The 56,203-nt window shown below is 69.3% G+C and carries 54 protein-coding genes and 1 pseudogene (1 of these 55 cut by a window edge); 27 read left to right on the top strand and 28 right to left on the bottom strand.

Annotated elements, in window-relative coordinates; translation table 11 throughout:
- From ACFU6I_RS07410 to ACFU6I_RS07420, 3 genes are all read right to left on the bottom strand, one after another.
- Positions 1-1,172, bottom strand: a 1,172-nt coding sequence (locus ACFU6I_RS07410; protein ID WP_384362670.1) for a WGR domain-containing protein, incomplete at its 3' end; no start/stop codon positions are given.
- 654 nt (positions 1,173-1,826) lie between these two features.
- Positions 1,827-2,270 carry a hypothetical protein gene (locus ACFU6I_RS07415; protein ID WP_384362672.1) on the bottom strand — a complete coding sequence of 148 codons (444 nt, stop codon included), beginning with the start codon at positions 2,268-2,270 and terminating at the stop codon, positions 1,827-1,829.
- Positions 2,264-2,722: an ATP-binding protein gene (locus ACFU6I_RS07420; protein ID WP_384362674.1), complete on the bottom strand. Its 459-nt coding sequence runs from the start codon at positions 2,720-2,722 to the stop codon at positions 2,264-2,266. The genes ACFU6I_RS07415 and ACFU6I_RS07420 overlap by 7 nt, the downstream gene beginning before the upstream one ends.
- A gap of 205 nt (positions 2,723-2,927) precedes the next feature.
- Here ACFU6I_RS07420 and ACFU6I_RS07425 point away from each other — a divergent pair, with 205 nt between their 5' ends.
- The 3 genes from ACFU6I_RS07425 (at position 2,928) to ACFU6I_RS07435 (ending at position 4,912) form a co-directional block, all read left to right on the top strand.
- Entirely contained in the window at positions 2,928-3,788 is an 861-nt protein-coding gene (locus ACFU6I_RS07425) for a helix-turn-helix domain-containing protein (protein WP_384362676.1), read from the top strand.
- A gap of 3 nt (positions 3,789-3,791) precedes the next feature.
- The gene (locus ACFU6I_RS07430; RefSeq protein ID WP_345516242.1) at positions 3,792-4,034 is read left to right on the top strand and encodes a DUF397 domain-containing protein; all 243 of its coding nucleotides are present in this window, start codon (positions 3,792-3,794) and stop codon (positions 4,032-4,034) included.
- Positions 4,035-4,102: 68 nt separating this feature from the next.
- A complete protein-coding gene (locus ACFU6I_RS07435; protein ID WP_384362678.1) occupies positions 4,103-4,912 on the top strand; it encodes an SAM-dependent methyltransferase in 810 nt (269 codons plus the stop codon).
- 21 nt (positions 4,913-4,933) lie between these two features.
- On the opposite strand, the gene ACFU6I_RS07440 is transcribed toward ACFU6I_RS07435, so the two are convergent.
- On the bottom strand, positions 4,934-6,421 hold the full coding sequence (locus ACFU6I_RS07440) for a membrane-associated oxidoreductase (RefSeq protein ID WP_384362680.1): 1,488 nt from the start codon (positions 6,419-6,421) through the stop codon (positions 4,934-4,936).
- 59 nt (positions 6,422-6,480) lie between these two features.
- Positions 6,481-6,897: a cupin domain-containing protein gene (locus tag ACFU6I_RS07445; RefSeq protein ID WP_384362682.1), complete on the bottom strand. Its 417-nt coding sequence runs from the start codon at positions 6,895-6,897 to the stop codon at positions 6,481-6,483.
- A 53-nt stretch (positions 6,898-6,950) separates the two neighbouring features.
- Between ACFU6I_RS07445 and ACFU6I_RS07450 the strand changes: the two genes are divergently transcribed.
- From ACFU6I_RS07450 to ACFU6I_RS07465, 4 genes are all read left to right on the top strand, one after another.
- The gene (locus tag ACFU6I_RS07450; protein ID WP_384362684.1) at positions 6,951-7,916 is read left to right on the top strand and encodes a helix-turn-helix domain-containing protein; all 966 of its coding nucleotides are present in this window, start codon (positions 6,951-6,953) and stop codon (positions 7,914-7,916) included.
- A gap of 30 nt (positions 7,917-7,946) precedes the next feature.
- Positions 7,947-8,405 carry a YchJ family protein gene (locus ACFU6I_RS07455; RefSeq protein WP_384362686.1) on the top strand — a complete coding sequence of 153 codons (459 nt, stop codon included), beginning with the start codon at positions 7,947-7,949 and terminating at the stop codon, positions 8,403-8,405.
- Positions 8,406-8,954: 549 nt separating this feature from the next.
- Complete coding sequence (locus ACFU6I_RS07460) at positions 8,955-10,226, top strand: amidohydrolase family protein (protein ID WP_384362688.1); 1,272 nt, start codon at positions 8,955-8,957, stop codon at positions 10,224-10,226.
- Positions 10,171-11,520, top strand: a complete 1,350-nt coding sequence (locus tag ACFU6I_RS07465) for an amidohydrolase family protein (RefSeq protein ID WP_384362690.1) — start codon at positions 10,171-10,173, stop codon at positions 11,518-11,520. Before ACFU6I_RS07460 ends, ACFU6I_RS07465 begins: the two co-directional genes overlap by 56 nt.
- A gap of 176 nt (positions 11,521-11,696) precedes the next feature.
- Here the strand turns inward: ACFU6I_RS07465 and ACFU6I_RS07470 are convergent, their stop codons facing one another.
- The 3 genes from ACFU6I_RS07470 to ACFU6I_RS07480 form a co-directional block, all read right to left on the bottom strand.
- The gene (locus ACFU6I_RS07470; protein ID WP_384362692.1) at positions 11,697-12,482 is read right to left on the bottom strand and encodes an ankyrin repeat domain-containing protein; all 786 of its coding nucleotides are present in this window, start codon (positions 12,480-12,482) and stop codon (positions 11,697-11,699) included.
- A gap of 474 nt (positions 12,483-12,956) precedes the next feature.
- The gene (gene cynS / locus ACFU6I_RS07475; RefSeq protein WP_384362694.1) at positions 12,957-13,427 is read right to left on the bottom strand and encodes a cyanase; all 471 of its coding nucleotides are present in this window, start codon (positions 13,425-13,427) and stop codon (positions 12,957-12,959) included.
- Positions 13,428-13,506: 79 nt separating this feature from the next.
- Positions 13,507-14,121, bottom strand: a complete 615-nt coding sequence (locus tag ACFU6I_RS07480; RefSeq protein WP_384362696.1) for a carbonic anhydrase — start codon at positions 14,119-14,121, stop codon at positions 13,507-13,509.
- A 404-nt stretch (positions 14,122-14,525) separates the two neighbouring features.
- Here ACFU6I_RS07480 and cynR point away from each other — a divergent pair, with 404 nt between their 5' ends.
- Both cynR and ACFU6I_RS07490 read left to right on the top strand, forming a co-directional pair.
- Positions 14,526-15,434, top strand: coding sequence for a transcriptional regulator CynR (gene cynR / locus ACFU6I_RS07485; protein WP_384362698.1), 909 nt, complete (start codon positions 14,526-14,528; stop codon positions 15,432-15,434).
- A gap of 147 nt (positions 15,435-15,581) precedes the next feature.
- Positions 15,582-16,232 (top strand): GntR family transcriptional regulator, encoded by a 651-nt coding sequence (locus tag ACFU6I_RS07490; protein ID WP_345516251.1) that lies wholly within the window; start codon positions 15,582-15,584, stop codon positions 16,230-16,232.
- A 187-nt stretch (positions 16,233-16,419) separates the two neighbouring features.
- Here ACFU6I_RS07490 and ACFU6I_RS07495 read toward each other — a convergent pair whose 3' ends face one another.
- Positions 16,420-17,349, bottom strand: a complete 930-nt coding sequence (locus tag ACFU6I_RS07495; protein WP_384362700.1) for a carbamate kinase — start codon at positions 17,347-17,349, stop codon at positions 16,420-16,422.
- A gap of 205 nt (positions 17,350-17,554) precedes the next feature.
- Between ACFU6I_RS07495 and ACFU6I_RS07500 the strand changes: the two genes are divergently transcribed.
- The 5 genes from ACFU6I_RS07500 (at position 17,555) to ACFU6I_RS07520 (ending at position 24,069) form a co-directional block, all read left to right on the top strand.
- Complete coding sequence (locus ACFU6I_RS07500) at positions 17,555-18,400, top strand: DUF2877 domain-containing protein (protein ID WP_384362702.1); 846 nt, start codon at positions 17,555-17,557, stop codon at positions 18,398-18,400.
- Positions 18,397-19,941: an acyl-CoA synthetase FdrA gene (gene fdrA, locus ACFU6I_RS07505; protein ID WP_384362704.1), complete on the top strand. Its 1,545-nt coding sequence runs from the start codon at positions 18,397-18,399 to the stop codon at positions 19,939-19,941. Before ACFU6I_RS07500 ends, fdrA begins: the two co-directional genes overlap by 4 nt.
- On the top strand, positions 19,938-21,365 hold the full coding sequence (locus ACFU6I_RS07510) for a DUF1116 domain-containing protein (RefSeq protein ID WP_384362706.1): 1,428 nt from the start codon (positions 19,938-19,940) through the stop codon (positions 21,363-21,365). Before fdrA ends, ACFU6I_RS07510 begins: the two co-directional genes overlap by 4 nt.
- 94 nt (positions 21,366-21,459) lie before the next feature.
- Entirely contained in the window at positions 21,460-22,779 is a 1,320-nt protein-coding gene (locus ACFU6I_RS07515; protein ID WP_384362708.1) for a purine-cytosine permease family protein, read from the top strand.
- A gap of 105 nt (positions 22,780-22,884) precedes the next feature.
- Complete coding sequence (locus ACFU6I_RS07520) at positions 22,885-24,069, top strand: MFS transporter (protein WP_384362710.1); 1,185 nt, start codon at positions 22,885-22,887, stop codon at positions 24,067-24,069.
- Positions 24,070-24,495: 426 nt separating this feature from the next.
- Here ACFU6I_RS07520 and ACFU6I_RS07525 read toward each other — a convergent pair whose 3' ends face one another.
- From ACFU6I_RS07525 to ACFU6I_RS07550, 6 genes are read right to left on the bottom strand one after another with little or no spacing between them, the layout of a single operon-like run.
- Positions 24,496-25,707: an amidohydrolase family protein gene (locus ACFU6I_RS07525; protein ID WP_384362712.1), complete on the bottom strand. Its 1,212-nt coding sequence runs from the start codon at positions 25,705-25,707 to the stop codon at positions 24,496-24,498.
- A 53-nt stretch (positions 25,708-25,760) separates the two neighbouring features.
- A complete protein-coding gene (locus tag ACFU6I_RS07530) occupies positions 25,761-26,762 on the bottom strand; it encodes an ABC transporter ATP-binding protein (protein WP_384362714.1) in 1,002 nt (333 codons plus the stop codon).
- Positions 26,759-27,772 (bottom strand): ABC transporter ATP-binding protein, encoded by a 1,014-nt coding sequence (locus tag ACFU6I_RS07535; RefSeq protein WP_384362716.1) that lies wholly within the window; start codon positions 27,770-27,772, stop codon positions 26,759-26,761. Before ACFU6I_RS07535 ends, ACFU6I_RS07530 begins: the two co-directional genes overlap by 4 nt.
- Complete coding sequence (locus tag ACFU6I_RS07540) at positions 27,772-28,773, bottom strand: ABC transporter permease (RefSeq protein ID WP_384362718.1); 1,002 nt, start codon at positions 28,771-28,773, stop codon at positions 27,772-27,774. The genes ACFU6I_RS07535 and ACFU6I_RS07540 overlap by 1 nt, the downstream gene beginning before the upstream one ends.
- 59 nt (positions 28,774-28,832) lie before the next feature.
- Positions 28,833-30,551, bottom strand: coding sequence for an ABC transporter substrate-binding protein (locus ACFU6I_RS07545; protein WP_384362720.1), 1,719 nt, complete (start codon positions 30,549-30,551; stop codon positions 28,833-28,835).
- Positions 30,552-30,605: 54 nt separating this feature from the next.
- The gene (locus ACFU6I_RS07550) at positions 30,606-31,622 is read right to left on the bottom strand and encodes an ABC transporter permease (protein WP_384362876.1); all 1,017 of its coding nucleotides are present in this window, start codon (positions 31,620-31,622) and stop codon (positions 30,606-30,608) included.
- Positions 31,623-31,956: 334 nt separating this feature from the next.
- Here ACFU6I_RS07550 and ACFU6I_RS07555 point away from each other — a divergent pair, with 334 nt between their 5' ends.
- Positions 31,957-33,459, top strand: a complete 1,503-nt coding sequence (locus ACFU6I_RS07555) for a chlorohydrolase family protein (RefSeq protein ID WP_384362722.1) — start codon at positions 31,957-31,959, stop codon at positions 33,457-33,459.
- Positions 33,460-33,920: 461 nt separating this feature from the next.
- On the opposite strand, the gene ACFU6I_RS07560 is transcribed toward ACFU6I_RS07555, so the two are convergent.
- The 6 genes from ACFU6I_RS07560 to ACFU6I_RS07585 are packed head-to-tail and all read right to left on the bottom strand — an operon-like array spanning position 33,921 to position 40,260.
- Positions 33,921-34,739 (bottom strand): ATP-binding cassette domain-containing protein, encoded by an 819-nt coding sequence (locus ACFU6I_RS07560; RefSeq protein ID WP_384362724.1) that lies wholly within the window; start codon positions 34,737-34,739, stop codon positions 33,921-33,923.
- Positions 34,736-35,701, bottom strand: a complete 966-nt coding sequence (locus ACFU6I_RS07565) for an ABC transporter ATP-binding protein (RefSeq protein ID WP_384362726.1) — start codon at positions 35,699-35,701, stop codon at positions 34,736-34,738. The genes ACFU6I_RS07560 and ACFU6I_RS07565 overlap by 4 nt, the downstream gene beginning before the upstream one ends.
- Positions 35,698-36,510 (bottom strand): ABC transporter permease, encoded by an 813-nt coding sequence (locus tag ACFU6I_RS07570; protein WP_384362728.1) that lies wholly within the window; start codon positions 36,508-36,510, stop codon positions 35,698-35,700. The genes ACFU6I_RS07565 and ACFU6I_RS07570 overlap by 4 nt, the downstream gene beginning before the upstream one ends.
- Positions 36,507-37,457, bottom strand: coding sequence for an ABC transporter permease (locus ACFU6I_RS07575; protein WP_384362730.1), 951 nt, complete (start codon positions 37,455-37,457; stop codon positions 36,507-36,509). Before ACFU6I_RS07575 ends, ACFU6I_RS07570 begins: the two co-directional genes overlap by 4 nt.
- Positions 37,454-39,070 (bottom strand): ABC transporter substrate-binding protein, encoded by a 1,617-nt coding sequence (locus ACFU6I_RS07580; protein ID WP_384362732.1) that lies wholly within the window; start codon positions 39,068-39,070, stop codon positions 37,454-37,456. Before ACFU6I_RS07580 ends, ACFU6I_RS07575 begins: the two co-directional genes overlap by 4 nt.
- The gene (locus tag ACFU6I_RS07585; RefSeq protein ID WP_384362734.1) at positions 39,067-40,260 is read right to left on the bottom strand and encodes an amidohydrolase family protein; all 1,194 of its coding nucleotides are present in this window, start codon (positions 40,258-40,260) and stop codon (positions 39,067-39,069) included. The genes ACFU6I_RS07580 and ACFU6I_RS07585 overlap by 4 nt, the downstream gene beginning before the upstream one ends.
- 96 nt (positions 40,261-40,356) lie before the next feature.
- Between ACFU6I_RS07585 and ACFU6I_RS07590 the strand changes: the two genes are divergently transcribed.
- Positions 40,357-41,022: a FadR/GntR family transcriptional regulator gene (locus ACFU6I_RS07590; protein ID WP_384362736.1), complete on the top strand. Its 666-nt coding sequence runs from the start codon at positions 40,357-40,359 to the stop codon at positions 41,020-41,022.
- Positions 41,019-41,192 (top strand): hypothetical protein, encoded by a 174-nt coding sequence (locus ACFU6I_RS07595; protein ID WP_384362738.1) that lies wholly within the window; start codon positions 41,019-41,021, stop codon positions 41,190-41,192. Before ACFU6I_RS07590 ends, ACFU6I_RS07595 begins: the two co-directional genes overlap by 4 nt.
- Positions 41,193-41,370: 178 nt before the next feature.
- Here the strand turns inward: ACFU6I_RS07595 and ACFU6I_RS07600 are convergent, their stop codons facing one another.
- Positions 41,371-42,588 (bottom strand): hypothetical protein, encoded by a 1,218-nt coding sequence (locus ACFU6I_RS07600; RefSeq protein WP_384362740.1) that lies wholly within the window; start codon positions 42,586-42,588, stop codon positions 41,371-41,373.
- 473 nt (positions 42,589-43,061) lie between these two features.
- On the opposite strand from ACFU6I_RS07600, the gene ACFU6I_RS07605 reads away from it, so the two are divergent.
- The 3 genes from ACFU6I_RS07605 (at position 43,062) to ACFU6I_RS07615 (ending at position 45,005) form a co-directional block, all read left to right on the top strand.
- Positions 43,062-43,607 (top strand): DoxX family protein, encoded by a 546-nt coding sequence (locus ACFU6I_RS07605; RefSeq protein WP_384362742.1) that lies wholly within the window; start codon positions 43,062-43,064, stop codon positions 43,605-43,607.
- A gap of 15 nt (positions 43,608-43,622) precedes the next feature.
- Entirely contained in the window at positions 43,623-43,787 is a 165-nt protein-coding gene (locus ACFU6I_RS07610) for a hypothetical protein (RefSeq protein ID WP_384362744.1), read from the top strand.
- Between the two features lie 66 nt (positions 43,788-43,853).
- Positions 43,854-45,005 (top strand): hypothetical protein, encoded by a 1,152-nt coding sequence (locus tag ACFU6I_RS07615; RefSeq protein WP_384362746.1) that lies wholly within the window; start codon positions 43,854-43,856, stop codon positions 45,003-45,005.
- Positions 45,006-45,239: 234 nt separating this feature from the next.
- Here ACFU6I_RS07615 and ACFU6I_RS07620 read toward each other — a convergent pair whose 3' ends face one another.
- Positions 45,240-46,079: a hypothetical protein gene (locus tag ACFU6I_RS07620; RefSeq protein ID WP_384362748.1), complete on the bottom strand. Its 840-nt coding sequence runs from the start codon at positions 46,077-46,079 to the stop codon at positions 45,240-45,242.
- Between the two features lie 80 nt (positions 46,080-46,159).
- Here ACFU6I_RS07620 and ACFU6I_RS07625 point away from each other — a divergent pair, with 80 nt between their 5' ends.
- Positions 46,160-47,404: a cytochrome P450 gene (locus tag ACFU6I_RS07625; RefSeq protein WP_384362750.1), complete on the top strand. Its 1,245-nt coding sequence runs from the start codon at positions 46,160-46,162 to the stop codon at positions 47,402-47,404.
- Between the two features lie 12 nt (positions 47,405-47,416).
- Here the strand turns inward: ACFU6I_RS07625 and ACFU6I_RS07630 are convergent, their stop codons facing one another.
- Positions 47,417-47,947 (bottom strand): hypothetical protein, encoded by a 531-nt coding sequence (locus ACFU6I_RS07630; RefSeq protein ID WP_384362752.1) that lies wholly within the window; start codon positions 47,945-47,947, stop codon positions 47,417-47,419.
- 286 nt (positions 47,948-48,233) lie between these two features.
- Here ACFU6I_RS07630 and ACFU6I_RS07635 point away from each other — a divergent pair, with 286 nt between their 5' ends.
- Complete coding sequence (locus ACFU6I_RS07635; protein WP_345516289.1) at positions 48,234-48,419, top strand: CsbD family protein; 186 nt, start codon at positions 48,234-48,236, stop codon at positions 48,417-48,419.
- A gap of 852 nt (positions 48,420-49,271) precedes the next feature.
- On the opposite strand, the gene ACFU6I_RS07640 is transcribed toward ACFU6I_RS07635, so the two are convergent.
- Both ACFU6I_RS07640 and ACFU6I_RS07645 read right to left on the bottom strand, forming a co-directional pair.
- Positions 49,272-49,535: a hypothetical protein gene (locus ACFU6I_RS07640; protein ID WP_384362754.1), complete on the bottom strand. Its 264-nt coding sequence runs from the start codon at positions 49,533-49,535 to the stop codon at positions 49,272-49,274.
- A 175-nt stretch (positions 49,536-49,710) separates the two neighbouring features.
- Positions 49,711-50,044 (bottom strand): annotated as a pseudogene (locus ACFU6I_RS07645) (hypothetical protein); the annotation flags it as partial.
- Between ACFU6I_RS07645 and ACFU6I_RS07650 the strand changes: the two are divergent.
- On the top strand, positions 49,995-50,186 hold the full coding sequence (locus tag ACFU6I_RS07650; RefSeq protein WP_384362878.1) for a hypothetical protein: 192 nt from the start codon (positions 49,995-49,997) through the stop codon (positions 50,184-50,186). The pseudogene ACFU6I_RS07645 and the gene ACFU6I_RS07650 sit on opposite strands and share 50 nt — an antisense overlap.
- A gap of 168 nt (positions 50,187-50,354) precedes the next feature.
- Positions 50,355-51,905 (top strand): M20/M25/M40 family metallo-hydrolase, encoded by a 1,551-nt coding sequence (locus ACFU6I_RS07655; protein ID WP_384362756.1) that lies wholly within the window; start codon positions 50,355-50,357, stop codon positions 51,903-51,905.
- Positions 51,906-51,997: 92 nt separating this feature from the next.
- Here the strand turns inward: ACFU6I_RS07655 and ACFU6I_RS07660 are convergent, their stop codons facing one another.
- Positions 51,998-52,330: a hypothetical protein gene (locus tag ACFU6I_RS07660; RefSeq protein ID WP_384362758.1), complete on the bottom strand. Its 333-nt coding sequence runs from the start codon at positions 52,328-52,330 to the stop codon at positions 51,998-52,000.
- Positions 52,331-52,512: 182 nt separating this feature from the next.
- Between ACFU6I_RS07660 and ACFU6I_RS07665 the strand changes: the two genes are divergently transcribed.
- Together ACFU6I_RS07665 and ACFU6I_RS07670 are read left to right on the top strand one after the other, a co-directional pair.
- Complete coding sequence (locus ACFU6I_RS07665) at positions 52,513-53,343, top strand: PP2C family protein-serine/threonine phosphatase (RefSeq protein WP_384362760.1); 831 nt, start codon at positions 52,513-52,515, stop codon at positions 53,341-53,343.
- Between the two features lie 89 nt (positions 53,344-53,432).
- Positions 53,433-54,452 carry an MASE1 domain-containing protein gene (locus ACFU6I_RS07670; RefSeq protein ID WP_384362762.1) on the top strand — a complete coding sequence of 340 codons (1,020 nt, stop codon included), beginning with the start codon at positions 53,433-53,435 and terminating at the stop codon, positions 54,450-54,452.
- A gap of 51 nt (positions 54,453-54,503) precedes the next feature.
- Here ACFU6I_RS07670 and ACFU6I_RS07675 read toward each other — a convergent pair whose 3' ends face one another.
- Positions 54,504-55,565 carry an ATP-dependent DNA ligase gene (locus ACFU6I_RS07675; RefSeq protein ID WP_384362764.1) on the bottom strand — a complete coding sequence of 354 codons (1,062 nt, stop codon included), beginning with the start codon at positions 55,563-55,565 and terminating at the stop codon, positions 54,504-54,506.
- 77 nt (positions 55,566-55,642) lie between these two features.
- Here ACFU6I_RS07675 and ligD point away from each other — a divergent pair, with 77 nt between their 5' ends.
- A protein-coding gene (gene ligD, locus ACFU6I_RS07680; protein WP_384362766.1) for a non-homologous end-joining DNA ligase crosses the window boundary here: on the top strand, positions 55,643-56,203 show its 5' portion. Its footprint extends 462 nt past the window's final position; 561 of the gene's 1,023 nt are visible here — the first part of the coding sequence; the start codon lies at positions 55,643-55,645; its stop codon lies off the right edge, out of view.

Consider the following 56,203-nt stretch of genomic DNA (forward strand, 5'->3'; position numbering starts at 1 on the left):
GCGGCTACATCCTGGCCGTGCCCAACCGCCGACCTGAAACCGGCTCGAAACCGGTCGCAAGATCGCTCCCCAAACCACGTCGGTGGATCAAGGCTCAGACGGACGGCCAGCAGCGGCGCGACCGCCGTTCCGATGCCCTCGGCGACCGTGCCGACCGTTGCGGCCGACCAGGTGTAGCCGACCTGCCTGCCCAGTTCGCCGACCTGATCGGGAGCGTTGAGCGAACAGAACACCATGGAGCGCAGGGTGCCGTCGCTCTCGTCGGTCACCTGCGGGTCGGCGCAGAGCTCGGCCACCCACTCCGTCTCGCTCGGCACCAGGTACGACACGATGATCCGGCGCACCACCTCGTCGCGGCAGCCGCCGAGCGCGGCGACCGCGACCCGGTAGGTCTCCTCGTCGGCGGCGGCGAGCAGCGCGCGGACCCGGTCGGCGGCCGGTCGTCGCGCCCCCGACCAGTACGCGCCGCGACGGGCCGTCAGGGGCTCCAGCCACGGGTCGTACCGGCGCCTGCCCTCCTGGATCCAGTGCGCCTCGACCATGAAGAGCTCCACCACCGCCCGGGCGGCGAACGGCAGCCCGTACGCATGGACCCAGTGGTCCGCCCACGCCGCGTACGTCAGCGGGTGAAGGCCGACCACCGAGGCGAGGACCGCCGCACCGACCGGATCGGGGCTGCCCGCCAGATGCGCCCGGGTCGCCTCGACGAGCCGGTCGTCGCTGTGGGGAGCCGCCAGGAACTCGGCGATCCACTCGCGGTCCTCGGCGAGCCTGAGCTCCACCGAGTCCAGCGTGTCCTGCGCGATCCCGGCCGTCGCGCGCCGCACACCCCCGCGCCTCGGGTGGAGATGGCGCCGCCAGACGGCCGGCAGCTCGAAGGTGTCCTCGTCGGGAAGGGCGCCCTGAGTCCCGTCCGACACAGCGCCTTCGGCGACCACCGGGGCCGGGCTCACCGCTGACGCCGCCCCGCCCACCTCGCGGTACCCCTTGCGTTCCTTCTCCGCGATCGTCCTGCGCAACTGTTCCTGCGCGGCGTCCGCCGACGCGAACTCCTTGGTCTGCGTCCGTCCGTCGCTGCCGACCCGGCCGTACCGCACCGTCACCACGCCGCCGTCGGCCCCGGTCTCCCAGAACTTGGACGCAGTCCCCTCGACGTACTCCCAGCGCCGCACCGGCCCGCCCCTTTCACATCCGGACAGCCCGCTTCCGACGGGCTTCTCGATCAGTGCTGCCACACTAGATCCCGCCACTGACAACGCAGCGTGACGGTCCACAGCCGCGACAGCACGCGGTGGAGCGAGCCGGTGGCCCGGGTCGGCGATCGCTCCTTCACCCAGGACGCGGTGTTCACACGCCACCACCGTCCGCTGTCTTCGGATCACCCACACTGCGCCCGGCGACACCGCCTGGGCCGTGAACGAGAACCGGCTCCACGCGGACGGACCGGACGCCGCCGCCACCTTCCAGGGCGAACAGGCCACCGACCTCAAGGGGGCCGGACGGGGCGACACGGCGACCGGGGTGCTCGGCTCAGGCGACCGGATCGGGTTCCGGAACGTTCAGTTCGGCACGGGCGCCGATCATCTGACGGCCCGCCTCGCCGCACCGGGCCCCGGCGGGCGCGGCGTGCTCCAGGTGCGCCTGGACAGTCCGGCGGGCTGCTTGCGGGCGTGCTGCCGGTGCGGTCGACCGGCGGTACGGACGCCTGGAGGGAACAGTCGGCGAAGCTGCTGCGCACGGTCAGCGGGCGGCACGACGTCTACCTCGTCGCCGCCGTCGACTGGCTGACCTTCGCGGCTGAGCGCGGCGAGGGCCCTACGGGCCGATCAGCCGGCGGGTACCGCGTGCGGACCACCGGCCGCCGCCCAGGACGGCGTCACACCTGTGATCTGGCACACCATCAGGAAGAGCGGGATGGGCGGGGTGTACGGCGTGCGGCTGTCGGGTGCGTGGATCAGTCGGGGCCGCACGGCGGGGACGTACGCGCCTCTGGCGTACGCGACCTGCGACGGCCAGTCCAGATCGAGGTCCGAGCCCGCCGGGACGATCCACCACCAGCGGTCGGCGTCCGCGAAGACGCAGCCGGTGCGCGGCAGATGGGACATGAGCCGGAAGCCGTACCCGGCAGGCACGCCCACCGCGTCGCAGCCCAGGCTCGCCGACAGCGCGGGAGGCAGCGCCAGCTGCACGAGGCCACCCCCGGAGCCGGGCGGCCGGGACTCGCGGGTCAGGCGCGATCCGAGCAAATGGGACATCGCGTTCCTCAACATGTCCGCTCCGTGCCGTGCGGCAGTTCTGCCCAGACGATGCGGCCCGATCCGTCGCCCGCGTCACGGGATCCCCAGGCGCTGCTCAACGCGTCGACGAGCAGCAGGCCGCGTCCGTGCTCGTCGTCGGCGGTGCGGCACAGCTTCGGGCCACCCGGCTGGTGCCCCTGGTCCTGTACGGCTATGCGCAGCCGTCTCTCGAGACAGCGCAGTTCGCACACGACGCGCGCGCTCGCGGTGTGCACCACCGCGTTGGTGACCAGTTCCGACACGATCAGGATCGCCGCGTCGTGCGCCTCCGTGTCCAGCTGCCACTCGTCCAGCCGGGTCCTTGCCAGCCGCCGTGCACCGGCCACCGACTCCGGGTGCGCAGGGAGCGCGAAGCAGTATCGGAGCGCTTCCGTCCCGGGGCTGAGGTCGATGAGCCGGGGGATGAGCGCACTGCCAGGTGCCACGACCGATTCCTCACAGTGGGGGCTTCGTCACGCCGCGCATCTCAGGGCATGAGGGCGGGCATGACTGAGTGAACTGGTTCACTCACCAACTCTCCCCCTGTCGTGAACACTTGGCAAGGGGCACTCTGAAATTTTCAGAGTGGTCGTGTCTTTGACGGCATACGCATGGCACACTGCTCGCAAACAGCGCATCGGGAGGTCTGAAGTGAGCGAACCGCGGTCCGCCCCGACCGTGGGTCAGGTCGTTCTCGGCAAGCGCCTGCAGGATCTGCGGGAGCGCGTCGGCCTGAACCGTGACCAGGCTGCCAAGGTGCTCCGTGTCGCTCCCGCGACGATACGCAGGATGGAGACCGCCGAGGTCGCGCTGAAGATCCCCTATGTGCAACTGCTCCTGAAGGCCTACGGGATCGCCGACGAGGAGGCCGAGTCCTTCGTCGAGCTGGCCGAGGAGGCCAACAAGCCCGGCTGGTGGCAGCGGTTCCACGACGTCCTGCCCGACTGGTTCAGCATGTACGTCAGCCTGGAGGGCGCAGCGAGCCTCCTGCGCATGTACGAACCGCACTTCGTCCCCGGACTCCTGCAGACCGAGGACTACGCCCGATCGGTGTTGCGTACCGGCGCCGTGGGCCAGACCCGGCCCGAGGACATCGAGCGTCATGTGGCGCTGCGGATGGAGCGGCAGTCCCTGCTGACGCGGCCGGATGCCCCGAAGCTGTGGGTGGTGATGGACGAGACGGTCCTGCGCCGTCCCGTCGGCAGCGCCGACGCCATGCGCGCGCAGATCGACCGGCTGCTCGATGCCACCGAGATGTCCCATGTGACACTGCAGATCGCGGAGTTCGCGACCGGCCACCACCCGGGCACCTACGGCCCGTTCGTCCTCTTCCGCTTCGGCGTCCCCGAACTGCCCGACATGGTGTACAGCGAGTACCTGACCGGCGCCGTCTACTTCGACGCGCGCCCCGAGGTGGCGTCCTACCTCGAAGTCATGGACCGCATGGCGGCTCAGGCCGCAACTGCACAACGCACGAAGGAAATCCTCCGGGAATTCCGCAAGGAGCTGTGATCGATGGACCCCATATACAACGGCATGCCCGCCCGCGAACTCGGCTCCGAAGGCTGGTACAAGCCGTGGAGCGGTGGGAACGGCGGCAACTGCGTCGAGGCCATGAAGCTGGCCGACGGCAGAGTCGCTGTACGCCAGTCCGCGGATCCCGACGGCCCCGCCCTCATCTACACCCACCTCGAGATCGCGGCCTTCATCCAGGGAGCCAAGGCCGGCCAGGCGGACTTCCTCCTTACCGGTACCTGACGCCTCCGGCGTCTGCCCTTCCCACACTCAGTCTCAGTTCGACGATCCACGGACCCCAGGAGCGCGCCATGGCCGGGCACGAGCCCCAGCCCATCGAGATCGACACCAGCAAGCCGCATCCCGCCCGGATGTACGACTGGTTCCTCGGTGGCAAGGACAACTATCCGGTCGACGAACAGATGGCGCAGCAGCTCCTGGCCCTCGACGCCCGCGGCCGTGACATGGCCCGGGTCAACCGGGCGTTCATGCACCGCGCCACGCGCTGGCTCGCCGACCAGGGCGTACGGCAGTTCCTCGACATCGGCACCGGCATCCCCACCGAGCCGAACCTCCACCAGATCGCCCAGCAGACGGCCCCGGACGCGCGCATCGTCTACTGCGACAACGACCCGATCGTCCTGGCGCACGCGGCGGCCCTGCTGCGCTCCACCCCCGAGGGCGCCACCGAGTACCTCCAGGTCGACGCCCGCGAGCCGGAGACCATACTCGAACAGGCGGGCAAGATACTCGACTTCAGCAAGCCGATCGCGCTGTCCCTGCTGGCCCTGCTGCACTTCCTCGACGACGAGGACGGTGCCGTCGAGCTCGTCGACCGGCTGGTGGAGAAGCTTCCCTCGGGCAGCTACCTGGTGCTCTCGCACACCACCGGGGACTTCAACCCCGAGGGTGCGGCGCAGGCGTCGGCCATGTACAAGGCCCGCGGGATGACGCTGCGTCCGCGCTCGCGCGCCGAACTCACTGCGTTCTTTGACGGACTCGAACTCGTGGAGCCGGGCGTCTCGCTCTCCGCCGACTGGCACCCGGAGCTCGGTGAGGTCATCGACGTACCCGGCGACGAGCCGATCCCCGGCTACGCGGGTGTGGCCCGCAAGCCCTGACCCGGGCCGTCCCCGGCAAGCTCACTGCCTGCTGACCGACCGGGTGATGCCCGCGGCGATCGTCGTCGCGAGCAGCCACCCGGTCGCGATGAGGAGGTACGACAGCCACTGGTACCAGCCCTGCGGATTGAACGCCCGCTCCTGCCCGAAGTCGACGATCGGCAGAAGCAGGTCCAGTGTGTAGACGAACGGACTGAACGGCGGAGCCTCGTCCGCCTTCAGCGGGCTCGGATGATGCAGCGCGTACACCAGCGACCCGGCCAGCAGCAGCGAGAAGAGCCAGGCCGCGGCCCGCACCGGCCGGAAGCCGTACCCGACGGTGACATCCTGGAGATGCCCCCACAGCCGTGCGTACGCGGGCAGGGTGGCGCGATGTCTGCGCTGTTTGGCGAGGAGCACCGTGCGCGCGGCGTCGTCGTCGCCGATCCGCCGGTACGCCTCCGTCAACTGCTCGTACGCGTACGGCACATAGCCCTCCTCCTCCCGTTCGAGCAGCGGCAGCCGCCGCTCGGCCGGCAGATGGGGGAGGAGCGTGGCGTACGTCAGCCCGTCCAGCCGGACCTGCTCCGGCCAGACCGACGGGGTGGCATGGATGAGGTCGGCCTTCGCCCGGCGCAGATTCACCCTGCCGTCGATCGGGGCGGCCTCCCGGAGCCAGAGTTCGCCGATCGTGCTACTGCTGGCGCGGAGCGCCACGCCGCCGGGGTTGGACAGCCGGGCGTACGCGAGGTTGAGCTGCCCCGGTATCCGGGCGCCGCGCAGGTCGACCCGCCCCTGGACCTGGATCCGCATCCCGTGCGGGTCGGAGCCGACGCCGAGATTCTCGGCATGCAGAGCGGTCGCCCCGGGGTTGCGCAGGTGGGCGTCGTCGAGCTGGATCTGTCCGGTGACGGCGGCGCCGCCGAGCCGCGTCTCTCCGTGCACGACGAGACCGGGCCACCACAAGTCGTCCTCGACGATCGCGTGATTCAGCTGCAGCACCGCCTCGCCGTTGGGCGCGGTCGTACCGTCCGCGTTCACTCCGATGCGGGTCCGGTCGAAGAACAGGGCCTGGGCGATCTTCGAACCGCCGAGCCGGACCGGGCCGGAGATCCGGCAGCCGGTGAGCCGCAGCACGCCGTCGATGTGGACGGTCGCCGCGGTCAGTCCCGGCAGCACCGAACCGCTCAGCGCCAGCTGCCGCAGTCGCGCGCCGTAGAGGTTCGGCGCCTGCTCGAACCGGCATCCGGACAGCGCGACCGCGCACTCCGTGGTCACGTACCGGATGTTCAGAGCGCCGGTGATCCGTGCGCCCAGCACCCGCAGGGCGGGCACCTGCCCCTCCTCCTGCGGGCAGCCGACCAGCAGCGCCCTGAGCACCTCCGCACGTACCGTGCGCTCAGGACCCCAGCTGTCCCCGGCCTCCGGATCGTCCTCGGCCGCCACCCCTGTACGGAAATCGACGGCTGTGCCGCGCGGGAATGCGTCCCGGACACGGCGCTCGGCGGCTGTCAGCTCGGTGATCTCCATCGGCGGGACTCTGGCCCGCTGCGCGACGGAGTGTCAACCCCCACTGCTCCGACCCGTGTTCAGTCGCCCAAGGCATGCCCGGTCGTCGCGTCGACATGCCCGGGTACGACGTCGTGCCGGTCGCCCACCGTCGACGTACCGGAGGGCTCGAACAGCAGCAGCGAGGCGCCGTCCGCCGAGAACGGCTTGTGCCAGGTGGAGCGCGGGACGACGAACACCGCGCCGCGGTCGAGCGTGACCGTGCGCTCGCCGCCGTCCTCGCGCAGGGCGATGTCCAGTGCGCCGTCGAGGACGAGGAAGAACTCGTCGGTGTCGTCGTGGACGTGCCAGACATGCTCGCCCCGGACCTTCGCGACCCGTACGTCGTAGTCGTTGACGCGGGTCACGATCCGCGGGCTCCACAGGGTCTCGAACGTCGCGAGGGCCTCGCTCAGCAGGATGGGGTCCGGACCGGCCTTCGTCGTGTCTTCGCTCATGATCCCCATCCTCGGCGCTGGGCCCCACGAAGGGTGAGTGCTATGAATCGCATATGACGCAAGAATCCTCGCATCGGGTCGCGATGATCGTCTCGGCCGGTTCCAACCCCTTCGAGATGGGCGTGGCCACCGAACTCTTCGGGCTGCGTCGCCCCGAGCTGCCCGTCCCCTGGTACGACTTCGCGCTCTGCGCCGAGACCCCGACCGTGCGGATGCACCACGGTTTCTTCCAGCTCAGCGGGGTCGCCGGACTCGAAGCCGTCGACCGGGCCGACACCGTCATCGTGCCGAACCGCCCCGACCCGGAAACCGACCCTGCTCCGGCCGTCCTCGACGCGATCCGACGCGCCGCCGACCGGGGCGCCCGGCTGGTCAGCTTCTGCACGGGCACGTTCACGCTCGCCGCCGCCGGTGTGCTGGACGGGCGCCGGGCCACCACCCACTGGAGCTGGGCCGATGCCTTCACCGCCCGCTTCCCGCAGGTCCGACTCGACCCCGATGTGCTGTTCGTCGACGACGGGCAGGTGATCACCGCGGCGGGCAGCGCCGCCGCCCTCGACACGGGCCTCCACATCGTCCGGAGCGATCACGGCGCGGAGATCGCGGCCGCCGTCAGCCGCCGGCTGGTCTTCGCGGTCCACCGTGACGGCGGCCAGCGCCAGTTCGTCGAGCACCCGCTGCCCGCGGTCCCCGACACCTCACTTGGTCCGCTGCTCGCCTGGGCGGAGGAACGCCTCGGGACGGAGCTCACGGTGACAGGCCTCGCCGCCCGCGCCGCCGTCAGCCCCGCCACCCTGCACCGCCGCTTCCGCGCCCAGCTGGCGACGACGCCGCTCGCCTGGCTGACCGAGCGGCGGATCACCCTGGCCTGCCGGCTGCTGGAGCGAGGCGAGGAACGTCTCGATGTGGTCGCCCGGGCCAGCGGACTCGGGACGGCGACGAACCTGCGTGCCCAGTTGCGCCGCCGTACCGGGCTCACCCCCACGGAGTACCGACGCAGGTTCACCCTGGCGCACTGACCCGGTCCCGCCGCAGGTCACAATGGACGCATGTCCCGACGCAGCCCCCGCCCCCGGCGGCCCTCCGCCGCAAGCACCCGGACCGCCCCGGAGAGCGCGATCACTCCGGCTTCGCCGTGCCCGTGCGGCCTGCCCGCCACGTACGCGGACTGCTGCGGAAGGTTTCACGCAGGGACCGCCGCCGCGCCGACCTGCGAGGCGCTGATGCGCTCGCGGTACGCCGCCTTCGTGGTCCGGGACGCGGCGTACCTCCTGCGCACCTGGCACCCGGACACCCGGCCGCCCGTCCTCGACTTCGATCCCGGCATGCGCTGGGTGCGCCTGGAGATCCTGGAGACGACGGACGGCAGCGCATTCCACACCACGGGCACGGTCACCTTCCGCGCCCACTACATGGACCACGGCCGACCGGACTCGCTCCATGAGAAGAGCCGGTTCGTCCGCCACGAGGGCGCCTGGGTCTACGCGACGGCGGTCTTCGTCGACTGACGGCTGCCGGTGCACGGCTCAGTCGAAGACGGACACCCGCGTGCGGTGGAGCGTCGGCTTCTCGACCTCGTCAACCAGCGCCACCGGGTGATTCGCGTAGGACAGATGCGCCGACCGGTCGGGAAGACCGGCGGGCCGTCGAGTACGAGACCAGACCGGCGACCGACTCCCGCAGCCGTCACATCGCCACGCACCGGCCGCACGCCCTCGTCCACCGCGAGCCCGGCGTACTTCTCGGGGGCGCCGACCACCTGCGGGCCGCGCTGCCGCAACTCCAGGACCGGCCGACCTCCCGGCGCTCGAAGGGGTCGTTCACCGTCCAGCGCATCGCCGGGCAGGCTTCCCCCTCCGGATGTCCGACGTGGGCTGCCTGTACTGCAGGGCCCTGATGCGCATGGTTGACCTTCTTGTGTATACCAAAATCTCTCTGAAGGAAGCCGTCCTTACCTGCATTATCAGGATGGTGGGGCGGGATCTTGCCTCGCCTTACTCATTTGGTATACAAAAAGTGAGCCGGGGAGGCATGAACTAAACGCCTAGGAGTCCGCCATGTGTGTCGAGTCAGTCCCACCCCCCTCGAGCCGGGTCACCCGTCGCGGAGTGCTGGCGGGTGCGGCCGTCCTGGCCGGTAGCGCCGCCGTACTCAGTGCCGCACCCCAGGCCTTCGGTGCCACCCCGAAGGGCGCCCAGCGCACCGGGGACCTGGTCATCGAGGGCGGCACACTGCTCGATCCGAAGACCGGCGAGGTCACCGAGGACGCGGTCGTCGTGATCCGCGGTGGAGTGGTGCGCACGGTCGGGGCCCGCGGTCGTGTGGACACGCCCGACGGCCTGCCACGCCTCGATGCACAGGGTCGCTGGGTGCTGCCCGGTCTGGTGGACGCGCACATCCACATCAACACCGTCGCCGAGGCGCGGGACGCGGTCCGCCAGGGCGCGACCAGCGCACGCAGTGGCTCCACCAACTTCTACCAGGACATCGCCGTACGGGAGTTGGCCCGTCGGCTGCCTGAATCGGCGCCCAGGCTCAGCGCCGCGGGCGTCTTCGTCACGCCCGACCTCGGCGACACGATCCTCGCCGACCCGGACCTTGCCCCGCTGGCCCGCCTGAAGGACGGCGTGCGGTCGGCCGAGGCGCTGCGCCGCGTGGTCGAGGTGAACCTCTCCCGCGGCGTCGACGTGATCAAGACCCGCGTCAACGAACGCGCCGGCCTGCCCGAGCAGGACCCGCTCGCACAGGTGTACTCGTACGAGCAGCTGTCCGAGGTCGTGTCCGCCGCACGCCGTGGCGGCAAGGGTGTCCTCTGCCACAGCTACAGCCGCCAGGGCTGCCACGACGCCGTGACCGCGGGCATCCGCTCCCTGGAGCACGGCGTCTTCGTCGGGGAGCACACGCTCGACGAAATGCGCCGCCGGGGTACGTACTTCACCCCCACCCTCACGGCCATCGCCGGGCTCGCCGACTCCGACAACCCGATCCTGGCCGAGCGTGGGCGCGCCTACCTGCCCGTACTCAAGCGTGCCGTGCTCGACGCGCACGAGATGGGCGTACCGCTGGCGGCAGGCACCGACTCCTCCGGTGGCCGCGTCCGCCCCATCGGCCGGGAGGTGGAGCTGATGAAGGAGTCCGGCCTGTCAGCGCTGGACGCCATCCGTACGGCGACCACGTCCGCTGCCCGACTCCTCGGCCAGGAGCGGACCCTGGGCCGGCTGGCCCCCGGATTCAGCGGTGATGCCGTCCTCCTGTCCGGTGACCCGCACAAGGATGTGTCCCTTCTCAGGACGCCGGTCCGCGTCGTCCGACAGGGCCTCCCGCTCTGACCCCGCTGCACTCACACTCGATCCCAAGGAGTTCTCGCACATGACGTCCCGTACCTCAGCGGCCGACCCGTCCACGGCATCCACATCGGCTCGCGCCGACACCGGGACAAGACCGCTGAGGGACGTGGTCTTCCGCAATGTGCGCCCCTTCGGGGTACGCGAGCCCGTGGATCTGGTCGTGGTCGACGGCCGGATCGGTGAGGGCGCGGCTCCTGCGGGGGCCGATGTGATCGACGGTGACGGCCGGATCGCCCTGCCGTCCTTCGTGGACGCGCACATTCACCCGGACAAGACGACATGGGGTGGTGAGTGGGTGTCGCGCAAACCGGCCGGTTCGATCGCTGAACTGGCCGAGCAGGACGCGGAGTTGTTCCGCAGCCAGCGGCTCCCGGTGGGGGAGCGGGCGTACGGCCTGATGGCTCACGCGGTGACTCGAGGCACCCGTGCGATGCGTGCGCACGCGGATGTCGCCCCGGCCTACGGGCTGGCGTGCGTGGAAGGGCTCGCCGAGGCTCGTGAGCGCCTGAAGCATGCCCTGGACGTGCAGACGGTGGCGTTCCCGCAGCACGGTGTCATCCGCGCACCTGGTACCGAGGACCTGCTCAAGGAGGCGGTCCGCAGCGGGGTCGTGGACTTCATCGGCGGCATCGACCCGATCAGCTTCGACAACGCCATGGACGAGCAGCTGGATCTGGTCTTCGGTCTCGCCGACCGCTACGGCGTCGGGGTGGACATCCACCTCCACGACCGCGGCGACAAGGGCATGCCGGTCCTGCGCAGCATCATCGACCGCACCCGGGCGCTGTCCCTGCGCGGCAGGGTCACCGTCAGCCATGTCTTCTGCCTTCCGTCCCTGTCCGACAGTGAACTGGCAGATATTGCAAAGGACTTGGCAGACCTCGACATCTCGCTGACGACTGTCGCGCCGAGTGCGTCGCTGGTGCTGCCGGTCGCCAGGCTCCGTGAGCACGGTGTACGGGTCGGTCTGGGTTCGGACGGGGTGCGCGATTCGTGGAGCCCGTTCGGGAACGCCGACATGCTGCACCGGGCGCACATCCTGGGCTGGGTGACCGGCGCGCGCCTGGACCAGGAGCTGACGGACTGCTTCGAGGCGGGCGCGTACGGCGGCGCCGAGGTGATGGGCCTGGACCGGGCCGACCTGCGGCCCGGCTCGCCGGCCGACTTCATCCTCGTACGCGGAGAAGGGCTGCCGCAGGTCGTGGTGGACATGCCCACCCGTGACCTGGTCGTCCATGGCGGCCGGGTCGTCGCCCGCGACGGAAAGCTGGTCTGAGGGTTGTCACGTCAGGGATGACGGGGCAACCCCCCCGGTTGGTACGACAACGGCGGCGGCCACGAGGACGTGAGGTCGCCGCAGAGGGCGCCCTCGGGGCCCGCACTCCAGGCCTCGGGCAGGTCGCCGCCGTGGAAGACGCACATTCGTAGTCGCATGCTGCGGCAGGAGGTGCGTCACTTGCGCAGCAGTCGGGCGATCTCGTCGTAGCCGTGCTCCTCGGCGTGCTCGAGTGCCGTCGTGCCGGACTTGTCCGCGATGGACCTGTCCGCGCCCCCGTCCAGGAGGAGCTTCACGGACTCCTGGTGGTCCTCTCCGCCGTCGCCGAGGATGACGGCCTCCAGGAGGGCGGTCCAGCCGAGGTTGTTGACATGGTTGACGTCGACGTCGATGTCCGGGTTGGTGGTGACCTCCCGGATGTAGTCGACGTGACCGTGCTCGCCGGCCGGGATGAGGGACGTGCCGCCGTACCGGTTGACGATCGTGTAGTCGGGGTCGGCCTTCGCCAGGGTGCGGGCCATGGCGGCGCTGCCGGTCACGCCGGTCACCAGCCAGGGCGTGTCGTGCTGCTGGTCCAGCGCATCGGGGTCCGCGCCCGCCTCGACGAGTACCTCGGCCGCCTCCACATGGTCGCCGGTGGCCGCGAGGAGCAGCGGGGTGCGACGGTTGCTGTCGCGCGTCTCCAGGTCCGCGCCCCGCTTGATCGCACCGCGTATGGCGTCGGCGTCACCGGAACGTGCGCCTTCGAGCAGGTCCCGGCTCGCGGCCGGGTCGGCGGCCGAACGTTTGGGGGAGGCCGAGCGCTCGGCCTTGTGCTCGGGGGATGCGGAGTCGGTCCTGCCCACCGACGGCTTCTGCCGGGCGGAGGCGTCACCGTCGGACTGCGTGCTGCACGCGGTCGCGAGCACGGCCAGGCCGGCGAGGGAGACGAACAGGCGAGTGGTGCGGCCCAGAGAGGCCATGACGTTCCTCTTTCGGTGCGGTGGAGGAGCTGTGGTGGGTGATGTCCTCGGAACCGCGGTGGCGGGGTGCTTCGGTGACCGGGCCGTGGGTGCGAGGGGCGTACAGTCCATGCTCGGTCCGCTCGTGGGCGTCCGTCGTCGCTGAACCGGTTGGAGATGAGGGGACGTGGGGACGACCCGTGGGTCAGCCGATCGGTTGATGCGCGCGACGTGGGCGCTCGTCGTTACCCGACTCGACCGCCGGGTGCGCTCCCTCCGGACCGTCATGGCGGGACTTCCCGCAGGAGGGGCGGACGGCGCTGTAATGGTTGACCAAATCGTTTCGACTGCGGGGCGGCCGGTGCTTCGGGGCGGTGCTTCACGGGAGCAGGGGGAGGCGGTGGGCCGGGAGGGGTGTTGCGGCCCACCGCCGTCACGGGGCCTTCGGCGTGCGCCGGTGTTCGAAACCTGACGCACGCCTTCACTGACCGCTGGTCAGAAAGGCTTCGTCGGAAGGTACTTGCCGTCCAGGGTGATGACGGCCCGCTCGCCGCCCTCGGGGTCGGCTACCTTCTTCACGTCGAGCTTGAAGTTGATCGCGCTGATGATGCCGTCGCCGAACTGCTCGTGGACCAGGGCCTTGAGGGTGGTGCCGTAGACCTGGAGCATCTCGTAGAAGCGGTAGATCGTCGGGTCGGTCGGGATGCCGCCGGGGATGGAGCCACGGGTCGGAATGGTCTGCAGGAGCAGCACCGCTTCCTCGTCGAGGTCGAGGAGCTTGCCGACCGCCTTGGCGGATTCCTCGGGCAGCGCGTGCTGGCCCAGAACGGCGGCCGTCACAAAGGCCACGGACAGACCGGCCGCGTCGGCGATCTCCTGCCACGTCAGGTCCTTGCCGGTCTTGGCCGCAACAGCGGCCACGGACACGGCCTCGCGGGCGGTGGGGGAGAACTGGGCGTGAACCATGAGGGTTTCCTTTCCGGTGGTGCCGGCCAGGGGGAGGCGCGGCAGGTGAGAGGGAGAGCGGGAACGGAACGGCCGGGGGTCAGGCCGCCGCGGAGGCACGATCGACGTCGTCGAGCGTTTCGACCGCTCCGGACGCGATGTCGAACATCCAGCCATGCAGCGAGAGTTGCTGCTCGGCGAGCGCGCGGGCCACCGAGGGGTGGGTGCGCAGGTTCTGCAGCTGGGCGACCACGTTCGCGCGTACGAGGGTGGTCACCCTGGACTCGGCCGATTCGGCGGGAGCCGCGGTCGCCCGAGCCCTGGCGCGGGCCGCGTCCGCATGCCGCAGCCAGTCCGCGATCACCGGGGCCGCGCTCAGGTCGTGCCCCTCGGCCAGGGCGGTCATCGCACCGCAGGCCGAGTGACCGCAGACGACGATGTCGGTCACACCGAGTACGGCAACGGCGTACTCGATGCTCGCTGCGACACCGTCCGCGCCGGGCGCGTAGGCGGGAACCAGATTCCCCGCGGTCCGGATGACGAACAGCTCGCCCGGTTCGCTCTGCGTGATGAGCTCGGGAGTCACCCGGGCGTCGGAGCAGCCGATGAACAGCGTTTCGGGCCGGTGGTGTGTGGCCAGGTGGGCGAAAAGCTGCTGCTTGGCGGGATATACGGTACGGCGAAAATGCGCGATGCCGTCTGAGAGGTGGTGCATTCGTTCACTCCCATCGGGTGGCCGACCGCCCTTGCGGGTCGACGTCATTCACCATGCATGAACCGCACCTATAGTGTCCAAGACTTGATTTCCATGACTGCTATAGATGGCATCTATGTGCGTGCCGCGGGAATGCAGGGCCGAGTGTCAGCGGCGCCCGTACGGTGCGTGGCATGACGGGGGTCGCGCATACGCGGGGGCGTCATCGCGCCGCATGGCCGCTCTGCCCGACGGCCTCCGCGCGGGCCTTCTTCCGGCAGGACCGGCGGGAGGATCTCGACGTGGCCAAGGGCCTCGACGCCAAGAAGCCCGTCGACGGAGCAGGAAGCAGGCGCGGAGAAGGCCGCAGTCGGCGAGAAGCCCTGACCAGGAGGGGGCGCGCCCCCACACCTATAGTTCGGGCCATGGGTCCCGAGCTACGCCACCTCCGCTACCTGATCGCCGTAGCCGAGCACGGCAACTTCACCCGCGCCGCCGAGGAGCTGCGCATCTCTCAGCCCACACTGTCCCAGCAGATCAAGCAGCTGGAGCGAGTGGTCGGCGTCCAGCTGCTCGACCGCAGCGGCCGCAGTGTCCGGCTCACGGACGCCGGCGACGCCTATGTGCACTACGCCCGGCGGGCCCTGCGGGACCTCGCGGCGGCCGACCGTGCGGTACTCGACGTGGCAGACCTGTCCCGGGGCAGGCTGCGGCTGGCGATGACACCGACGTTCACGGCCTACCTCATCGGCCCGCTGGTGCAGGAGCTGCACACCCGCCATCCCGGGATCACCCTGGACGTGCGGGAGATGACACAGGATCGCATCGAGGCAAGCCTGTTGGCGGACGAGATCGACCTGGGGATCGCGTTCGAGGCGCCACATCCCGCCGGCATCAGCGCACACGTCTTGTTCACCGAGACCTTGAGTCTGGTCGTCGCGGCCCATGACGCGGATTCCGAGGCGCGGGAGCCGATGCCGCCCGGCAGGTTGGCCGAGCAGCGTCTCGCGCTGCTCAGCAATGACTTCGTCACGCGCGGACACATCGACGGCTACTTCACCGAGCACCGCATCGACCCGCCCATCGCGGTGGAGGCCAACTCCATTCAGGCCCTCATCGAGATCGTGCAGCGCACCCCCTTGCTGGCCACAGTGCTGCCGGACGCCATCACGCACGACCATCCGCACCTCACAACGATCGCCCTCGATCCACCCCTGCCCGCGCGACGAGTGACCCTCCTGCGCCGCGACAGCGCGTACCAGAGTGCGGCGGCCCGGGCCTTCGCCCGGCTCGCGAGCCGCCTGGTGCGGGAGCGGGGCTACACGCCCGCCTGAACGAGCAGGGGAGGCCCCGCCCAAGGACCTTCGGCCGCCTTGCGATCGCACGCACCGGACGACGCTCGCCATGGGGCGGCGTTGCCGGTACGGCGCTAGCGGTATACCAAACCTGGCGTTCCTCGACGTGATGAGAGAATGAGCGGCATGGCAGGTTCTGAAGGCTTCGAGCCCGAGTCGGATCGGGTCACTCGTCAGTTGCGCGACGACATTCTCGATGGTGTGCGTAGGCCCGGCAGCAAGCTCGTCGAGCGTGAGCTGGCCGCCGAGCTCGGTGTGAGCCGGCTGCCCATCCGCGATGCCCTGAAGGCACTGGTGACTGAGGGCCTTGTGACGCCCCGGCCGCGGACCTGGGCGGTGGTGCGCGAGTTCAGCCCCACCGACGTCTCGGACCTGGGCGAGGTGCGTTCCGCGTTGGAGACGCTGACGTTCCGGCTGGCGGCTCAGCGGCGTACCCGCGCGGGGCTGGAGAAGCTGCGCGCCGACCTCGATGCCGAGCTGGAGGCGGCGCGGCGCGGAGACGCCGTACAGGCGAGGCGCGCCGCGGCCGACTTCCATCAGACAGTGACGTCACTGGCCGCGAACGAGCTGCTGAGCGAGCTGGAGCGCACCCTTCGCAGCCGCATGCGCTGGCTGCTCAGCCGGCACGACGACCTGCTGGGTATGGCGAGGGAGCACGAGAATCTCTACGACGCGATCGTGGCGCGGGACGTGCCGCGCGTCGAGGAGCTCGTGCTGAAGCACCTGGAGATGGGCCGCAGCGCGGCTGTGGCCCATCTTCGGTCCTCCAAGGAGTAGGCGGAGCCGGTCGGTTGAGCGACGCGCGGGCGCTTGTGCGGCGCCCCGTACGAAGGTGAATCCCTTCGCGCGCACCCAGGTGAATCCCTCGGCGCACGCGAAGGGGACCCCCAGCCACGCCCCGAGGTGATCCCCTCGGGGCGTACGAAGCGGGTCCCTCGGCCGCACGCGAAGGCGACCCCTCGGCTCAGACGAAGACGATCCCGTCGGCGACATCGGAGCGGATCTCCGTGCCGACCCGTCGCGCCAGGAGGTCGTCCAGGCGGTCCAGCGGGCCGATGAGCGCGCGTCCGCCGGCCTTCGCGACCCGCACCGCGGCATCCACCTTCGGCTTCATCGACCCTTCGGCGAAGGCCAGCTCGGAGATGGCCTCCGGTGAGGCCGTGAGGATGTCCCGCTGCTCGGGCGTCCCCCAGTTCTCGCTGACGTAGTCGCCGTCCGTGAGCATGACCAGCATGTCCGCCTTGAGTTCGGCGGCGAGGGCGGCGCTGGCGAGGTCCTTGTCGACGACCGCCTGCAGACCGGTCTGGCGGCCCTTGCTGTCGGTCTTCACAGGCACACCGCCACCGCCGACGCACACGACGAGCCGGTCGTTCTCCAGGAGGGTGCGGACGAGGGGGGCCTGCACGATGCGCAAGGGGTGGGGCGAGGGGACGACGCGGCGGAAACCGGCGCCGTCACGCGCGATGGTCCACCGGTACTCGGCCGCCGCGTCGGCGGCGTCGTGGGCGGAGTACATGGGGCCGATCAGCTTGGTGGGGTGGCTGAACGCGGGGTCGGACTCGTCGACCTCGGTGGTCGTGAGGACCGCCGCGACCTCGCGCCGGCCACCCAGTGCGTTCGAGAGCTCCTGCTGGATGACGTACCCGATCATGCCCTGTGTCTCGGCGCCCAATATGTCGAGCGGGTACGCAGCGACGTCCTGGTAGGCCAGGTTCTGCAGGGCGAGCAGGCCCACCTGCGGGCCGTTGCCGTGGGTGATGACCACCTCGTGCTCGCGGGCGAGTCCGGCGAGTGCCTCACAGGATGTCCTGACGTTCGCACGCAGATGGTCCGCCGTCATCGGCTCGCCTCGCCGTGCCAACGCGTTGCCTCCGAGAGCCACAACGATGCGCATGGACTCCTCCTCCGACTAGTTCGCTTCCGGCTGCAAAATGGTATACCAGTTTGCAGCGGTTGAGGTTGAGGGGCGCAGCGCGCCTCGGCGGTCCGGTCGGACAGGAGTGGTGGTGGTATCGGTGAGCGCGACTGTGGCTCTGCGCGTGTGTTCCGGTGATGCCGCGCTCCTGGCGCACCTGCGCACGCTCAGGGGGTGCGGGAGTGTGGAGAGCGTCTTTCGGGGCGTGATCAACCTGTTGTTGCCGGATGGCGGGCTGATGGCGCTGGCTGTGCGGGGGAGTGGGGACGCTCCCCGGACCCTTGTCGTGGACATCGCGCAGTGGCTCGACCGTGGGGTGGAAGCGGGGCGGGTCGTCGAGTTCGGCCCGGACGGCATCGACCTGCGGGGCGCTTTCGGTGGCCTGCGGGTCTCCGTGCGAGGGGTCGCCAAATGGCATCCCATTTTGCCGCGCCTTGACTCCATCACACCGTCGGAGCTTGCCGTTGCCGCCCGGGCCCTGCACCACCTGGTGTCCGTCGACGGCGAGCTCGGTGGGATGCTCGGCGCATCGCCGGGTGCTGTGCCGATGGAGGTGGCTGTCTGCACGGCGCTGAAGCACGGACGCGATGCGCTGGTGCGGGCCGTACGCTCCTCGGACACCGTCGGCATGCGCGACGCTGTCCTCGCCCTCCTGGGCCTCGGCCCCGGACTCACCCCGGCCGGCGACGACTTCCTCACCGCGATCGCCCTGCTGTCGTCGCTCGACGGCAGCGGGCTCGGCCTGTTCGCCCGGGTACTCCACGACGTACTCGACGAGCAGCCCGGCCGTACGACGCTGTTGAGTACGACCACCCTGTATGAGGCGCTGTCAGGACGCGTCCGCGCAGACCTGGTCGATGTGTTGTGCTCCCTCGCCGCCACCCCCGGGCGGAGCGAAGTGCAGGCGATCGAAACCGTCCGAGCCCCGGTCCGCCGAGCGTTGGCCCACGGCCACACCTCCGGCACCGACACCTTGTCCGGTCTGGTGACCGGGCTTCACCTGGAGAGAGAACTGCGAGGTTCGCTGTGAGCATCACAGCAGTCGTCAAGAAGAACACCTACTTCGACTCCGTATCCCTGATGGCCATCTCGACGAGGGCGAACAGCCTCGACGAGGTGGAGCAGGCCTTCGTGGCCATGGGCACGGAGATGAACAAGGGGGTGCTGGGCAACCTCGGCCTGCTCACACCCGAACTCGAAGCCGCGGGCAACGGCGACCTCATGGTCGTGGTCGAAGCCCGCGGGGGAGCCGACGCCGACGAGGTCCTCGCGCGTGTCGAGGAGCTCCTCCAGCGCAAGGCGTCCGCCACGGGCGAGGCGACCATCACCCACCGGACCATCGCGGCCGCCGCGCAGGACAACCCCGCCGCCAACCTCGCCGTGATCGCGGTCAACGGCGCCTACGCCGGCCGTGAGGCCCGCAAGGCCCTTGAGAACGACCTGCACGTACTGCTCTTCAGCGACAACGTCCCGGTCGAGGAGGAGGTCGCCCTCAAGGAACTGGCCCACGAAAAGGGCCTGTTGATGATGGGCCCGGACTGCGGCACCGCGATCATCAACAATGTCGCCCTGTGCTTCGGCAACGCCGTCCGCCCCGGCTCGGTCGGCGTGGTCGCCGCTTCGGGCACAGGCGCGCAGGAGGTCAGCGTCCGCATCCACGCCCTGGGCGCGGGTGTCTCGCAGCTCATCGGCACCGGCGGTCGCGACCTGAGCGAGCAGGTCGGCGGCATCATGATGATCGACGGCATCCGGGCGCTCGCTGCCGACCCGGCCACCAGCGTGATCGTGCTCGTCTCCAAGCCGCCGGCCCCCTCGGTCGAGAAGAAGGTGCTTGCCGAGATCGCCACCGCGGGCAAGCCCGTCGTCGTCTACTTCGTCGGAGGCTCCGAGGAAGCGGTCGTCGCGGCCGGCGGACACTTCGCGTCCGGCAGCCAGGACGCCGCCCTGCGGGCGGTACGTCTCGGCGTGAACCCGGACGCGGCCGTCGAGCCGCTCGACATGGGCCGGGTCGACGAGGTCGCCGCTCTCCTCGAGCCGGAACAGCGTTTCGTACGCGGACTGTTCTGCGGCGGCACCCTGTGCGACGAGTCGATGTACGCGATGCTCGAGAGCGGCGACGACGTATGGAGCAACATCCAGAAGGACCCCGCGCGCCGGCTGACCGCCGACAGCCCCAGCACGGGGCACACCTTCCTCGACTTCGGTGACGACGACTTCACCAACGGCCGTCCGCACCCCATGATCGACCCCGCCCTGCGGCTGGCCCGCCTGGTCGAGGAGGCCAAGGACCCGGAGGTCGCCGCCGTCGTCATGGACTTCATCCTCGGCTTCGGCGCCCACGAGGACCCGGTCGGCGTCACCCTGCCGGCCATCGAGCAGGCCAAGGCGATCGCCGCCGAAGCGGGCCGCCACCTGGAGATCGTCGGCTACGTCCTGGGCACGGACCTCGACACCCCGGCGCCGGCCGACCAGATCGCCGCCCTGCAGGCAGCCGGCGTCACCGTCACCCGCAGCAGCACCGAGACGGGCCAGTTCGCCCGTGCCATAGCCCGGAAGGTCAAGCACGCATGAGCAACCGCATCACCAGCCTCTTCGAGAGCGACCTCGACGTCGTCAACGTCGGCCTGGCCATGTTCGACGAGGACATCGCCGCCCAGGGCGCCAAGGTCACCACGCTCGACTGGACGCCGCCGGGTGGAGGCAAGCCCGAGGTCCTCGCCGCCCTCGACGCCCTGGAGGTCCCAGAGGTTGCCGCGAGGATCGAGGAGGCCAACGCCCTCGCCGTCGAACGGATCACCAACTCCCGGCCCATGCTGACCGGTTTCGGCCGCGCCATCGACGTCGTACCCGGCATGACCCCGACGACGATTCTGCATGCGGGGCCGCCCATCACCTGGGACCGTATGGCCGGACCGATGAAGGGCGCCGTCACCGGTGCGCTCGTCTTCGAGGGCCTCGCCGCCGACCTGGAAGAGGCCGCCGCGCTCGCCGCCTCCGGTGAGATCACCTTCTCGCCGTGTCACGAGCACGACTGCGTCGGTTCGATGGCCGGAGTCACCTCCGCGTCGATGTACATGCACATCGTCCACAACGAGACGTACGGCAACACGGCGTACACCAACCTGTCCGAGCAGATGGCGAAGATCCTCCGCATGGGGGCGAACGACGAGTCGGTGATCGAGCGGCTCGTCTGGATGCGCGACGTGCTCGGCCCCATGCTCAAGGAAGCCATGGAGATCGGTGGCCCCATCGATCTGCGGCTGCTGCTCTCGCAGGCGCTGCACATGGGCGACGAGTGCCACAACCGCAATATCGCGGGCACCCTGCTGCTCCTGCAGGCGCTCGCCCCGTCCCTGCTGCAGACCGGCTTCACCACCGAGCAGAAGAAGGAAGTCTTCGACTTCGTCGCCAGCTCGGACTATTTCTCCGGCCCGACGTGGCTGGCCATGGCGAAGGCCGCCATGGACGCGGCCCACGGGATCGAGGGCTCGACCGTCGTCACCACGATGGCCCGCAACGGCGTCGAGTTCGGCGTACGGGTCAGTGGCCTGGGCGGAAACCAGTGGTTCACCGGGCCCGCCCAAAAGGTCGTCGGCCCGATGTTCGCCGGATACAAGCCGGAGGACTCCGGCCTCGACATCGGCGACAGCGCCATCAGCGAGACCTACGGCTTCGGTGGCTTCGCCATGGCCACCGCGCCCGCCATCGTCGCCCTCGTCGGCGGCACCGTGCAGGAGGCCATCGGCTTCACACGCCAGATGGGCGAGATCACCACGGCACAGAACCCCAACATCACCATCCCCATGCTCGACTTCCAGGGCATCCCCACCGGGATCGACGTACGCAAGGTCCTGACCACCGGGATCCTGCCGGTCATCAACACCGCGATCGCCCACAAGGAAGCGGGCATCGGCATGATCGGCGCCGGCATCACACACCCGCCCGTCGAGGTCTTCGAGAAGGCCGCCAAGGCCCTCGCCGACTCGCTCATCTGACCACGCGCCAGTTCCTGTCGTCCCGCTCCTGTCCGCCCTCCCGGCGACCACGGGAGCGGGACGGCAGGACCTGCCCCACCTCGGAGACTCGCCCATGGACAGTCGTATACCCGCCGCGGCCGATGCCGCGCACCCGAGCACAGAGCTCGACTCGGAGTACGAGCACAGCCCCGTTCCCCAGGAACGGCGTAAGTCCCTCCTGACCGTGTCGGCCGTGTGGTTCGGATTCCCGATGATCCTCACCAACGCCGTACCCGGCGGCGTCGTCGTCGCAGTCCTGGGTTTCTGGCGCGGGCTGGCCGCCATCCTCGTCGCCAACCTCGTCATGTTCGTGTACGTCGGTCTGCTCAGCCATCGAGCGGGCAGCACCGGCGAGAACTTCGCCCTCCAGGCCACGAAGACCTTCGGCCGCATCGGTCACGTCGTCGCCTCCGGCTTCCTGGCCACGATCGTCGTGGGTTGGTTCGCCTTCAACACCGGTGCCACCGGTGCGACCCTCAACCAGGCCTTCGGCTGGCACGAACAACTCGTCGCCGTACTCGCGGGCGCGATCTTCGTCGCGATCACCTATCTCGGCATCCGTGCCCTGTCGTGGCTCGGTGCCGTCGCCGCGCCGCTGTTCATCATCGTCGGCCTGATAGCCGTCGTCATCGTGTCCCGGGACCACAGCCTGGGTGCGGTGCTCGACTACCGGGGCGTCGCACCTGACAACGCCATGACGTTCGGCGCGGCCGTGTCGCTCATCATGGCCACGTTCGCCGACTCGGGCACGATGACCGCCGACTTCACCCGATGGTCCAAGAACGGCAAGCAGGCCGTCCTCGCGACCGCGACCGCGTTCCCGCTGGCCAGCATGGTCGCCCAGATCACCGGCGGCATTGTCGTCGCGGCCGGTGCCATCGCCTCGGCAGCCACGGTCGGCGGCAACTTCCTGCCGATCCTCACCGGTGACCACGGCGTCCTCCTCGACGCCCTCGCGGCCGTGTTCGTCTTCGTCAACCTCGGCTCGGTGTGCAGCCACTGCCTCTACAACGGGGCGCTCAGCTGGTCGCACCTGACCCGTACCAGGATGAGGGTCACGACTCTCGTCCTGGGCATCATCGGCACTGCCGCCGCCCTCGCCGGCGTATGGGACCACTTCCTCGACTGGCTGGTCGTCCTCAGCGTCTTCGTCCCGCCCCTCGGCGGCGTGCTCATCGCCGACCAGGTGATCCTGCGCAGCCGCGTCGACCGACGCCCCACCACTGCCGTACGGCCCACGGCCTTCGCCGCGTGGGCCGCCGGTGCCATGGTGGGCGGGCTCGTGCACTGGTATGCGCCGCAGTTCTCGGACGCCGTGAGCGGCCTCGTCGTGGCGGTGGTCGCGTACGTGGTTCTGGAGCGGGTCCTCACGAGGCCGACGGCCGCGCGATAGATGGCCTCCCCTCCCAGAAACCACACCGTTGCGACACCCACGGCCCCGAGAGCGACCAGGGCGCTGTCGTCCCTGCAGAGCAGCACCGGCTTCCGGTGGCTGTGGGTGTCCAACCTGTTCTTCTTCTGCGGCGCCTGGACGCAGACGCTGATCCTGGGCTGGCTCGTCTTCGAGACGACCCGCTCCGAGATGCTCCTCGCCGTGTTCACCGCGGTGCGCCTGGCCCCGATGCTGCTCGGCCCGTTCGCCGGTGTGCTGTCGGACCGATACGACCGGGTGCGTCTCCTCGCCCTCGCCTGCTCCTGGGCGTTGGGCGCGGTGTCGGTGGTGGCGACGATGGAGTCGTTCTTCCGGGTTCCGTACTGGGCGCTGGTGCTCGGCGGGCTTGCCATCGGTCTGGCCCAGTCGCCGTCGCAGCCCGCCCGTTTCGCGTTGGTCCTCGATCTCGTGGGACGGGAGAACCTGAGCAACGCGAACGCCCTGAACGCCATGGCGATGAACATGACCCAGGTCGTCGGACCGGCCATCGGCGGCGCGATGATCAGCACCCTGGGTGCACCCGAGGCTCTGTGGATCTCAACTGCCTGGTACGGGGTGTCACTTGCCGCCCTGTGGCCGCTCCGCAGCAGCGGCGGACGCACGACCGGGGTCGCATCCGATTTCGGCCCCGGGTCCTTCGTCACGATGCTGCGCGCCGGCGTCCGTACCGTGCTCACCAACCGGCTCGCCGCGAGCGTCCTCGGTGTCACACTCGCCGCGAACGTCCTTCTGTGGCCCATCTACCAGGCGTTCATGCCCGTCTTCGCCCAGGAGACATTGGGCCTCGACGCCGCGGGCCTGGGCTGGCTCCTGACCTGCAGCGGCGCGGGCGGACTCGTCGGCTCGCTGGTCATCGCCATGCTCGGCGACTTCAGGTTCAAGGGCGGCCTGTTCGTCTTCGGTACGGCGACGTGGGCGTTCCTGTGGTCACTCTTCGCGCTGTCCCACAGCGTGGCTCTCTCCTTCGTCCTGATGGCGTGCATCGGCGTGATGAGCGCGTCCTTCGGCGTACTGCAGACGACCCTGCTGCTCATGGTCACCAAACCGTCGGTCCAGGGGCGCGTCCTGGGAATCCAGGAACTGGCCATCGGTGTCATGCCGTTCGCTTCGCTGGGTCTCGGCGCGGCGGCGCAGTGGGCCGGAGTGGGGACGACCACGTTCCTCAGCGCACTGCTGCTGGTCGTGGTGCTTGCGGTGCTCGCGCTCCGTGTTCCTCAGCTCTTGAGGTACGCCGGGGACGAGGCCGCATAGTCGCGCGCTTCCCCAGTGCCGTGACCGGCAGAGCTTGCCGGTCACGGCACTGGCCCAGGAAGGTGTTGCGCTGCTTCCGCACCCGGTCGTGGAGTTCGCGGAGCCACGGCTGCCGGACGGCCGACAGCCTCGCCGGCGTGTTCAGGAACACCTGCTTGTCCAGCCGGAATGTGTGCATCTGGTGGGGCGGCAGCGCACTCCGAGACGTCCGATCACCCTGCGCAGCGGGATTCGTGCGCTGATGCAGCCACGACCTCGCGGCCGGGTGCACCCGCGGACACGTTCTGATCGACGCCGAGAGCGTGCCGGACCTTGTGGGCCGAGCCGTTCGGCGTGAACTCGTGATGTCCGGTGGGCGAGCGGTGGTCCGGGACGGCGAGCTGCAGTTCTCGTCGCCGGGACGGGCAAGGGCTGTTGCTCGCGGGCTCAGCGACGTACCAGGGCCAGTTGGTCGGCGACGACCACGCCGTCGTGCAGGACCGTGCGGTCGCTGCCGCGGTCCATCACGGCACTGGTCGGCGTCTCGCCGTCGACCAGCAGCAGGTCGGCACGGTCGCCGACGGCCACGCCGGGCCGGTCGGTGACCCCGGCCGGCCGGGCAACGTCGTGGCTCATGATCGAGGCCCCGCCGATGGTCGCGACCGCCAGCGACATTTCGATCAGATCATCACGGCGGAAGTTGTTGGTGAAGGCCAGTTGCCAGGTGCGGTCGAGCATGTCGCAGTTGCCGTAGGGGCTCCAGTAGTCGCGCTGGCCGTCCTCACCCAGGCCCACCCGGACACCGGCCTCCGTCAGCGCCACCAGGGACAGCTGTCCGCGGTCCGGTGGTGCCACGGTGGCCATCGCGATGTCCAGCTCGGCGAAGTCGTCGATGATGCGGCGGCTCACCGATTCGGAGACCGAGCCCAGCTCGTAGGCGTGGGACATCGTGACCTTGCCCTGCATGCCCAGTGCCCGGGTGCGCTCGAGCACCAGATCGGTGGAGAACACCCCGAGATGACCCGGCTCGTGCAGGTGGATGTCCACCTCGACCTGGTACTTCTCGGCCAGCCCGAACACGATGTCCAAGTGCCCCTTGGGATCCCGGTCGAGGCTGCAGGGATCGATGCCACCGATCACATCGGCGCCCGCCTTCAGCGAGGCCTCCAGGTGGTCGACGGTGCCCTTCTCACGGAGGATGCCGGCCTGCGGGAACGTCATGATCTGGACGTCGGCCCGATCGGCGAACTTCTCCTTCGCGGCCACCACGGCATCGAACTTCTCGAGCTTGCAGTCCACGTCCACCTGGGCGTACGACCGCACCCGGGTGGTGCCGTGGGCGATCATCCGCTCCAGGGTGCCGGCCACCCGCTCCATGAGCGAAACCTCTGCGGTACGCCAGTTCTGCCGGTCGTTGAGCATCATCGTCCAGACTCCCGGGCCGCCGGTGTGCGGCCGGAACGGCAGGCCGATCCGGGTCGAGTCCAGGTGCACGTGCACATCGCTGAACGAGGGCAGCAACAGCCGGCCACGGCCTTCGACCACCTCGCCGGCCGGCTGCGCGGCCGGATCGTGCGGTCGGATTGCCGCGATGCGATCGCCGGACAGGTCGACGTCGCTGCGCCGGCCACCCCACGGACGGACGTCACGGATCAACACTGTTGTCACCTTTCTGTTGTGCGGTAGAACTGCTCACCCGGATACGGAACGGGTTACCGGGTTGTCGTGGCCAGTGCCTCGGCTGCGACATCGGTGTGATGGCAGGCGATGTCGCCGCCCGGCACATTGTCTGTGCACAGCTGCCGGCGTTGTGGGTCCAGCCGCGGATGCACCGGACACCGGGACCGGAACACGCAGCCGCGCGGCGGGTCGGCCGGGCTGGGCAGATCTCCGGACAGCCGGATCCGCCCGCTCCGGTCTGCCGCCGGGTCCGGTTGTGGGACGGCGGACAGCAGCGCCCGGGTGTAGGGATGTTCCGGAGCGCCGAAAACCCTTTCGGTGTCTCCGTATTCCATGATCTTGCCCAGGTACATCACCGCGATGCGGTCGGCGAAGTGCTGGACCACGGACAGGTCGTGGGCGATGAAGAGGTACGCCACCCCGGTGTCCCGCTGGATGTCCTCGAGCAGATTGATCACCTGCGCCTGCACCGAGACGTCCAGCGCGGACACCGGTTCGTCGCAGATGATCAGCTGCGGGTCCAGGGCGAGCGCCCGGGCGATGCCCACGCGCTGCTTCTGGCCGCCGGAGAACTCGTGCGGGAAGCGGTTGTAGTGGTCGGGGCGCAACCCCACCCGGTCCATCAGGTCCCGCACCCTGGCCTTGACGCCGCCGGCCGGCGTGACCCGTTGGGCCAGCAGCGGTGCGGCGATCGCGCTGCCCACGGACTGACGCGGGTTGAGGGAGGAGGAGGGGTTCTGGAACACCATCTGCACCCGGCGCCGGTACTCCTGCAGGTCCGACCGGCGCAGTTCGGCGATCTCCCGGCCGCCGAGCTGGATGCTCCCGGACGTGGGCGCCAGTAGCCGCATGAGCAGTCGGCCGGTGGTCGACTTGCCGCAACCCGACTCTCCCACCAGCCCGAGGGTCTGCCCGGCGTCGACCGAGAAGCTGACACCGTCAACCGCCTTGATCACGCCGCCGGCGGACCGGAAGGCGCGGGAGCGGATCGGGAAGTGTTTGGTCAGGTCGGTGACCTGCAGCAGCGGCGTCATCGGACCACATCTCCGGTCGGTTGCAGGATCTCCAGGTGGCACCGCGACGGGTGCCCGTCGGGTCCGATCAGGGTCGGCCGGCGCGTACCACAGGCGTTGTCGGGCACCAGGTGTGTCTTCGGGCAGCGGTCCGCGAACAGGCAGCCGTCGGGCAGCGCCAGCAGCGACGGCGGGAAACCCGGGATCGGGTTGAGCCGCTCGGACCGCCTTGCCAGTGACGGCATCGAAGCCAGCAGCCCCTGGGTGTAGGGGTGTCGCGGGTCGCTGAACAGGTCGGCGACGGTCGCCTGCTCCACGCACTCCCCGCCGTACATCACCACGACCTGGTGACAGACCTCGGCGACCACGCCGAGGTCGTGGGTCACCAGGATCACCGAGGTCCCGGTCTCCTCCTGCAACTCGCCCAGCAGATCGAGGATCTGGGCCTGCACGGTGACGTCCAGCGCGGTGGTGGGTTCGTCGGCGATCAGCAGCTCGGGTTCGCAGACCAGCGCCATGGCGATCATCGCGCGCTGCCGCATGCCGCCGGAGAACTCGTGCGGGTACGCCGAGTAACGGCGGCTCGGATCGGGAATCCCGACCCGGCCGAGCATATCGATGGCGACCTGCGCCGCGGCCTTCCTGGACACGTCGTTGTGCACCCGATAGGCCTCGGCGATCTGCACCCCGACCGGGTAGAACGGGTGCATCGCCGACAGCGGGTCCTGGAAGATCATCGCGATCTTCCTGCCTCGGTGGGCACGCATCTGCGACTCGGTGAGCGCGTTGAGATCCTGTCCGTCCAGAAGGATCTGCCCGGTGACGGTGGCCGAGGTGCCCTTGAGCAGCCCCATCAGCGCCTGGCTCGTGACGGTCTTGCCGGAGCCGGATTCGCCGACGATTCCGACGGTTTCCCCGCGCGCCAGGGTCAGGTCCATGCCGTTGACCGCGTGCACCACGCCGTCGTCGGTCGGGAAGCTCACCCGCAGGTCGCGGATGGCGAGCATGGGCGCGGCTTCGGGCGTGGTCATCAGGCGACCCTCACTCGCGGGTCGATCACCGCGTAGACGATGTCGACCAGGACGTTGGCGACGATGATGAAGAACGCGGCCATCATGGTGATGGCCATGGTGACCGGCAGGTCGCCGGCCTGCGCGGCGTGCACCGCGGTGAATCCGACACCCGGCACCGAGAAGATCTGCTCGGTGAGCACAGCACCGCCCAACAGGCCGCCGATGTCCAGCCCGAGCATGGTGACCACCGGAGTGATGCCGGCCCGCGCACCGTGCCTGAACACGATGTGCCGCCGGGACAGGCCCTTCGAGCGCGCGGTGCGCATGAAGTCCTCGCCGAAGGTCTCCAGCATGTTGCTGCGGGTGACCCGGATGTACTGCGCGCTGAACAGCACCGCCAGTGCCACCCAGGGCAGCAGGTAGTTCAAGAACCAGCCGCCCGGACCCGCGGCGCCGAACGGTGAGGCGATCTCATTGGTGGTGAACGGCAGAAGGTTCAGCGTGCTGACGAAGAACAGCAGCAGCAACAGGCCGGTCACCGGAATGGGGAGGGACACGCCGACCGAGGCGGCGCCGACGATCAGCTTGTCGGTGAACCGGCCCTTGCGCAGCGCCGCGAGCAGGCCCAACCCGACGCCGGCGATGGTCCACAGCACGATCGCACCGCTGGCCATCGACAGCGTGTACGGCAGGGCCCGCTCGATGATCGTGGTGACATCCTCGTTGGTCTGGAAGGACTTGCCCAGACACGGCCAGGAGCACAGGGTTTCGGCGCCCGGCGCGCCGACCATGTGGCTGCCCAGCAGCCCCGACATGTAGGTGAGGTACTGGGTGAGGAACGGTTTGTCCATCCCGAGCGCGACCCGGGCCTCCGCGATGCGTTGCGGAGTGCACTCCTGGCCGCAGGCCGCGGCGGCAGGGTCCGCCGGACCGAGCTGGAACAGACTGAACGTCACGAAGCTGATGACGAACAAGAGCACAATCATCGCGACGAACCGCCGCATCAGGAATCCGGTCATGGGCGTGACCTGCCGGCTCGGGATGAACTCACCGTTCCACCTCTCTTGTGCCGCGAGCGTCAGTGCTCGGCGCCGACGATCGACAGGTCTATGGCGCCGAAGAAGTAACCCATCTGCGCGTTGCGGACCTTGGAGCCGACCACGCTGCTGGTGTAGCTGCGCACCAACGGAACCAGCGGGTAGTCCTGCATGACCTGGTCGAGCAGGGTGGCCCACTTCTTGCCGAGTTCCTCGCTGGGCCCGTTGGTGCCACGCAGCTTGTACATGTCGCCGGAGATCTTCGGGTCGTGGTACCGCGGGATGTTGGAGAAGCCGTAGGTCTTCCCGTCCAGGCTCGGCCCCACGTTCGGGTCGATGGTGGTGCGCACCGAACCGCTGTCCGCGCCGCCGCACCAGCCGCTGCGGGCGATGTCCGGCATCTGGTTACCGGCCAGCACGGTGTAGTAGTTGGCGGCCGGGATCGGGCGCAGTTGCAGGTCGATACCGAGCTTCTTGAGGTTCTGCTGCAGCACGGTGCCGACGTTCTTGTACCGGGCGTTGGTGTCGGCGTAGCCGTACACCAGCTTCTTGGGAACCTGCTTGCCTTCCAGCAGCTTCTTGGCCTCGTCCAGCTTCGGCTTGCCGGTCGGGTCCAGGTCGGTGTGCTGCTCGACGTATCCACGCTGAGCCGGGTTGATGTACGACTGGGCCAGCTTGCCGAACCGTCCGCCGCCGTACTGCACCTGGACGGCGCTCCGGTCGATGGAGAGCGCCATCGCCTTGCGCACCTGAGGATCCTTGATCGTCTCGGTGTTGAAGTTCAGCACGTCCGTGCAGCCCAGCAGGCCGGCCGCGGTGCGCGCCTTGATCTTGGGATCGTTGAGCTTGGCCGCGTCGGACGCCTGCAGGCCACCGTTGCTGTCCAATGTGATCGCCGTCGGATCCGAGTCGGCGAGCAGTTGCTGGCTGATGGTGGCCTGGGCGGTGGACAGGGTGAAGGTGAACGTGTCCGGCAGGGCGGGCCGGTTCGGATCGGTGGCCGGGTCCCACTGGTCGTTGCGGACCAGCTTCATCGACCGGCCGCGGTCGTACGACTTGATCTTGTACGGGCCCGACGAGACCGGGTGGTTGGTGTAGTCGAGTTTGGTGTCCTTGGCCCGCGGCACCGGCGCCGTGTTCGACCGCGAAACCAGGGCGGGGAACTCGGCGAACGGCTGCTTGAGGTGAAAGACGACGGTGTGGTCGTCCGGGGTGTCGATCGCCTTGAAGTCACCGCCGGAGTAAGGGCCCTTGTATCCGTCGTCGGCCAGGGCGGAGTTGAGTTCCTGCGGTGCCTGGGTGAAGACATCGCGGGCGTAGGTGCGCTCGACCCCGTACTTGATGGCCTTGCTGGTGATCGGCGTGCCGTCCTCGAACTTCAACCCCTTCTTGAGGGTGTAGGTCCAGGTGAGGCCGTCGGCGGAGGGCTTGCCCAGGTCGGTGGCCAGATCCGGCACGATGGTCGGCGGCCGGCCGGCGGTCTCCTTGGCCATGGTCAGTGTGCGGTAGTAAAGCTGCCCGACGTTGGCGGTCTGTACGTAGTTGCTGTTGCCGGGGTCCAGCGTCTGGAAGTCCGAGGACATCAGGACGTTGATGTTCCCGCCCTTGGTGGTGTAGCCCTTCCCGATCGTCACCGGCGCGTAGGCGTCGGCCTTGGAGTCGGAGCCGGAACCAGGGGCCGGCTTGGCGCCGCCGCAGGCGGTCAGAGCCAGCCCGGCACTGACCGTCAGGGCGAGCGCCGTCATGGTGGTTCGTTTCACTGCGTCTCCTTGCGGACGGGAAAGGGATGGCGTGGGGGGTGGATCACGGGTGCGTCAGCTTCGAGAGGACTTGGGGTCCAGCGCGTCCCGGACCGCGTCGCCGAGCAGATTGAAGGCGAGCACGGTGATCACCAGTGCGCCGGCCGGGACGGCCAGGAACCACGGGTCGGAGAGGTACCAGTTCCCCGACTGGGCCGCGTTGAGCATCTGGCCCCAGGAGGGCGTGGGGTCCTTGACCCCGACGCCGAGGAACGACAGGGCCGCCTCTGCGGTGATGTTGGTAGGGATCATCATGGTCGCGTAGACCAGCACGACCCCCATGACGTTCGGGATGATCTGCCTGAAGATGATGCTTCGATGCGAGGCCCCGTAGGCCTGGGCGGCCTCGACGAATTCCTGCTGCCGGATCGAGAGCACCTGACCGCGCACGACTCTGGCCAGGTAGGCCCAGCCGAAGAATCCGAGAATGATCACCAGTGAGGCGATCGGCACCAGGCTGCCCGAGTCGAGCGCGGTGTCACGCAGCCGGGACTGCATGATCGGAGTCAGCGACAGTACCAACAGCAGGTGAGGGAAGGCCAGGAACAGATCCATCACTCGGCTGATCACCATGTCGACCTTGCCGCCGAAGTATCCGGCGGCGGCGCCGAGCACGGTACCCAGTACCACCGACACCGCCGTGGACAGCAGCGCGATGGTCAGAGAGATCCTTGCGCCGTAGGCCATGCGGGCGAAGATGTCGCGACCGAGCCCTGGTTCGAGGCCGAGCCAGTGCTCGCCGGACGGGAAACGGTAGTACGACAGCGGCAGGCCCGGCGTGTAGAAGTCGTCCAGGAAGTCCGGCCCGGTCCGGGCGGTGAACGGATCCGATCCCTCGATGGCCGCCAACACCGGGGCCAGGATCGCGAACAGCACCATCAGGGCCACCACGATCAGTGCGGCGACGGCGATCCGGCTGCGCCGAATCCGAAGCCACGCCGTGCCCAGCAGCGACCGCGCGGTGGCGATCTCCGCAGTGGGCCTGCGCTCGGCTGTTGCGGCCGCGGATTCCGGTGAGGAGAGGGTGGCCATCTGCCCGTCGGAGGGCTCCGGCGTGCTGGCGCGACGCGTCCGACTCGGCGACTCATACGGATCCGGCACGTCGATCCTTCGGTGCTCGGGGGTGTGGGTGGCCGGAACGGTATACCAATAATCGCGGTTTCCACTAGGGTGCTGTGGCATCGGGTGTATCCCCACCGTGCGGACCGTCGGTCACAACACTTCCCTTGTGGTGAACGAATTGTGGTCGCGCAAAGGATCACGGGCCGCAGTCGGTGAGTCCTTCGGTGGAGGGATGTGGCGGCCCGCGCTTGGGGCAGCGGTGGCCAACTCGATAGTTTGGTGGACCAAATCTGAGAGGATGTCGATGAAGACCTTGGTGACCGCTTCCTGGGTGATCGCCCACGACGGACGCTCGCACGTGGAGATACCGGACGGGGCCGTGTTGATCGACGGCGACACCATCGTCGATGTGGGCGAGCGCGCCGAACTCGACCGGCACCAGACCGACGAACGCGTCGACCTCGGTGACGCGGTGGTCACCCCGGGCCTCATCGACCTGGACGCCCTCACCGACATCGACCATCTGATCCTGGACTCCTGGGCGTCCCCGGAGTTGGCCGCCGGCTTCACTTGGTCGACCGAGTACTTCGCCGCGCCCCGGGCGGTGTTCGACGCCGCGCAACGGCGCACGGTGCGCGAGTACGCGCTGGCCCAGCTCGCCCTGCACGGCATCACCAGCTACATGCCGATCGCCTCCGAGGTGCACAGCGATTGGGCGGAGACCTACGAGGACTTCGTGGCGATGGCCGAGGTGTCCACGCGACTGGGTCTGCGCGCCTTCCTCGGGCCGTCGTTCCGGTCCGGGGTCAACGTGATCGGCGCCGACGGCAAGCGCACCGTGAGGTTCGACGAGGAGGCAGGCCGACGGGGTCTGGCCGATGCGTTGCGGTTCCTGGACCACACCGCGCAGCTCGCCGACCCTCTGGTGACCGGGGTGCTGCTCCCGTGCCGGATCGAGACCCTGACCCCCGACCTGCTCCGCGACGTCGCGCGAGCCGCGGACCAACGCGGCGCGCTGGTGCGCCTGCACGCCCTGCAAGGCATGTCGGAGCGCGACTACATCCACCACACCTACGGGCGTACCCCCCTGCAGCTGATCGCCGACTCCGGGCTGCTGTCCGACCGGCTGATCGTTCCGCACGGGGTGGTGCTGGATGTGCATCCCGAAGTACTCGGCAGCGACACCGGAGATGTCGCGGTGCTGGCCGACGCCGGCGTCTCGATCGTGCACTGTCCGCTGACCAACGCCCGCTATGCCCACAACCTGCACACGTTCGCCGGCTACCGGGCACAGGGGGTGAACCTGTGTCTGGGCACGGACTCCTTCCCGCCCGACCTGATCCGGGGAATCGACGTGGGCACCCAGATCGCCAAGCTCCAGGCCGGCGACCTGGGCCAGGGCCATCTCACGGGCTACTTCGATGCGCTCTGGACCGGTGGGGCGACCGCGCTGCACCGCCGGGACCTCGGGCGTCTGGCCGCGGGGGCCGCCGCCGACCTGGCGGCGTTCGCCCTGGACGACTTCCGCATGGGTGTCACGGAGGATCCGCTGCGCACCCTGGTGCTCAACGGCACTGCCCGCGACGCAGTCCTGACGATGGTCGCGGGCAAGGTGGTCATGCGCAACGGCTCGATCCCGGGTGTCGATCTCACCGCGCTGAGGCGAGCCGGTCAGCAGCTGTTCGATGTGATGCGCGCGGCCTATCCGGAGCGCGACTGTCGTCGACGCCCGGTGGACGAACTCTTTCCGCCGGTATTTCCCCTGTCGTCCCAGGGGGCGGTGGGTGGTGCATCGGGTGCTCTGTGAGCCGGGGCGTCGATGGTTCGTCGCGAGGGATCGACGGGGCTCCGAGCGAGGGATCGCGAGACAGTCCTGTAGGGGGCCGGCCTGGGGTTGTCCGGGTTGTGTCGAGAAGCGTTGCGTTGTTTGAAGGTGGCGTCCCGGTCCAGAGGCCGGGGCGCCGCTCTTCTGGGGCAGCGGTGCTTTTTGCCGGGGCGGGTGGCCCCCGTGCAGGCGCTGTGCCACCAGCCCGGAGCAGCTGTTCCGCCCCGGGCCGTCCGAGCTCCCTCGTCGCGGCCCCGGAGCCGGGGCGCACGTCCCGGACTGAGCTCGACGCGGTTCGCCTGTCCTGCGCAAGGACGAGACCGACGCCACCGCAGACCAGGTCCGTGCGGTGAACGGACACCGCCCAGCGCGTCGAAGGGAAACAGGCGGCTCGGACCGACCGGCACATGCCGGTCGGTCCGATGAACGCCGAACCTGGATGGTTACGGGGTTCCGGCCGGGGAACCGCTGGGCGACGGGGAGCGGCGGCGGGGTTTCCAGCCGGGGCGGGGGACGGCGGCCAGGAGCGCCCTGGTGTAGTCCTCCTGGGGGGCGCGCAGGAGCTCGGCGGTGGGTCCGCGTTCGACCACCCGGCCGGCGGCCATCACGATGGCGGTGTCGCTGATCTGGTTGACGACGGCCAGGTCATGGGAGATGAACACGTAGCTGATGCCGGTCCGTTCCCGGATGTCGGCGAGCAGGTTGAGGATCTGGGCCTGGATGGACACGTCCAGCGCAGCGACCGCCTCGTCCAGGACGAGCACCTTCGGTTCGACGGCGACGGCCCGGGCGATGGCGACGCGCTGCCGCTGCCCGCCGGACAGCTGGCGGGGCAGCATCACGGCATGCCGTTCGGTCAGCCCCACCGCCTCCAGCAGCTCCAGGGCGCGGGTGCGCCGCTCCGTCGCCGTCAGCGGGAAGTGCAGGGCGAGCCCGGTCTCGATGACATCGCCGATGCGCTGCAACGGGTCCAGGGAGGAGTACGGGTCCTGGAACACGATCTGGATCTCCCGGGCCCGGCGACGGCGCTCGGCCGAACCCGCCCGGCCCTGCCGGACGCGCCCGCAGACACTGATCGTCCCGCCGGTGGGGGTCTCCAGCCCGAGCAGCATGCGGGCGACCGTGGTCTTTCCTGAGCCCGACTCCCCGACGACCGCCAGTGATTGACCGCGGGCGACCGTGAAGGACACGTCGTCGACGGCGACCATGTCCTTCCCGAAGACCTTCTGCAGCCCCTCGGCCCTGACCAGGATCTCGGTCACGATTCCTCCGCTCGTACGCAGGCGACATGGGCGCCGGCCAGCTCCCGCAGCGGGGGCCGGTCGATCAGGCACTCCGGTCCTGCCTGGCTGCAGCGCGGCTGGAACGCGCAGCCCGCCCCTGCCTCGAAGGCGGCGACCGGCCGTCCGGCGATGACCGGCAAGCGGTGCGCGACCCGGTCGATGCTGGGCCGGGAGACCATGAGCCCCGTGGTGTACGGGTGTCGGGGCGCCTGGACAAGTGCCTCCGCGGACTGCACCTCCAGGATCCGCCCGGCGTACATGACGGCGATGCGGTCGCAGGTGGCGGCCGCCAGCTCGAGGTCGTGGGTGATCAGCAGCATGGCCATGCTGCGTTCTCTGCGGAGGTCGTCCAGGATGGCCATGACCTCCGACTGGGTGGTCACGTCCAGTGCGGTGGTGGGCTCGTCGGCGAGCACCAGGTCGGGTTCCACGGCCAGCACCGACGCGATCATGACGCGCTGCAGCAGCCCGCCGGACAGCTCGTGCGGATGCTGCCGCATACGGCGCTCACCGTCGGCGATACCGACATCGGCGAGCAGCCGTACGGCTCTGGCGTGCGCCTCCCGCGCCGGTACCGACAGATGGGTGACCATGGCCTCGGTGAGGAAGTCGCCGATGCTGCGGACCGGGTTGATGTGCGCACGTGGATCCTGGAAGATCATCGCGATCCGGCGGGTCCGCAGGGCACGTAGGTCGCGCGGGCCCAGGTCCAGGACCGGGATGCCGTCGAACTCGATCCGGCCGCTGAGCCGGGCACCGGGCGGGGCCAGCCGGAGTATGGAGCGGGCTGTCATCGACTTGCCCGATCCGGACTCGCCGACCAGCCCGACGGCCTCGCCCGGGGCGATGGTGAGGCTGACGTTCTCGACCAGTGTCCGCCAGTCGCGGCCGACCGGGACGTCGAGCCTCACCTGGTCCAGGACCAGAAGATCCCCGCTCACCTCAGATCACCTTCCTGCCTGCCGAGCCGGTCGCCGAGCAGATTCACCGCCACCACGACGAGCGCGATCAGCACACCCGCGCTGACCGCCTCCATCGGCTGGCCGCGTACCGCGCTGTCCAGCCCGTTCTTGACCATCAGTCCCCAGTCCGCTGTCGGCGGCTGTACGCCCAGGCCGAGGAACGAGATCGCGGCCACGTCGATGATCGCGAAGCCGAGCGCGGACACCGACTGGGCCACGATGATCGGCCGCAGGTTGGGCAGCAGATGGCGGCTGCAGATGGCGACGGCTGATCTGCCCTGGACCCAGGCGGCCGCGATGTACGGGAGATTGCGCTCGCGGAGGGCCGCGCTGCGCACGACCCGGGCCACGTAGGGGGTGTAGGCGACGGCCAGGCCGGCGACCACACCGGTCATGCCGGGTCCGAGGACCGCCACGGTCACCAGGGCGAACACGATGCCCGGTATCGCGAACAGCACGTCGAGCAGCCGGGAGATGACCGCGTCCACCCGGCCGCCGGCCCAGGCGGCGGTGACCGCCAGCACCGTGCCCGCCACCGTGGACAGCACGATGGTGAACAGCGGGCCCAGCAGCGTCGTACGGGCACCGAACATCAGCCGGGACAGGACGTCTCGGCCGAGTGCGTCGCCGCCGAGCGGATGGGTTCCGGAACTGCCGGCCAGCGCGTTGAAGAGGTCGGGTCGATTCGGATCTTGAGGGGCCAGCAGCGGTGCGCAGGCGGTCACCACGGCAAGGAGACCGAGCAGCAGTACGGTGGCCAGCCCCAGAGGGCCCAGGCGTGCCTTCATGTCGCCTCCCCGGGAGACAGGCGTGGGTCGATGAGGGAGTAACAGACGTCGACCGCCAGGTTGATGAGGACGAACGCGGTGACGAGGACCAGTACGACGCCTTGGACCACCGCGAAGTCCCGCTGGAGGATCGCCCGGACGAGCAGGGAACCGAGTCCGTCCAGAGCGAAGATGTTCTCCACGACGACCGAGCCGGCGATCAGGCCGGCCACGGTGAGGCCGGTGACGGTGACGACCGGGATGGAGGCGTTGCGCAGGACGTGCCTGCGGACGATGTGGCTCTGGGAGAAGCCGCGGCTGCGCGCGGTCTCCACGTGTTCCCGGCGGAGTTCCTCTCCCACCGAGGCCCGGGTGATCCGGGCGAGGAAGGCGGCGCTGCCCAGGCTGAGAGCGATCGCCGGGAGCGTCAGGTGGTAGAGGCGGTCCGGCAGTCCTGCCCCCGGGCCGAAGACCGGGAACCAGCCGAGTCCGAGGGCGAAGACGATGACCAGCAGGACTCCGACGACGAACGTGGGGGTGGCCAGGAAGATGCTGTTCACCAGGGAGATGACCGTGTCGACCGTGCCGCGCCGCAACGCTCCCAGGACGCCGAGTCCGACGCCGGCCACCACGATGATCACGGTGGCGTAGAGGACGAGCAGCCCGGTGGTCGCCAGCCGTGTGGACATCAGGTCGGAGACGCCCTGCCGGTAGACCAGGGACTGGCCGAAGTCGCCGTGCAGTGCGTCGCCCAGCCAGCCGAAGTAGCGGATCAGGAACGGGTCGTCCAACCGGTACTCATGACGGATGGCGGCGATCTGTTCGGGGCTGCCGCTCCGATTGCCCAGCAGGAAGGCCATCGGCCCGCCGGGGACCAGGTAGAGCAGCCCGTAGACCAGGAACGAGGCGACGAGGAGGACCGCCACGAGCGCGGCCAGCCGCCGCGCCAGGAAGAGTGGCCAGCTCATCGCGCACCGAGCCCGGCGGCCCAGGGGTAGTAGAGGTAGGGGAAGGAAGCGACCGCGCCGGTGACCCGCTTGTTCATGTAGAGGATGACGGGCAGGTTGTTGAGCGGCGTCCAGGGGACGTCGCGGGTGACCTTGGCCTGGATGCCGGTGACGAGCGCCGCGCGCTCGGCCGGGTCGTACGCGGCCTGGGCCTTCATGATGTCGGCGTCGACGGCCGGGTAGTCGTTGAAGTTGGACCGGCCGCCCCTGGTGAAGACACGGTAGACATCCAGCGGGTCGGGCACGTTGCCGTACCACGTGCTCAGGAACGCGTCGATGCCGGCGCGGGCCTTGGGGTCGCTGTACAGGTTGCCGTACTGCTCGACCGGGATCACCTTGATGTTGATCTCGATGCCGAGCGCCTCGCCGGTGGCCTTGAGGAGGTTGGCGGTCTGCTCGTGCACCGCCGAGCTGCCCTGGATGCCGATGGTGATGGGCTGGGAGGGCTTGCCGGCCTTCTGGAGCAGCTTGTTGGCCTTGGCCAGGTCGACGCCTCCGTCCGGCAGGGTGTCGTAGGCCTTCCGGAAGCTGTCGGTGGAGTAGCCCCAGTAGTCGGGGTTGGCCAGGGCGCGGTCCGGGGAGGCTGCGCCCTGGAAGATCACCTTGGCGATGGCCGCGCGGTCGAGGGCTGCCGACAGCGCCCCGCGGACCCGCGGGTCCGCGTACGGGCCGGTCTTGGCGGCGCCGAGCAGGGTCCAGAAGGTGAGCGAGCGGCCGAGCGTGACCGAGCCGGTGGGCGATTTCTGGAGCTGGCCGAGCCCGGCGGGCGGCAGGTAGAAGTACTGTCCGTCGATCTCGCCGGAGCGCAGCGCGTTGACCGCGGTCGTCTCGTCGGCGATGAAGCGGAACACCAGCGACTTCGACTTGGCCTTGAGTGCGGCGTCCCAGTAGGTGTCGTTGCGGGTCAGCGTCATGGAGTTGCCCGACGTCCAGCCGGTGAACTTGAAGGGCCCGGTGCACATGACCCCGCTCCTGGGCGAGCCGAGGTCCTTGCCGGCCTTGCTGAGGAAGGACTTCTCCACCACCGCCCCGGCTGCGGTGGCCATGGCCTGGTTGAACAGCACGTCGGGCTGTTTGAGGACGACCGTGACCTGGCGCGGCCCGGTTGCCTTGATCGAGTCGACTGTGCGGAAGTAGTCGCTCCACCACGTGCCCAGCGCGGGATCGAGGTGGCGGTTCAGGCTGGCCGCCACATCGTCGGCGGTCAGCGGGGTGCCGTCCCAGAACGTCACGTCCTTGCGGAGCGTGTAGACCCAGGTGGTCGGGTTCGGGTTCGCCGCTTTCTCGGCCAGCCCCGGTTCGATCTTCAGGTCGGGTGTGAGCCGCATCAGGCTCTCGCACATGTTGGCGAGGGCGGTGTTCTCGGCGTAGTTGAAGGAACGGATCGGGTCCAGGGTCTGCGGCTCGTACGGCAGATTCCAGGTGATCTTGTCCAGGCCGGTGCCGGCCGGTGCGGTCGTGGTCTTCAGGTCGAGCTTGTCGACAGCGCGCGGCGTGGTCCCGGCCGATCCGCCGCAGGCGGTCAGGGCGAGCGCGAGGCCGCCCGCCGCCAGGGGGAAAGTACGACGTTTCATCGGAGATTCCTCTCGAGGTGACCGGCACGAGCAATGACGTTCCCGGCGCGTACGACCATGCCGGGCAGGGGACGGTCCACGACGGCCTGCGCGACCGTCTCCCCGGTCAGCAGGACGAAGTCGGCCGGATCGCCGACCCGCAGGTCGGCCCGGTCCAGGCCGAGGAGGTCGGCGCCCCCGTGCGCCACGACGGCGTAGCAGGCCGTCAGTTCCTCGTCGGTCCTGGCATCGGTGCGATAGGCGAGCAGGTGCGCCCGCGTGATCATGTCGCCGTCGCCGAACGGCGTCCACGGATCCCGTACGCCGTCGGAACCCGCGGCGACCAGCACTCCACGGGCGCGCAGCGGCGGGAACGGGACGACCGGTTCGTCTCCCAGCGCGCAGGTGGTCAGCGCCACTCCCGCGTCGGCGAGCAGCTCACCTGTTCGCTCCAGCTCCGCCGGGTCGCATTCGGCCAGGCAGAAGGCGTGGCTGATGGTGACCTTTCCCTGCATGCCGGCCGTCCGGGCGCGGCGCGCGATCTCGGTGACCTGGGCCAGGCCCGGACGACCGCGGTCGTGCAGATGGATGTCGATCGGCGCGCCGGTCCGCTCCGCCATGGCGAACAGGAGGTCCAGGTGGCCGTCGAGGTCGCCGTCGACGCCGATCGGGTCCAGGCCGCCGATGATGTCGGCCCCCTCCTTCAGCGACTGTTCCAGGAGGTCGGCGGTGCCGGGCTCGGTGAGCAGGCCGAGCTGGGGGAAGGCCACCACCTGAAGGTCCATGGCCTCGGCGAAGGGCGTGGCGGCGGCACGGACCCCGTGCACATTGGACATTCCGTAGACCGGTGCGACATCGGCGTGCGCACGCATCGCCCGGGTCCCCCGGCCGACGGCGTGGGCGATGAGAGCACCGGCGCGCTCCTCGACCGAGGCGGTCATCCGCATCCGCGTGGCGACGTCGCCGTCGATCAGCTCGCGCAGGGTTTCGGCGGGTTCCCGGCTCAGCCAGCGCCGGCCCCAGGTGGACTTGTCGGGGTGGATGTGTGCGTCGACCGGTGAGGGCAGCGCGAGTGCGCCGCCACCTTCGATGACTTGAACATGTTCCGGTCGGTTCGTGGGATCGATGACAGCGATGCGGCCATCGGTCACGAGGAGGTCGTGAAGGGCGCCGCCGTGCGGGCGGACTCGGGTGAACAGCACGTGACCCATGGGTCGTTACCCCCTTGAATCCGTTGGAAGGACTGGACCCTGGCCCAGGGGGTTCATATAGTTATCAGGTCATCAGAGGACTGAGAAGAGGCTTGGGTGAAGCCAGTTGGACGAGTGTCGATCGTCGACACCTTGATCATCGAACTGCGAAGGGAAATCTCCCGGGGCGCCTGGCAGGTTGGTGACCGGATCCCCCCGGAGAGCCAACTCGCCGAGACTCTGGGCGTAAGCCGGCTCTCGATCCGCGAGGCTGTCCGCGTGCTCATTCACGCCGGGCTGCTGACCGCCCGTCAGGGTGACGGCACTTACGTGACCGCCACGGACGAGGGCCAGGTCGCGCTCCGTCGCCACCTCGGCCGGGCCGAGACCGCCGATATTCTCGACGTCAGGCGGGGCCTGGACATCGTCGCGGCCCGACTGGCCGCGACCATGCGCACCGAGGAGGATCTGGACAAGCTGCGGGAGGCCATGGAACGTCGCGCTGCCGCAGGCCGGGCGGCCGACCTGGACGCCTTCACCGACGCCGACGTCGACTTCCACCTGTACATCGCCGAGGCTTCCCACAACTGGCTACTGGGTGACCTCTACCGGAACATGAGCGACGCCCTGTGGGAGACCGTCAAGGCCAATCAGTGCATGGACGACGCGGGCGACGACCCGTTCCACACCGCGCTGTTCGAGGCCGTACTCGCCGGCGATCCGATCGCCGCGACCGCCGCGGCGTTGTCCATCCTGGACGACTACGCCGACGGGGAAGCGTGACCACAACCGATCTGCTGATCCACAACGCCGACCTGGTCGTCACCATGGACGAGGCACTGGGCGACCTGTCCGGTGGCCGGGGTGTCCGCGATGTTTTCGGTCCGGTCGGCAGTGACAGCAGATCGTGCGGCGGGGCAGCGCCAGTCCGGTGCGGCACCGGCGCGCGATGATGCTGCCGGCCTCGGCCGACGGGGATCGCGCCCCCGCGATCGCCCGACTGGTTCGAACCGTGGACCCCGGGCGGTCGTCGGCAGCGCCCACGCCATCGACGTGGCCGGGGCGTGTGCCGTCGGTCACCCTCGCGCGTGCGCGACGAGCGGACGCCACAGGCGCTGCCGACGTACTGACTCAGCGCCATCGCCGCGCGTGCGCGGCGATGGCTCCCAGCACCTCGGGCATGTCCTGCTCCGGCGCCCCTATCAGCACCCGCGAGCCACGCCCCGGCCCGTCCAGTACCTCGCAGACGGCGACCAGCGGATAGGTCGCCTCTGATCCCACCTTCTGGTACCGGCCCTTCGGCTGTCTCGCGCGCGCTTCCTCGTCCGTGTAGGGGGTGATCGAGTACCGCCGCACCGCCCGCGGATCACTGCGGAACGGCGGCCGTACGGCGAGCACCCGCAGCGGGCCCGGCAGCGGCTTCAACGCCACCTTCGCGCAGGGGTCGGGAGTCGTGCCCAGCACCCCGGGCCCCACGTACAGCGGGCCCTTGATGTCCAGCTTCCACGGGCCCGTTCCCGCGACGGCGCCGTCCACCGCGTGCACCTCGACCGGTTCGACCGGCTCCACCTCGCACTTGCGCGGCAGCCGCGTCCGCGTCCACCACCGCAGCCACAGCAGGGTCGGTACCAGCAGTGCCACCGCCGCCACCGCGAAGCCCCGCACCACCGCTTCGGGCCGCGGCGCGATCAGCGCCACCAGCGCGCCGACGCCGCCCGCGGCCCCCAGTGCGAGCGCCGGCGCCAGCCACTGCCAGGCCATCGTCAGCGGATTGCGCCGCCCGCGCAGCAGCAGCCACAGCGCCGCCCACAGCGGCCCGAGGCCGATCCCGCACAGCACGGAGGTCAGGGCGGCGGGCCCGCTGAAGAGCCGTCCCGGGTAGTGGCCGGTGCGCACGGTGGCGGTGTCGACGCCCTCACCGGCCTGGATCATCCGTACCGATCCGCGCCACCACAACAGAGTCACCGGCTCCCCGGCCCGTGCCCGTCCGTACACCGAGTCCCGCTCCTCGTGCGAGCGGTGGTCGCGGTAGCGCAGCTCCATCGCGCGCTTGTCCGCCCGGGTCAGCACCAGCGTGTACACCGTGGACGCGCGCTTGAGTTCGTAGTCGGTGTCCCGCACGGTGACGCGTTCCCGCTGCATGCAGTACGGATTGCGGTAGCGGTCCCCACACACCTTCAGCTGGTCGGAGGGGTGCCCGTCCTCGATCACCGCCACCTTCGCGAAGTCCACGTCGTCGGCGCGCAGCCGTTCGGCCTGCTGCCAGAGCGGCCAGGCCGCCCCCAGCAGCACGGCGGCCAGCAGCAGGCACATGCCCCCGCGGACGACGTCCCCGATCCCGCCCCTCATAGGCTCCCTCATCACTGTCTCGCGAGTACATACGTGACAGCCGGCACCCCGTAATGGATGTGCGCGTCGTCGACACGCGCCACGTACCGGCCGCCGGTGGCCGCTGAGACGCACTGGTGGTCCGGACCGATGGGTCGACGGGCTCCTGACCGTCGAGGAAGAGATGCGTTGCGGTGGTGTCGGTGACCGTGGGCACATTACGCCACCGGTTGTCCTCGCCGTAGGGCGTCACCGTGACCGTCCTGCCCGATTCCGGGTCCGGCGCACGCCGGCGGACGCAGCGCTCCTCGCGTCGGCGACGAGGAGAACGCGGGACAACCGGGTGTACCGGCGGCAGCCTGCCGGGATCAGGAGCGAAGTTCGGGAGGTCGGCGTGACGAGGGACAAGTTGCTTGAAGTTTCACGCAACAGGTAGGCTTGCCCTAACGCTTGAAAGTTCAACTTCTACTCCCTGCAGAAGGGCACGTGTAAAAATGACCTCCATCCTGCACACCACCCCCTCCTCCTCCGACGCTCGCGCGCAGGGCCCCTCTCTGCATGCCTACGATGTGGGGCTGCTGCTCCTGCGCCTGGTCCTCGGTCTGACAGTGGCCGCCCACGGCGCGCAGAAGCTCTTCGGCTGGTTCGGTGGTGGCGGGCTTGAAGGCTTTGGTCAGTTCTTCACCATGAGTGGCTATCCTTCCGGCGAAACCATGGCGCTGATTGCCGGACTCAGTGAAGTCCTCGGCGGACTCGGCCTTGTGCTCGGGCTGCTCACGCCGCTCGCGGGCGCGGCCGTGCTCGGCACAATGATCAATGCGCTCGCAGTCAAGTGGGGCGGCGGTTTCTTCGCGCCGACGGGTGTCGAGTACGAAGTCCTGCTGTCCGCAGGTGCGGCCGGGCTGGCCCTCACCGGGCCGGGCAGGTTCGCCGTCGACCGTTTTCTCCCCGGGCTGCGGACCCATCGGCTTGGATACGGCGTCGCGGCCCTGGTGCTTGCCGTTGTGATCGCCGCTCTCGTGCTGCTCATCCGTAACTGACCACAGTCGTTCGCTGTGCACTTCTCCAGCAACGGCCTCGGCTTCGTCGTCGAGCACGAGCTGCCCCGACGGGCGGCCCAGGACACGGATCACGAGCCGGGCCTTTTCACCATCTCACCCGCCGCCGGCAACAACCGGCCCCGGCGGACCGGCCGGGCACTGCTCGGCCCCACCGCCTGAAGGGACAGCATTCGTGAGCACCAATCCTGCGACACCGACCCACGGCACTGACACGGGAGGCGCGTGGTGAGCCGTTTCGACACACCCGTTGTGGTGACCCGAGGAGACGCGGAGGGGCCACTGGTCGTTCTGTTGCACGGCCGCGGCTCGCGTGAGACCGAGATCATCGGGCTGGCGGACGCTTTGCCCCGTGGCCTTTCCTACGCGGCGGTGCGCGCTCCCATCGCTGAACACGGCGGCTTCGCCTGGTTCGCCAACCGTGGCATCGGCCGTCCCGTCGCGGAGTCGCTTCGGGCCACCATGGACTGGTTCCGGCTGTGGCTCGACGGCGTCGCCCCGCCGGGTCGCCCGGTCATTCTCGTCGGCTTCAGCGGCGGAGCCGCCTTCGCGGGAGGTCTTCTGCTGGATGATCCCGGGCGGTTCGCCGGTGCGGCGATCCTGTACGGAACGTTGCCGTTCGAGGCAGGGGTTCCCACCGATGCCGCACGGCTCGCCGGAGTGCCCGTCTTCGTCGCACAAGGCGATCACGACCAGGTCATTCCCCGCGAGCTGCTCGACCGGACATGGCATTACCTGACCGTCGAGTCGGGGGCACCTGCGATCTCCCGGCGTGACCAGGTCGGCCATGCAATCGCCCGTGACGCACTGGCGGCCCTGGCAGGCTGGCTGGTCGAGCGGGCAGCCTTCCTCGCCCGGCACGGAGGGCCGGTACCTGCGCCGGCTCATTGGGAGACGTTGTCCGGGGACCTTCCGGACCGGGCCGGTCCGCGTCCCGACGTCAGTACGACGATTCCTCAGCGGCAACGTACCGACAACGCACCTGTCGAAGTGCAGGAGAAGCTGTTCGCCCGGCTGAGCGCGCTACCGGGCATACACAGCCGTCAGTCCGCCCTCTCCGTCCCGGGCGCGCGTGGATTCATGGTCACAGCGCCGCAGGCCGGACCCGACGACGCGTTCCTCGTACCGCATGCCGGGGAGTTCGCCCACCTGCACCCGGACCCCGACGGTTCGCTGCATGTCGCGCTGCCTGTGCACCTGGCTGCCGACGCGGTCGCGCACGGCTGGGCCGTGGCACATCCGCTCGCCGGAGTCCGGCTCGCTCCGGGCATGGTGCTTGTCCACGGGCCTCGGGACGAAGCCGAACTCGACATCGTCACGTCCATCGTCGCCACCAGCCACGCCTGGGCCTCCGGCCGGCACCGCCCGACCACGGAATGACGCGAGCAGCTCGGTACCGGAGTGGCGCCTTCTGCCCGATCGCGCCGCGGACACCGGAGAGGTGATGGCTACGCAGTGGCCGCCGCGGGTGACGTCCCGTGCCGGTCGGGCAGCGCGCATCAGGCACGGATGACGCCCAGCTGTCGGGCCGGGCGCCGTGGTGATCCAGAGCCGTTCCTCGACCGTCTCCGGCCGGGCACCGGAGACGGTCCGGGTCCGCCTGGATCGGACGGGTCAGTGCAGCAGGGCCCGTACCGACGTCTTCATCCGGGCCACGAACGCCTCTCGCACCTCGTCCGTCACCCGGTCCAGCGAGAGATACGGATTGAGGTCTTCCAGCTCGACGAGCAGCAGGTCACCGTCCGCCGTCCGGCACGCGTCGACGCGCTGGATGCCGTGCGCGAGGTCGTTCCACTCCACGAACCGGCGGGCGAAGTCCAGATCCGCCGTCGTCGGCTCGTACGGTTCCAGTACCCAGCGCTGCTCGGGGTCCGGTGCGTAGAGCGCGTACTGGAAGTCGCGGTCGATGAAGAAGAAGGACACCTCGTAGCGGAAGTCGATCCTCGGTTGGACGAGCACGCTGCCGTCCGGCTCGGCGCCCACCTCGGCCGCGAGCGCGTCGGGCGTGACGAAGCGCAGCCCGACCGAGTCCGCGCCCAGCTTCGGCTTGATCACATACTCGGCCGCCCCGGGCAGCAGCCCCAGATCGCCCGCCCGGTCCACGGTCGCGATCACCGGGTACTTCGCGGCGCTCAGATCGACGAGATACTGCTTGCCCGCCATGTCACCGCGCCCGGTCAGCGGGTTGTACACCGGCACCTTCCGCTCGCGGGCACGGGCGCAGAACGCGTCGTACGCCTCCTGGTAGTGCAGCACCGGGCCGCTGTTGCGGACAACGACGGCGTCGAAGCCGTCGAGCAGCGCGGCCGCGTCGCGCGGATGACAGAGCGCGACATCGAATTCCTCGCGCAGCCGCGAGGTGAGAAAGATGTCCTCGTCGCAGTAGCGGCGGCCGCGCGCCGGATACGCGAGGTCGGTGACGAAGAGGACGGACGGGCGCGGACCGGCGTGCATGACGTTCTCCCAGGGGGTATGGGGGCGGACAGCGGATCAATAACCTTGATGGCGTTGCCGGTTCACCACGTTGGAGCATCATGATCTCTGCCCCACAGGAGTCGCACGTGTCGCCACTGCCCGACATTCTCTCGCCCGCCTTCGCCGCCGACCCCTACGGGGCCTACCGAACCATGAGGGAGAGTGCCCCGCTGATCCACCACGAGGCCACGGACAGTTACCTCGTCTCCCGGTACGAGGACGTCGAGCGGGTCTTCAAGGACAAGGCGGGAGAGTTCACCACCGACAACTACGACTGGCAGATCGAACCGGTGCACGGCCGGACGATCTTGCAGCTCAGCGGGCGTGAGCACGCGGTGCGCCGGGCCCTGGTCGCCCCCGCCTTCCGTGGTGCCGGCCTCCAGGAGAAGTTCCTGCCGGTCATCGAACGCAACGCGCGCGAACTGATCGACACCTTCCGGCACACCGGCGAGGCCGATCTCGTCGGAGGGTTCGCCACCCGCTTCCCGGTCCTCGTCATCGCCGACATGCTCGGGCTGGACCGCGCGGACCACGACCGCTTTCACGCTTGGTACACCACCGTCATCGCCTTCCTCGGCAACCTCGCCGGGGACCCGGAGGTCACTGCGGCAGGCGAGCGGACCCGCCAGGAATTCGCCGCGTACATGATCCCCGTCATCCAGCAGCGCCGGGACGCGCCCGGCGACGATCTGCTCTCCGCGCTCTGTGCCGCCGAGGTCGACGGCGTACGGATGAGCGACGAGGACATCAAGGCGTTCTGCAGCCTGCTGCTCGCGGCGGGCGGCGAGACCACGGACAAGGCCATCGCCTCGGTCTTCGCCAACCTGCTGACCCATCCGGAGCAGCTCGCGGCGGTACGGGAGGACCGCAGCCTCATCGACCGGGCGTTCGCCGAGACGCTGCGTTACACCCCGCCGGTCCATATGATCATGCGTCAGGCGGCCACCGAGGTGGAGCTCAGCGGCGGTACGGTCCCGGCCGGTGCCACCGTCACGTGTCTGATCGGCTCCGCCAACCGGGACGAGTCCCGCTACCACGAACCCGACCGGTTCGACCTCTTCCGTACGGACCTGACCAGCACCGACGCGTTCTCGGCCGCCGCCGACCATCTGGCGTTCGCGCTCGGCCGGCACTTCTGTGTCGGGGCGCTGCTGGCCAGGGCGGAGGTGGAGACCGCGGTCAACCAGCTGCTGGACGCGATGCCCGACCTGCGGCTCGCGGACGGATTCACGCCCGCTGAACTGGGCGTCTTCACCAGGGGTCCGCAACTGCTGCCGGTACGGTTCAGCCCCGCCTCCGGTTGACCGGAGCGACCCTCAGCCGATGCGCGAACAGACGTCGTCCGTGGACCCGTTGAACATATTCAGTGTTCTGTACCCGGTGGAGCTGATGGCGAGGGTGTAGACGCCGTCGATGCGGTATTCGCCGCGTGGCAGATTGCCGTTGTTCTCACCCACGCCGACGAGCACCGGTCCGACCACGTGCCAGAGCTGCGAGCGGTCGGTGTGGATGTCGACGATCGCGCTGCCACCGGCATCGGCGTCGTAGTGGGCGCCGGTGTCGGTGTTGGTGACCCGGACGACCAGATCGCCCTTGAAGGCGATCTTCGAGGGGGATTCGTCCGGATGGACGACCAGTACCTTCTTCACGACCTCGTCGACGATCGGTTCGGTGTGGATGGGGAAGTCGCAGCGGGCTCCGGCCGGATAGTCGAACGATGGGGTGGGGGCGGGCACCCAGCCGTCCTTCCCGGGTGCTGCGGTCTCGGCGGAGGCGGGCGCGGCACCCAGCAGTACCGAGGCGAGTGTCGTGACGACTGCCAGCGAGCGAAGGGTGGTTGGTCGCATGGAATCTCCCTCGGGGGGCACGCATGCGATGGTGTGGCCGACGTCGCCCCCCGTGCGCCGGCCGCATGCGATCGTAGGGTTTCGCGTCTCACCCGGCCACCCCTTACGGCGTCTCGATCGGCGCTGATGGGCGGCCGGAGCGGGTGCATGGCTGCCTTTACGGTTCGGCAGGTGCCACAACGGGTTCGGGGCGGCGGAATCGAAGGTCGCCCATCTCACGGCAGGCGATATGGGTGGATGTGTCCTACGTTGGGCAGGCACAATCCGTACGATCCAAGGAGCTGCAGTGACAAGCGGAAGCGCCAAGGACAAGGCCAAGGGCAAGGCCAAGGAAGCCATGGGCAAGATGACCGGCGACCGAAGCAAGAAGGTCGAAGGCAAGACGGACCAGGCCAAGGGTCAGGTCAAAGGTGCCGTGCACCACGCGGGCGAAAGCGTGAAGGGTGTGAAGGACTCCCTCAAGCACGACTAGTGCTGTGACCGGCCATGTTTGCCCCGTCAGGAGCGTCGTCCGGTGCGTGCTGGACGGTGCGACGGGGCAAAGCCTGCCGGGAGGGGGCACCAGGGTTCTTCGTTTGGATGAGGCTGGAGCGAGGAGCGGAGCGTCGTCGACCGAGGACAACGCGGCAGATGTGCGTGCCGGACCCCGCGAGCCCGGCCGGATCCAGACGAGAGGCCCCAGGCATCGCGCCCGCAGAGAGCCCCCCGCCCGCACGGGCGGGGGGCTCGGGCGTGCTCGGCTGCCGGGCCGGTCTCCGGAGGCGTCCGCGGAGGTGTGGTGCCCGGGGTGGCATGTGCTTCGAGGTGAAGATCCTCGCCCTGCATCCGTACGGTCCGCCGCGGGGCGCTGACGACCCCGTTCTCAGTGGATGTGCCGTCCGGAGGTCGCCCGCGCGATCACTGGGGCGCTGGATCTCGCCGGTGCCCTCGAAGATCGTGTAGATCTTGGCGCCGCGGGTCGGCCCCGAGGCCGTACCTGCATCATCGGCCACAGCTTGCGCATCATGAACACGGTCGCGGGATTGCCGTTGCCGGAGGAGAGCTTGAGGGACTCCGACGGACCCATCGCGAGCGTCGTACGGGGCAGAGCTTGCCGGGAGGGGCGCCGCCGGAGACGGAGGTCTCGAAAACCTCGTCGCCCCGGCCGTCGTCCGCGGTGATCTTCCAGCGGATGAGCGCCTGGAACTGTCCAGCGTCCTCCGGGCGGAACTGCTGCTGTCGGCCACGCCGGTTCCTCGCTCCGAAGTGAACCTACTCTTGAGTAGGGTATGGGGTGTGCCGTCCCTCCGTAAGGGCGGTGCGGAGCGGGCGGGATGCGGGTGAGTCACCAGGAGCTGCCGGGGCGCACCGCCAGCCGGGGATGGTGGGCGGCCAGGACCTTGTTCGCCCGGGCCAGTTCGGACAAGGCCTGCTCGCGATCCGCCTGGTCCTCGATGCCGAGCCGGGGGCCGCGGAATCTGCGGACCTCCCGGGCGGCGCACTCGGCGTCGAACTCCGCCTGCACGATGCGCCGGGGGATGCAGGACCCGATCAGTTCGGCGACCCGGTCCGGGATCGGCACGGGGACGAGGAGGTGTGAGGCGGTCATGGGGGTTCCCTCTCGGATGGTTGACCAGGAGGTGGTGCTCCGCGGCCGCCGGTTGGGCGGTCGACTCCTCCTTATGTAACGGGAAGCAGTTCCGGGTTTCTCATTGAGAACGTCTCCGTCTGGCAACCGTTTGAGAGTGACCGGCTATTTCCCCTTACCCGTAGGTAAGTTGACTTCACGTGAGGTACGTGCTCGGTCGGAATCCGCGCTGCGTCGATCGGAGGGGCGCGTCGTTGCTGCGGGTGCGCATCTGCAGCGCACGCAGCACTGCCTCGGTCGAGAACCGCGACTCGGGCTCGACGGGTTGCTCGCCGAAGATGGTCTCCGGATTGCGCATCGGATAACGGACCGTCTGCGGGCGTACGTCGAGCAGCTCGCCCATCTGGGCGGCGGTGCCGCGGGTTTCGAGCCGTATTCGCGGTGTCTTGATCAGCCGCGCCGGTTGCGCTGATCTCCGCGATGGGCGCGAGGTCGAGCCGGGCGAGCCGGCCGAGGGGGACCGGTGTCGACGGGCAGGCCACGATCGAGCGCGCCACCGGAACCCGGATCGGTGAGCGGCAGGCGATCGAGCCGGTCCAGCGCGCCGCGGCGGACGTCGACGCCGACGCACTGGTGCCAACTCCCTTACCGCCCAAGGGCGTACCGGACTGAAGCGAGCCGAAACGCCTGGTCACCAGGTCCCTCGAACCGAACCGCACCCGACGCCGTTCGTCGCAGATTAAAGACCGCTCATCGACTGCGACGCCCCTCACGCATTGCCCCTGAACCGGGTTGATCGCGAACCTCTCACACAGCCACCCCCGCAACAAGGAGGAGAACATGGACGACTCACGTGACGTGACCGCCGTGACCCGAGTGCCGCTCGGTCGCCGCACCTTCCTTGGCGGAGTGGGCGTCGCCGCCCTCGGCGCCACCGGCCTCGGGAGCATCAGCCTGTTCACCGGCGCCACCCTGAGCCCCGCGGCCGCCGCCACCGCGGTGCCGGAAGCGGACAAGGACCCGCTCGACCTGCTCCAGCGGATGCTGTCCCACGACACACAAAACTACGGGAAGGGTGCGAACACCCGCGCCCACGCCGAGATGCTCAAGGCGGTGTGGGAGAACGCCGGGGTGCCCGCGGAGATCATCGATACCCCTCAGCCGGACAACGTGCACCTTATCGCGCGTATCCCCGGATCCAGTTCCGCTGCGCCGCTGCTGATGCTTGGCCACTCCGACGTGGTGCCGGTCGAACGGGAGGCGTGGTCCGTCGATCCGTTCTCCGGCACGGTGCGCAACGGGGAGGTGTACGGCCGTGGTGCCCTCGACATGAAAGGTGCCAACTCCGCGACGATCAGTGCTCTGCTGAGGCACATCTCCGAGGGGTCCCGGTTCGAGCGCGACATCATCGTGCTTACCGACTGCGACGAGGAGGCCGGCTCGTTCGGGTCGGGTTGGCTGGCAGCCAACCACTGGAGCAAGGTGAACGCCGGCATGGTCCTCACCGAGGGTGGCTGGTTCCTGGCACAAAAGGACAGGACCACCCCGATGCTGATCACCGCCACCCGGCAGGACAAGGTCTACTTCAACCTGGACCTGACCGCCGACGGCACCGCCACGCACTCCTCCAAGCCCAACCCGGACTCCGCGATCGTGACTTTGTCCAGAGCGGTCGCCGAACTCGGCAGCTGGCTCGCGCCGGTGCACCTCACCGAGGTGACGCGCGAGTACTTCGCGGCGCTGGCAAAGGCAACCGACGACGCGGAGTTCGCACGCGCCATCAAGCTCATGCTCTCCGCACGCAGCCAGAACGCACGGGAACGGGCCGCGCGCGTCGTTGTGTCGAAGTCCTCCTACCCGTGGCTGCACCGTGCCCTGCTCCGGACCACGCATGCGTTCGTCATCGAGGACTCCGGCTACAAGGAGAACGTGATCCCGTCCTCGGCGCATGTCCGACTCAACTGCCGTGGCATCCCCGGTGGTCAGAAGCCTCGCGAGTTCCTCGCCCAGGTCCGCGAGATGACAGCCCGTCGCGGCATCCGGGTGACGCTTGCTGCCCCGGCGGGCAGGACCGAGGAGCAGTATCTCGACGAGCTCGACGAGAGGTGGGCGACGGCGCCCGCCGACATCGACACTCCGCTGTTCCGCGCTCTCGCCGGCGCCGCGAGCGAGACCTACCCCAACGCGGTGTTCGCACCGGCCCTGTTCGAAGCAGGCACCAGCCTGGCGCCGTGGCGCGAGCGCGGCATCCCCGGATACGGGGTCTATCCATACGTACTCGACAACGACCAGCTCATCACGATGCACGGAAACGACGAACGGATCTACGTCGAGGCGCTGAGGCAGGGGACCGCGTTCATGTACCGGACATTCTCCCGATTCCTCAGCTGACGATCCGATCTCCAGCGGGCGTGCGCCGTCAGCCGCGCGGATCCCTTCTGCGGCTTGCGGCGTGCTGCTGGGTCGAGCAGTGGTGGTGATGCTCAGTCGGGTGTGCTGACCGCATCTGCGGCCGCAAGCCGGCCATCCTGAGCATCACCGTCACCTCGTTCGATCAATCCAGGAACCGGGTTCCTGCTCCTTGTGATCTCACTCGACTGGGCATCCTGAATCGTTTCCCGCCCGGAGGCGACCCCCTTGTGGAGAAGCTGCAGGGCGACCTCCATGGGAGATATCGGTTCCGGTACCGCGAGGACAACATATTCCACGGTCTCCTTCAGGCGATCTCTACGCCTCTTTGATGTGAAGATCAACGGCACTCCTTTCACCGCTTCCCTCTCCGGCCCCGGGAACGCGATCACCTTGAGCCAGGGCACCACCTGTATTCAGGGGGGAACCTTCCACCCCCTGCGCGCCGACCGTGCCGACGACGCCCGGCACCAAGCCGCGAGACCCCATCCCGTCCGGGTTCCTGCACCGTCTTGCAGTGGTCCGGCCCCCCGGTGCGAAGAGAACTAAGGTGGTATAGGGGTCATGTAGGAACGCCCCCGGAGGGGCCATGCGCCGACACCGCACCACCCATCCCGACAGCGCCCAGGAAGCCCTGCTCACCCTCGGGCGTCTTGTCGACGAGGCGCTGGAGCGGATCAGGGTCCAGAGGGCGCGTGTGGAACTGGCCGAGGCATTGCAGCGCCATCTGCTCCCGCCCCAGCTTCCGCAGCTGCCCCGCCTGGCCATCGCGGCTCGCTACACCCCTTCGCATGACGGTCTCGATGTCGGGGGCGACTGGTACGACGCCTTTCCGATGACGAACGGGGTGGTCGGGATCGCCATCGGCGACGTGCAGGGTCACGACGTGGAAGCCATTGCCTTCATGGGACAGGCCCGCACCAGCCTGAGGGCCCTCGCCTGCGCCACGACCGATCCGGGCGAGGTGCTGAGCCGCGCCAATGATCTGCTCATTTCCATGGGCTGCGGCCTTTTCGCGACCTGCTGCTTCCTGACCTTCGACCCGCTCAGCGGCGCGCTCGCCATCTCCCGGGCAGGCCACATTCCGATGGTCTGGGCCACGTCCGCCGGTCACTCCGGCATCATCCTCGACAGCGGCGGCCCGCCCCTCGGAATTCTCCCCGGGGAGATCTATCCGGTGACGCGACGGCGGCTGGAGGAGCCGGGATCGTTGGTCATGGTCACCGACGGGGTGGTGGAAGGGCCGACCTACCCGATCGAGAAAGGGCTGGAGGAGGTGGTGCGGCGGGTGTGCAGCGGTTACGACGGCGACCCCGACGAGCTGGCTCGTGAAGTGGTGAAGGTGGCCGATCTGACGGGCCACTGCGACGATGCCGCCGTCCTCGTCGTTCGATATGCCGGCCTCCCCGGCGCAGGGTAGCCATGGCCCGCGAGGCATGCCCCGCACTGCAACGACCGAGGCGACTCCCGGCGCGTCCTGGCCGGTAGCGCCCTTCCAGGTGGTGTCTGATGACTGCCGTGGTGACCAATCCGGAGCTTCGGCGCAAGGGCGTCGCGACTCTCCTGGCCCTCGCTGTCGCAGCCGTCTACTACGGTGCCGCCCGGCTGGGCCTGCTCGAACAATTGGTGCGCGGACAAGTCACGCCGCTCTGGCCCCCTACCGGCATTGCCCTGGCCGGTCTGCTCGTCTTCGGACTCCGGGTCTGGCCGGGCATTGCGATCGGGGCGTTTCTGGCGAACGTGTTCATCGGGCCGACGGCTCTCACCGTTCTGGTCATCATGGTGGGAAACACGATCGCGCCGGTCTGCTCCTACCTGATGCTGCGGCGTGCGGGGTTCCACAGCGACCTGGACCGGCTGCGCGACGCGCTGGCGCTGGTCTTCATCGGTGCCCTGGGTGGGATGCTCATCAGTGCGACCGTGGGCAGCAGCGTCCTGGTGCTTTCCGGCGCCCTGCCCGCAGGCGATTTCTGGTCCACCTGGTCGGTGTGGTGGACGGGCGACGCCATGGGTGTGCTGGTCGTTGCACCGTTTCTGCTCGTCCTTCGCGGGGCGCGGTGGCCTCGGGGTGTGGCACTCCGGCGGTGGGCCGAAGCGGCAGCCCTGTTGCTCGGCACCCTTGCGATCACGCTCCTGGTGACGGGCGGCAGCAGTGTCACCCTGCTCTTCCTTGTCTTCCCGTTCCTGATCTGGGCCGCGTTCCGCTTCGAACGCGCCGGCGCCGCGTCGTGTGCGCTCGGAGTCTCCACGCTGGCGATTCTGGCCGCAGGTCGCGGCGCCGGTCCTTTCGCCCATGAGGACCTCTTCACCAATATGGTCACGCTCCAGGCCTTCAACGGCGCCACGGCACTGACCGCGCTGCTGCTCGCGGCGGTCATCACCGAGCGAAACCGCACCCACGACGAGATCAAGCGTCTCTGCGCGCGGCTCACCGACATGGTGGCAGCCATGCCGGACCACCCGGTCACCGACCAGTGGCTGACGTCCGACGACACCGACGACCCGGACGGCCGTGCCGACGATCGCTAGTGCTGCGACCGGAAAGGTTTGCCCCGTCGCACCGCCCCGTCGGGCGCGGCATCAGCGGGCTGACAGCACCTCGGCCAGGTCGTACCGCACCACTTCTTCCAGCTGTGCGTAGGTGCAGCTCCCGGGTGTGCGGTCCGGCCGCCACCGGCGGAACTGGGCCGTGTGCCGGAACCGGTCGCCCTCCATGTGGTCGTAACCGACTTCGCACACCCGCTCCGGACGCAGCGCCACCCATGACTGGTCCTTCTTCCCGGACCAGCGGCTCGGGGTACCGGGCAGCCGGACGGTCTCGTGCGCGGCGGCATCCACCCACGCCGCCCACGGATGGTCGGCGAACTCCGTCCGCAACGGTTCCAGCTCGGCGACCAGCTCCTCGCGGCGCTTCATGGAGAACGCCGCGCAGACCCCGACGTGCTGCAGGACGCCCTCGGAGTCGAACAGGCCGAGGAGCATCGAGCCGACGACCGGTCCGCTCTTGTGGAAGCGGTATCCCGCCACCACACAGTCGGCGGTCCGCTCGTGCTTGATCTTGTACATGACGCGGACGTCCGGGCGGTACGGCAGATCCAGCGGCTTGGCGACGACACCGTCGAGCCCAGCACCCTCGTACCGTTCGAACCACTCCTGGGCGACGGTGGGGTCGGTGGTCGCGGGGGCGAGATGGACGGGGGCCGAGGCGCCGGACAGCGTCGCTTCCAGGACGGCTCGGCGGTCCTCCTGCCGGGTGGAGAGCAGCGAGTCGTCGCCCACCGCGAGGATGTCGAAGGCGACCAGACTGGCCGGCGTCTGCTCGGCGAGCAGACGCACCCGTGAACCGGCCGGATGGATGCGTTCGCTGAGCCGGTCGAAGTCCAGTTTCCCGTCGTACGCGACGACGATCTCACCGTCGATCACACAGCGCGGCGGCAGATTCTCCCGGACCGCCGTGACCAGCTCGGGGAAGTACCGGGTGAGCGGCTTGCCGGTGCGGCTGCCGATCACCACCTCGTCGCCGTCGCGGTGCACGATCGCCCGGAAGCCGTCCCATTTGGCCTCGTACTGCATGCCCGGCGGGATCCGGGACACGGACTTGGCGAGCATCGGCTTCACGGGCGGCATCACTGGCAGATCCATGGACCGATTCTTGCCCGGATACCTCGACACGACTCCCGATATGCGGCATATGCGAGCTCTCGGCCTACCGTGGCCCCATGGGCGCTGCGGTGGAGCTGGATGCAGACGGACGGGCGGTACGGCTGTCCAACCCCGACAAGGTGTACTTCCCGGAGAAGGGCTACACGAAGAGGGACGTCGCCGAGTACTTCCTCTCCGTGGGCGCCGGGATCACGCGCGCCCTGCGGGACCGGCCGACCACACTCCAGCGCTTCGTCGACGGTGTCGACGGCGACTTCTTCTACCAGAAGCGCGCCCCGAAGAACCTCCCCGACTGGATTCCCACCGCCCGCATCACCTTCCCCAGCGGCCGGCCCGCCGACGAGATCTGCCCCACCGAACTCGCCGCCGTCCTGTGGGCGGCCAACCTCGGCACACTCACCTTCCACCCCTGGCCGGTGCGGAAGGCCGACACCGACCACCCGGACGAGCTCCGCATCGACCTCGACCCGCAGCCCGGCACGGACTACGCCGACGCGGTCACCGCCGCCCATGAGCTGCGCGTCGTCCTCGACGACCACGGTCTGCGCGGCTGGCCCAAGACCTCCGGCGGCCGTGGCATCCACGTCTTCGTCCCCGTCGAACCCCGCTGGACCTTC

Origin of the sequence: Streptomyces sp. NPDC057486 (genome assembly GCF_042802415.1) — a bacterium.
GTDB lineage: Bacteria > Actinomycetota > Actinomycetes > Streptomycetales > Streptomycetaceae > Streptomyces > Streptomyces yanii.

Bases quoted from the DNA above. Each gene is read 5' to 3' on its own strand.
- ACFU6I_RS07415 (WP_384362672.1), bottom strand. From the start codon at position 2,270: ATGTTGAGGAACGCGATGTCCCATTTGCTCGGATCGCGCCTGACCCGC.
- ACFU6I_RS07430 (WP_345516242.1), top strand. From the start codon at position 3,792: ATGGACCCCATATACAACGGCATGCCCGCCCGCGAACTCGGCTCCGAA.
- ACFU6I_RS07435 (WP_384362678.1), top strand. From the start codon at position 4,103: ATGGCCGGGCACGAGCCCCAGCCCATCGAGATCGACACCAGCAAGCCG.
- ACFU6I_RS07440 (WP_384362680.1), bottom strand. From the start codon at position 6,421: ATGGAGATCACCGAGCTGACAGCCGCCGAGCGCCGTGTCCGGGACGCA.
- ACFU6I_RS07445 (WP_384362682.1), bottom strand. From the start codon at position 6,897: ATGAGCGAAGACACGACGAAGGCCGGTCCGGACCCCATCCTGCTGAGC.
- ACFU6I_RS07450 (WP_384362684.1), top strand. From the start codon at position 6,951: ATGACGCAAGAATCCTCGCATCGGGTCGCGATGATCGTCTCGGCCGGT.
- ACFU6I_RS07455 (WP_384362686.1), top strand. From the start codon at position 7,947: ATGTCCCGACGCAGCCCCCGCCCCCGGCGGCCCTCCGCCGCAAGCACC.
- ACFU6I_RS07460 (WP_384362688.1), top strand. From the start codon at position 8,955: ATGTGTGTCGAGTCAGTCCCACCCCCCTCGAGCCGGGTCACCCGTCGC.
- ACFU6I_RS07465 (WP_384362690.1), top strand. From the start codon at position 10,171: ATGTGTCCCTTCTCAGGACGCCGGTCCGCGTCGTCCGACAGGGCCTCC.
- ACFU6I_RS07470 (WP_384362692.1), bottom strand. From the start codon at position 12,482: ATGGCCTCTCTGGGCCGCACCACTCGCCTGTTCGTCTCCCTCGCCGGC.
- cynS (WP_384362694.1), bottom strand. From the start codon at position 13,427: ATGGTTCACGCCCAGTTCTCCCCCACCGCCCGCGAGGCCGTGTCCGTG.
- ACFU6I_RS07480 (WP_384362696.1), bottom strand. From the start codon at position 14,121: ATGCACCACCTCTCAGACGGCATCGCGCATTTTCGCCGTACCGTATAT.
- cynR (WP_384362698.1), top strand. From the start codon at position 14,526: ATGGGTCCCGAGCTACGCCACCTCCGCTACCTGATCGCCGTAGCCGAG.
- ACFU6I_RS07490 (WP_345516251.1), top strand. From the start codon at position 15,582: ATGGCAGGTTCTGAAGGCTTCGAGCCCGAGTCGGATCGGGTCACTCGT.
- ACFU6I_RS07495 (WP_384362700.1), bottom strand. From the start codon at position 17,349: ATGCGCATCGTTGTGGCTCTCGGAGGCAACGCGTTGGCACGGCGAGGC.
- ACFU6I_RS07510 (WP_384362706.1), top strand. From the start codon at position 19,938: ATGAGCAACCGCATCACCAGCCTCTTCGAGAGCGACCTCGACGTCGTC.
- ACFU6I_RS07515 (WP_384362708.1), top strand. From the start codon at position 21,460: ATGGACAGTCGTATACCCGCCGCGGCCGATGCCGCGCACCCGAGCACA.
- ACFU6I_RS07530 (WP_384362714.1), bottom strand. From the start codon at position 26,762: ATGACGCCGCTGCTGCAGGTCACCGACCTGACCAAACACTTCCCGATC.
- ACFU6I_RS07535 (WP_384362716.1), bottom strand. From the start codon at position 27,772: ATGACCACGCCCGAAGCCGCGCCCATGCTCGCCATCCGCGACCTGCGG.
- ACFU6I_RS07540 (WP_384362718.1), bottom strand. From the start codon at position 28,773: ATGACCGGATTCCTGATGCGGCGGTTCGTCGCGATGATTGTGCTCTTG.
- ACFU6I_RS07550 (WP_384362876.1), bottom strand. From the start codon at position 31,622: ATGGCCACCCTCTCCTCACCGGAATCCGCGGCCGCAACAGCCGAGCGC.
- ACFU6I_RS07555 (WP_384362722.1), top strand. From the start codon at position 31,957: ATGAAGACCTTGGTGACCGCTTCCTGGGTGATCGCCCACGACGGACGC.
- ACFU6I_RS07570 (WP_384362728.1), bottom strand. From the start codon at position 36,510: ATGAAGGCACGCCTGGGCCCTCTGGGGCTGGCCACCGTACTGCTGCTC.
- ACFU6I_RS07575 (WP_384362730.1), bottom strand. From the start codon at position 37,457: ATGAGCTGGCCACTCTTCCTGGCGCGGCGGCTGGCCGCGCTCGTGGCG.
- ACFU6I_RS07580 (WP_384362732.1), bottom strand. From the start codon at position 39,070: ATGAAACGTCGTACTTTCCCCCTGGCGGCGGGCGGCCTCGCGCTCGCC.
- ACFU6I_RS07585 (WP_384362734.1), bottom strand. From the start codon at position 40,260: ATGGGTCACGTGCTGTTCACCCGAGTCCGCCCGCACGGCGGCGCCCTT.
- ACFU6I_RS07600 (WP_384362740.1), bottom strand. From the start codon at position 42,588: ATGAGGGGCGGGATCGGGGACGTCGTCCGCGGGGGCATGTGCCTGCTG.
- ACFU6I_RS07605 (WP_384362742.1), top strand. From the start codon at position 43,062: ATGACCTCCATCCTGCACACCACCCCCTCCTCCTCCGACGCTCGCGCG.
- ACFU6I_RS07620 (WP_384362748.1), bottom strand. From the start codon at position 46,079: ATGCACGCCGGTCCGCGCCCGTCCGTCCTCTTCGTCACCGACCTCGCG.
- ACFU6I_RS07625 (WP_384362750.1), top strand. From the start codon at position 46,160: ATGATCTCTGCCCCACAGGAGTCGCACGTGTCGCCACTGCCCGACATT.
- ACFU6I_RS07630 (WP_384362752.1), bottom strand. From the start codon at position 47,947: ATGCGACCAACCACCCTTCGCTCGCTGGCAGTCGTCACGACACTCGCC.
- ACFU6I_RS07640 (WP_384362754.1), bottom strand. From the start codon at position 49,535: ATGACCGCCTCACACCTCCTCGTCCCCGTGCCGATCCCGGACCGGGTC.
- ACFU6I_RS07650 (WP_384362878.1), top strand. From the start codon at position 49,995: ATGGGCGCGAGGTCGAGCCGGGCGAGCCGGCCGAGGGGGACCGGTGTC.
- ACFU6I_RS07655 (WP_384362756.1), top strand. From the start codon at position 50,355: ATGGACGACTCACGTGACGTGACCGCCGTGACCCGAGTGCCGCTCGGT.
- ACFU6I_RS07665 (WP_384362760.1), top strand. From the start codon at position 52,513: ATGCGCCGACACCGCACCACCCATCCCGACAGCGCCCAGGAAGCCCTG.
- ACFU6I_RS07670 (WP_384362762.1), top strand. From the start codon at position 53,433: ATGACTGCCGTGGTGACCAATCCGGAGCTTCGGCGCAAGGGCGTCGCG.
- ACFU6I_RS07675 (WP_384362764.1), bottom strand. From the start codon at position 55,565: ATGGATCTGCCAGTGATGCCGCCCGTGAAGCCGATGCTCGCCAAGTCC.